The organism is Halomonas cibimaris (genome assembly GCF_039537045.1).
GTDB lineage: Bacteria > Pseudomonadota > Gammaproteobacteria > Pseudomonadales > Halomonadaceae > Vreelandella > Vreelandella cibimaris.
Genome location: NZ_BAAAZT010000071.1, coordinates 1 through 51,530, shown reverse-complemented (window position 1 = coordinate 51,530; position 51,530 = coordinate 1). Strand labels below are relative to the sequence as shown.

Below are 51,530 nucleotides of genomic sequence, written 5' to 3'. Positions count from 1 at the left end.
GGTTACCGGAACGAGGCCAACTTCATCGCGATGATCTACCTGATCGGCAGCCCGGTGGGCCGCCTGCTGGATCAGGCCAAATCCACATGAAACGACGAAGAACCGAAAAATCCGGTACGGGCTGGCCGATGTCGACGCTCATGCAAAACTCCTTGAATGCGGGATGGCAATCAACGTTATCACGCCGATTACACGCAAGTGGCCGGCGCGTGTCAAAAAAGCGTGTTTCCGCTCGGTGCCTGCTCAAGTCGCAGCGCTTTGCGCTGTACAGGCTTTCACCGCCTGAGTACCATTTACCGTGGAGCCGCCGCGCGTGGCACTCCGCCGCCGGCGTGGCTTTTTGAATTCCATGCGCGCGCCCCGTATTCGGCGGCGCGTCCCCCCTTTTGCGTGAGGTACAAGCGGATGATCACAGGCAGCATTGTCGCTCTGGCGACGCCGATGAAGGTCAATGGCGACATCGACTGGGAGGCGCTGCGCCGCCTGGTGAACTTCCATCTGGAAAACGGCACCGACGCCATTGTTGCGGCAGGCACCACCGGCGAGCCGACGACCATGTCGTTTGCCGAGCATTTCGACGTGATTCGCACCGTGGTGGAGCAGGTCAACGGGCGTATTCCGGTGATTGCCGGCACCGGCGCCAACGCCACTTCCGAGGCCGTGGAGCTTGCCCGCTACGCCAGCGAAGTCGGCGCCGATTACTGCCTTTCGGTATGCCCGTACTACAACAAGCCGACCCAGGAAGGGCTTTATCAGCATTTCAAGGCGGTCGCCGAGGGCAGCAACCTGCCGGTTATTTTGTATAACGTCCCCGGGCGCACCTGTTCGGATCTTTACAACGAGACGGTGATGCGTCTGGCCGAGGTGGACAATATCATCGGGCTGAAAGACGCCACCGGTAACCTGGAGCGCGCTGAAGACCTGATCGCGCGGCTGAAAGGCAGCGGTTTTATGCTCTACTCCGGCGATGACGGCACGGCCTGCGATTTCATGCTGATGGGCGGTCACGGCGATATTTCAGTGACGGCCAACGTCGCACCGCGCGCCATGCATGAGCTGTGCACCGCAGCGGTGGCCGGCGATGCCGACGCCGCGCACGCAATCAACACCCGGCTGATGCCGCTGCACACCAACCTGGGCATCGAAGCCAACCCGATTCCGGTCAAGTGGGCGCTTAACCGTATGGGCTACGCCGACGCCGGGGTGCGCCTGCCGCTGACGTGGCTTTCGGAGAAATATCACGCCACCATCAGCGAGGCGCTGCAGCTGGCCGGCGTGATCGACGACTGATGCCGCGGCAGACGCAACCTGCACGACCCTGGCACCACCGGCGCGGTGTACTGGAAACGCCCCGCGCCGGTAGCGCCTGGTCCCACGGAATTCGCTTAACGCATAAGGTGGCTGGATGAACGCTGCGCTCAAATGGATACCGCTGGCTCTGGCAGGCGCAGTCGCGCTTGCCGGCTGCGCTCGGGAAGGTTTTTACGATGACCGCAACCTCGACTACGTCGACTCGGCGCCGACGCCACCGCTGACGCTGCCCGATACCCGAGATGCAAGCCGCGTACAGCCGGCGCTGCCCATGCCGCCCGGAGACGGCTCGGCGTCGGCGCGCCCGGATACGCCGGTAGAAGCCCGCGCGCCGCGCCCGCTGACCGCCGCCCGGGGCATGGAGGAAGGGTATGTAACGTCCCGCCGCGTCAACGATAGGCGCTGGCTGGTGGTGGCGGATGATCCGGCCGGGGTCTGGCCTCGGCTTGAGCGCTTTGCGCGCACGCGGGCCGGCGGCATTGAGCGCAGCGTGCCCTCGCGCGGGGTGCTGCAAACCGGCCAGGGAACGCTGCGACTGGATAACGCCGTGCGCCCCGGCGCCAGCGAAGTGCACTGCGAACGCGCCGGCCAGTCGCAGGGGGACTGCCTTGAGCGCCTTGAGCGTTATCTGCGCCGCCGCGGCGGCGGCGAGGATACGCTTTCTTCACTCAACGCCCGCCGGGTTGAAGAGCAGCTTGCCGTACAGCTGGTGCGCACAGGCGACGAGGTGAGCGTGCGCATGCCGTACTCTGCGGATCGCGCCTGGGCCGAAATCGCCTACTATCTGGCGCTGGACTTCAACAAGCCCGGCGAGCGCGAGCTTTTGGCCAGCGATCCCGAGCGCCACGCGTTTACCGTGCGCTATTTGACGCTGGATCACCGTCGCCAAGGGGTGCTGGCCCAGCTGAACCCCTTCGCCGATGACGACCCCCGGCGGGTGCGTCTGGTGCTGGAAACCCAGGGCGACAAAAGCCGGCTGCGCGCCCGCAGTGTCGGCCAGCAAGCGCTCAGCGTTGACGCCCGGCGCGAGCTGCTGGAGCGCGTGTCCGGCTATCTACGTTAAGTTAAGATGCCATCATTTGACCGCGTCGAGCTGCTGTGTCGACGCAAGAGGACGTACCATGGAAAAGCGCCAGGAACTCTACGCCGGCAAGGCCAAGTCTGTTTACACCACCGACGCTGCTGACCGGCTGGTGCTCGAATTTCGCGATGACACCAGCGCCTTTGACGGCAAGCGCAAGCAAGCCCTTGAGCGCAAGGGCATGGTCAACAACGTGTTCAACGCGTTTATCATGGAGCGCCTGGAAGACGCGGGGATTCCTACCCACTTCGACAAGCGCCTGTCCGCGACCGAAAGCCTGGTCAAGAAAATGGACATGATTCCGGTGGAGTGCGTGGTGCGCAACGTGGCGGCCGGCGGGCTGGTCAAGCGCCTGGGCGTTGAAGAGGGCACGGCCCTGAACCCGCCCACCTTCGAGCTGTTCCTCAAAGACGACGAGCGCGGCGACCCCATGATCAACGAGTCGCTGGCCGAGACGTTTGGCTGGGCGACGCCTGAGCAGCTCACGCGCATGAAAGCGCTGACGTTCAAGGTCAACCACGTGCTCAAGCAGCTGTTTGCCGAGGGGCATCTTTTGCTGGTGGACTACAAGCTGGAGTTTGGCATCCACGAAGGCCAGGTCATTCTCGGCGACGAGTTTTCCCCGGACGGCTGCCGGCTGTGGGATGCCGATACCCGAGAAAAACTGGACAAGGATCGTTTTCGCCAGGGGCTTGGCGGGGTGATCGAGGCCTACGAAGAAGTCGGCCGGCGCATCGGTATCACGTTTCCCGAGGCCTGACGCCAGGGGAGCCCGGTAACGTTTCAATGGCCGCTATTCTATGGCTACTACCGCCAAGGTAGTGGCCATTTTTGTGTCTGTGAGAACGCCTGTATGAGCGTCAGCGCCGGGGTCGGGCGCAAGCGCCTGAAACTTCACGTCCACGTCGCGCAGGCGCACGCCGTAAACTCGCTCGGGCTGGGCCTGGCCGTGGCGGTAGGCCGGCCGCGGATCCTGGCGCAGCACCTGTGTGATCAGCGCTTCAAGGGAAGCGCCGTCGGCGCGCCGCTCAATAGCGGCGCAGGCGGCGGGATAGAACACCACTTCGACCGCCGGCGGCGGTGCCGGGGCAAAGCCGGCCCGGGCCTCGGGGCGGGCTTCAAGCCAGGGGATATACGGCTTGATGTCCACCACCGGCGTGCCGTCGACCAGGTCACAGCCGCCGAGCACCAGCTGCACGCCGCCCTCCGCTTCCACCCGCTCAAGCTCGACCAGCGACAGCCCCAGCCGGTTGGGGCGGTTGGGGCTGCGGCTGGCAAATACGCCGACCTTGCGATTGCCGCCCAGGCGCGGCGGGCGTACCAGCGGGGCGAAACGCGCGCTGCCCGGCGCCTGGTGGAACACAAACGTCAGCCACAGATGGCTAAAGGCATCCAGGCCGCGTACCGCCAGCGGATCGTTGAACGGTGCCGCCAGCGTAAGCGTCGTTTTTGCCGCCGGCGCCAGGCCCGGCTGGCGGGGCACGCCGAACTTGTCCGGGTAGTCGCTGGCGACCCAGCCGATCGGGCGCAGCGGCCAGCCATCAGGCGCGGAAAGCAAAGGGGAGCAGGGGTCGTGCATGCGTCGCTGCCTCGCGGCGGGCGGGCGTTGCCCGGCCGGCCAAAAAGGAAGAAAAGGTGAAGGCGGGCCCAGTATAAGGTACGTTGGTGGATCGTTGGTAAAAGAGAGGCATGTCGTATGGCGAGGTTTTGTGCGGACAACGGCCAGACCGGCACGGCCGCGGGCGGCAGCGCAATGCCGCGCATGATCTACCGCGAGGCGCTGGCGCGCGATGCGGCCGACCAGGCCGAAGTGTTTTATCACGCCGTTATGCAGGGTGCTGCGGGCCATTACTCGCTGACCCAGCGTCGCGCCTGGGCCGGCGTGCTGCCGCGCAAGGCCAGCGCCTGGGCGGCCCGGCATTCGCTTTACACAACGCTGGTGGCGGTGTGTGACGGGCGCTGCGTGGGCTTTGTCGAGCTGGATACGGCAAGTGCCAGAATCGAAACGCTGTACGTTTGGCCGTCCCTTGGCGGGCGCGGTATCGGCACGACGCTTTTGATCCACGCCGAGCGCCTGCTGGTCGAGCAGGGCCGCGATGTCGTTGAGATCGAAGCCAGCCTGACGCTGGTTGAGCGCCTGGAGCGCCGAGGCTGGGAAAACCTCGGCGAGCAGCGGGTTGAACGCGGCGGAGAAAAGCTCAAGCGTTACCGGTTGCGCAAGCGCCTGCGTGCCGTGGAAACCTGACCCGGCACGCGGGGCGATCAGGCCGCGTTTTGCTCCACCAGGCGCATGGATAGATCAACGGCCTTGATGTCTTTGGTCAGCGCGCCGCTGGAAATGCAGTCGATGCCGGTATCGGCAATGGCGCTGAGCGTGGCGTCGTCGACGTTGCCTGATGCTTCAAGTACGGCGCGGCCCGCGGTGCGGGCGACGGCCTCGCGCAAATCCGTCAGCGAAAAATTGTCCAGCATGATGGTATCCGCGCCGGCGGCCAGCGCCTGGTCCAGCTCGTCGAGGGTTTCTACTTCTACCTCCACGTCCAGCTCGCCTGACAGCTTGCGCGCCTGCTCCACCGCCGCCTTGATCCCGCCGCAGGCGGCAATGTGATTTTCCTTGATCAAAAACGCGTCCCACAGGCCGATGCGGTGGTTATGGCCGCCGCCGCAGGTCACCGCGTACTTCTGCGCCAGGCGCAGGTTGGGCAGCGTCTTGCGCGTATCCAGCAGGCGCACGCCGGTGCCGTCGAGCATATCAACGTAGTGCCTTGTGGCCGTGGCCGTGGCCGACAGCGTCTGCAGCACGTTGAGCGCGGCGCGCTCGCCGGTGAGCAGGCTGCGCGCCGGGCCTTCCAGAGTCAGAAAGCACTGGCCGGCAGCGAGACGATCGCCGTCGGCCGCCTGCCAGCTGAGCGATACGCGGCTGTCCAGCCGGCGGTATATTTCGTCGACCCAGGCCACGCCGCACAGCACGCAGTCTTCCCGGGTGATCACCCGGGCGCTTGCCCACTGCGATTCGGGAATCAAATCGGCGGTGATATCGCCCGGGCCGAGGTCTTCGGCCAGCAGATGAGCGGCGCTTGAGCGTATCTCTTCAGCAAGAGCGGTGTAGTAATGCATGATGGCTGGCCTTCCCAAACGGTACTAAAGCGATTGGATAAACCGCCATTATAGGCCACTGTGGCCGCAGGAAAACAAGCATGATACCCCTTCAACATCGGGCGAAAAGCCCGTGCCATCCGCCATAAGGAGGCCGTGTGAGCCAGACACATCACGCCGCGGGCCGGTGGCCGTCGGCCCGCTGGGTGGCGTCGCCCAACGCCGATGCGCGCCCTGCCGATGAAGTTTCGCTGATCGTGCTGCATGCCATCAGCCTGCCGCCGGGGAAGTTCGGCGGTGACGCCATCGAAGCGCTGTTTACCAACCGGCTGGACGCGGATGCCCACCCGTTTTTTGCGCACATTGCTGACCTGCGCGTTTCGGCACACTTTTTAATTCGTCGGGACGGCGCCTGCGTGCAGTTTGTCGAACCCGAGCGCCGGGCCTGGCACGCCGGGCGTTCCTGCTGGCGCGATCCGCAAAGCGGCACGCTGCGCCGGGCGCTCAACGACTTTGCCGTGGGTATTGAGCTGGAAGGCGACGACGACACGCCTTTTCGCCGCGCCCAGTACGCCCGGCTTGCCGAGCTGATTGGCTGGCTGCGCGTGCGCTATCGCTCGCTCAGCGCGGGGCGAATGACCGGCCATGCCCATGTAGCGCCGCTACGCAAGACCGACCCCGGCCCGGCGTTCGACTGGGCATACCTTGACCGAGCGCTGGTGAAAAACGGCCTGGCGGGTCTGTAAAACAAGTAGTTTAACTACGCATCGGTTGATTTATAACGCCGAGCGCTGTGCGCTGAAAGGGCTGACTGCCGCCGCAAAGGACGGGCAGAAACCGAAGATTTTATGGTGAGAAGAATTGGCAAAGCAGCGGCTTTACGGTATCGTTTTTCCCAGAAAATACGTTCTTTTCCTATCTTTGTGTAGATTTACTACATTTTGCCGAACGCCATCTATTGAATGTAGAATGGTTTTCCATTTTGCGCTGGCAAGGCGCGCCGGCGAACGCAGGCCTGTGGTGGCATAACGACTACCGCGGCCACCCGGGCCCCCGGTTTGCGGGGCCACCGTCATTTATCGTCATTCGGAGACCTGTATGAGTCTGGAGACACGAGAAGATCTTGACCCGGTCGAATCCACAGAGTGGCTGGAAGCTCTGGAATCGGTGCTGGATCGTGAAGGCGAGGGGCGTGCCCGCTACCTGCTGACCCGCCTGGCCGATCGCATGCGCCAGGATTCCGGCGTGGCGCCGTTTTCGGTGACAACCCCGCATCGCAACACCATTCCGCCGCATCGCGAAGCGCGCATGCCGGGCGATCTGGACATGGAGCGTCGGATTCGCTCGCTGATCCGCTGGAACATGGCGGCCATGGTCACCCGGGCCAACAACCGGAATCCGGGGATCGGCGGCCACCTGGCGAGCTTTATGTCGGCGGCCACGCTCTACGACGTGGGCTTTGGCCATTTCTTCCGCGCCCCCCACGGCGATCACCCCGGCGACCTGGTGTATATCCAGGGCCACAGCTCGCCGGGCATCTACGCGCGCTCTTTTCTGGAAGGCCGCTTGAACGAAGCGCAGATGGATCGCTTCCGCGAAGAGGTGGACGGGGACGGCCTGTCGTCCTACCCGCACCCCTGGCTGATGCCGGACTACTGGCAGCTGCCCACGGTGTCCATGGGGCTCGGTCCGATCATGTCCATCTACCAGGCGCGCTTTATCAAGTACCTGCACAATCGTGACCTGCAGGACATGAAGGATCGCCAGGTCTGGGCGTTTCTCGGCGACGGCGAGTGCGACGAGCCGGAAACTCTCGGCGCTATCCACCTTGCCAGCCGCGAGAAGCTCGACAACCTCAACTTCGTGATCAACTGCAACCTGCAGCGCCTGGACGGCCCGGTGCGCGGCAACCAGAGCATCGTCACCGAGCTTGAGGGCATGTTCCGCGGTGCCGGCTGGAACGTCATCAAAGTGATCTGGGGCCGCAAGTGGGATCACCTGTTTGAGAAAGACAAAAGCGGCATGCTGCAAAAGCTGATGGACGAAACCGTCGACGGCGAGTACCAGAACTGCAAGTCCAAGGGCGGCGCCTACACCCGCGAGCACTTTTTCGGCAAGTATCCGGAAACCGCCGAGCTTGTCGCGGACATGACCGATGAGGAAGTCGGCCAGCTCGACCGCGGCGGCCACGATCCGGTCAAGGTGTACTCGGCCTACTACGAAGCGTTCCACAACGCCAACGAGCGCCCCACGGTGATTCTTGCGCATACCGTCAAGGGCTACGGGCTGACCGCCGAAGGCGGTGAGGCCGACAACGAAGCGCACCAGATCAAGTCGATCGACGACATCGACGTCATGAAAAAGGTTCGCGACCGTTTCGAGATTCCGCTGACCGATGAGCAGCTGGAAAAGGAAATGCCGTACTACCGGCCGGACGAGGACGCGCCGGAAGTCAAGTACATGAAGCTGCAGCGCGAGCGTCTGGGCGGCCACCTGCCGACGCGTCATGCAGACTTCGAGGCCATTGACATCCCCGGCCTGGACGACAAGATCTTTGCCTCGCAGCTGGCAGGCTCCAAGGGCCGCGAGTTTTCCAGCACCATGGCGTTTGTGCGCATCCTGAACGGTTTGATCAAAAACAAGCAGTTCGGCAAGCGCGTGGTGCCCATCGTGCCCGATGAGTCGCGCACCTTCGGCATGGAAGGCATGTTCCGCCAGTTCGGCATCTACGCCGCCGAAGGCCAGAAGTACGAGCCCATGGACAAGGGCCAGCTGATGTACTATCGCGAGTCCCAGTCCGGCCAGGTGCTGCAGGAAGGCATCACCGAGGCAGGGGCCATGTCCTCGTGGATTGCCGCGGCCACGTCCTACAGCAACAACGGCCTGCCGATGCTGCCGTTTTACATCTATTATTCGATGTTCGGCTTTCAGCGCATCGGGGATCTGGCCTGGGCGGCCGGCGACATGCAGGCCCGGGGCTTTATGGTCGGCGGCACCGCCGGGCGCACCACGCTCAACGGTGAAGGCCTGCAGCACCAGGACGGCCACAGCCTGATTCAGGCATCGACCATCCCCAACTGCCGCAGCTATGATCCGACCTATGCCCACGAAGTCGCGGTCATCGTCCAAAACGGCCTCAAGCGCATGTACCAGGACAAGGAAAACGTCTTCTACTACATGACGGTGATGAACGAAAACTACGAGCACCCGGCGCTTGACGAGGTGCCCGCCGACGACATCATCAAGGGCATGTACCTGCTGGGCCATACCCAGGGCAAGAAGGGCAAGGGCCACGTTCAGCTGCTGGGTTCGGGCACCATTCTGCGCGAAGTCGAAGCGGCGGCCGAGCTGCTTGCTGAAGACTGGGGCGTGGGCAGCAACACCTGGAGCGCGACCAGCTTCAACGAGCTGCGCCGCGAGGCGCTGGAAGTCGATCGCCAGGCGTTTCTCAAGCCCGATCAGGAGCCGGCCAAGCCGCACGTTACCGCGTGTTTGGAAGGCCGTCAGGGCCCGGCGATTGCCGCTACCGACTACATGAAGCTCTACGCCGATCAGGTGCGCGCCTGGGTGCCCATGGACTATCATGTCCTCGGCACCGACGGCTACGGCCGCTCCGATTCCCGCGAGAAGCTGCGCCACTTTTTCGAAGTGGACCGCTACTTTGTCACCGTAACGGCGCTGAAAGCGCTGGCCGACCGCGGCGACATCGAGCGCAAGGTCGTGGGCGAGGCGCTGAAAAAGTACGGCATCGATGCCAGCAAGCCCAACCCGCTGACCAGCTGATCCGCTGCCCGGCGGGGCACCCCCCGCCGGCTCGACCCGATTTGGAAGGAGCGCGACCTTGAGTAGCGAAAACATCAAAGTGCCCGACATCGGCGGCGACGATGTCGAAATCATCGAGATTGCGGTGTCGGAAGGCGACGTCATCGAAGCGGAAGACGCGCTGATCACCCTGGAGTCCGACAAGGCCAGCATGGACGTACCCTCGCCGAAAGCCGGCAAGGTGCTCAAAGTGCTGGTGAAAGAGGGCGACACCGTCTCTGAAGGCGACGACATCGTCGAGCTGGAAGTTGAAGGCGGCGAAGACGCCGGCGACGACCAGGCCGAACAAGCGCCGGCGAAGAAAGAAGCGTCGGCGCAAAAAGAAGCGCCGAAGCAGGAAGACGCGCCGAAAGAAGACGCGGCACCGACGAAAAAGGCGGCCGGCGGCAAGCAAACCGTCGACGTGACAGTGCCGGACATCGGCGACAGCGCGGAAATCATCGAAATCGCCGTAAGCGTTGGCGACGAGATCGATGCCGAAGACGCGCTGATTACGCTGGAATCCGACAAGGCCTCCATGGACGTGCCCAGCCCGCATACCGGCAAGCTGGTTGAGCTTTCCGTAAAGGTGGGTGACAGCGTCTCCGAAGGCGACGTGATCGGCCAGATGGAAGTCGAAGGCGAAGGCGGCGACGCGGCCGAAGACGCTTCTCAGGACACGTCTGCCGACGACAGCGCCTCGGCGGCCAGCCAGAGCGAGCCGGAAGCGGCCGACGAAGACGAGGATGACGGCGATGACGGCGAGCCTGCGCGTCAGGAAATCCGCGTGCCGGACATCGGCGACAGCGCGGAAATCATCGAAATCGCCGTAAGCGCTGGCGATGACATCGAAGAAGAAGACGCGCTGATTACGCTGGAATCCGACAAGGCCTCCATGGACGTGCCCAGCCCCTACAAGGGCAAGCTGGTGGAAGTCTCCGTGAAGGTCGGCGACAGCGTGTCCGAAGGCGACGTGATCGGCATCGTCGAAGTCGCCGGCGCGAAGAAAAAGCCTGCGCCGAAAAAGCAGACCGAGCAGAAGCAGTCCGAGCAGAAAAGCGCGCCGGAAAAACAGGCCGCGCAGAAGCCCGCGTCCGGCGCCGACAAGCCGGCCGCCGCGCCCAGTGCTGCGCCGGCCAAAGACGGCAAGCGCGTACACGCCGGCCCCGCCGTGCGCATGCTCGCCCGGGAATTCGGCGTGGATCTGGCCCAGGTGCCGCCCACCGGCCCGAAAGACCGCGTGCTCAAGGAAGACGTGCAAGCGTTCGTCAAAAAGGCGCTGTCCGGCCAGGCGCCGGCCACCGCCGGCGAGCAGGCCCCGGCCGCCGGAGGCAGCGGCATTCCGCCGATCCCGGACCAGGACTTCAGCCAGTTCGGCGAAGTGGAAGAAAAGCCCATGGGCCGGCTGATGAAAATGGGCGCAACCAACCTGCACCGCAGCTGGGTGAACCTGCCCCACGTGACGCAGTTTGACGAGGCCGATATCACCGAGCTGGAAGCCTTCCGCAAGTCGATGAAGGCCGAGGCCGAAGCCCAGGGCGCGAAGCTCACGCCGCTGCCCTTTCTGGTCAAGGCGTGCGCCTTTGCGCTCAAGCAGTTCCCGCAGTTCAACGTCAGCCTCAAAAGCGACGGCGAAACCGTGGTGTGGAAAAAGTACGTTCATATCGGCATCGCCGTGGACACGCCGGACGGCTTGATGGTGCCGGTACTGCGCGACGCCGACCAGAAATCGCTTTTGGAAATCGCCCGGGAAATGGCTGAGCTGGGCAAAAAAGCCCAGAGCAAAAAGCTCAAGCGCGAGGACATGTCCGGCGGCTGCTTTACCATCTCAAGCTTGGGCTCGATTGGCGGTACGGCGTTTACCCCCATCGTCAACGCCCCGGAAGTCGCCATTCTCGGCGTTTCCAAAGCGCAGACCAAGCCGGTGTGGGACGGCGCCGAGTTCCAGCCGCGCCTGATGATGCCGCTGTCGCTGTCCTATGATCACCGTGCGGTCAACGGGGCGGACGCGGCGCGCTTTACGGTGTTTTTGTCCACCGTGCTGACCGACATCCGTCGCCTGCTGCTGTAAGCCATGCCGGCGACGGGGACGCAAACGGCGCCTGCGGGCGCCGTTTTTATGTGGTCATCGGCAAAGTGCTGCCCTGTCGCGGCGCTACGCCCAATGGACCGTTGTGCCATCACGGCGCCGCCGTTATTGTCGGTGTCCAGCTTTTTTACGACGACCTTTTTTGCTCATTCAAGGAACAACGACGATGCGATTGATTCTTCTAGGCGCACCCGGCGCAGGTAAAGGCACCCAGGCGCAGTTTATCTGCGAGCGCTACAACATCCCTCAGATTTCTACCGGCGATATGCTGCGTACCGCGATCAAGGAAGAAAGCGAGCTGGGGCTCAAGGTCAAAGACATCATGAACAGCGGCGGGCTGGTGTCCGACGACATCATCATTGATCTGGTCAAGGAGCGCATCAGCCAGCCGGACTGCGAAAACGGCTTTCTCTTCGACGGGTTTCCGCGGACGATTCCGCAGGCTGACGCCATGAAGGAAGCCAACGTAAAAATCGACCACGTGTTGGAAATCGCCGTGGCGGACGAGGAAATCGTCAACCGCCTGGCCGGCCGCCGGGTGCATCCGGCCTCCGGGCGCACCTATCACATCGAGCACAATCCGCCCCAGGAGCCGGGCCGTGACGATGTGACCGGCGAAACCCTGATTCAGCGCGAAGACGATCAGGAGTCGACCGTGCGTAACCGCCTGGCGGTCTATCACGACCAGACCGCGCCGCTGGTGGCGTACTACCGCCAATGGGCCAAAGAGGACCCGGAAGCCGCGCCGGAGTATCACCGCGTGGAAGGCGTTGGCAGCGTTGAGGAAATTACCCGCCAGGTGACCCGCGCACTGGACCAGCAGACGGCATAATGGCACGTTATCTGCTGGCTCTGGACGCTTCGTCAAGCGCGTGTTCGGCGGCGCTTTGGCAGCAAAGCAGCGAAGGCGAAAGCTGTCTGGCGCGCTTTGCTCTGACGCCTCGGGCGCATACCCGGCGGCTTTTACCCATGGCGGACGAAGTGCTGGCCCAGGCCGGCATTGCGCCGAACGCGCTTGACGCGGTGGCCTTCGGCCGCGGGCCCGGCTCGTTTACCGGGCTGCGCATTGCCGCCGGCACCGCCCAGGGGCTGGCGTTTGGCCTCGACTGCCCGCTGATTGGGGTGTCTACGCTGGAAGCGCTAGCCCTTCAGGCGCATCGCCGCTTTGGTGCGCAGCACATCGCCACGCTGATCGATGCGCGCATGCACGAGGTCTACGCGGGATTTTGGCGCTGCGTAGACGGCCGCGTTGAGGCCCTGAGCGAAGAAGCGGTGCTGGCCCCCGAGCGCCTGGCCCTGCCCGATGCGGCCGGCGAGCGCTTTGCCGCCGTGGGCTCTGCCATGGCGCTGGCGGATGAGTTTTCTGCTGCGTTCAATGCGCGCCTTGCGCCGCTGGATACCGCACTGGATGACGGCCCGCTGGAGCCGCGCGCCGAAGAAATGGCCTGGCTTGCCGCCCGGGATTTCGACGCCGGCCGAGGCCAGCCTGCGCACCTGGCCCAGCCGGTGTATTTGCGCAATGAGGTGGCGTGGAAAAAGTCGGCGGCGCAGCGCCTGCCATGACGGCCGCCGGACTCGCGCTTGAGCGCCGCGCCCAAGGGTTGGTGCTTGTCGGCGATGAAGCGCGCGACGGTAAGCCGCTGTATGTGGACTTCGTTGGCGGCAAGGCTGGCCATCGGCGCCGTTTCGGCGGCGGGCGCGGCCAGCTGATTGCCAAGGCCTGCGGACTGGCCAAGGGCGTGACGCCAAGCGTAGTGGACGCCACCGCAGGACTGGGCCGCGATGCTTTTGTGCTGGCAAGTCTGGGCGCGCCGGTGCTGCTGATTGAACGTGTGCCGGCGATTGTTGCGCTGCTGGCCGACGGCCTTGAGCGCGCCGCCGGCGATGCCGACACCGCCGAGATTGCCGCGCGCATGCAGCTGGCGCCGGGCGATGCCGCCGCCGAGCTGAGCGCGCTGGTGGCCGCTGCCGGCTTTGCCCCTGAAGTTGTGCACCTGGACCCGATGTTTCCCCACCGCGAGAAGTCTGCGCTGGTGAAAAAGGAGATGCGCCTTTTTCGCCGGCTGGCCGGCGACGACGCCGACGCCCCGCGGCTGCTTGAAGCCGCACTGGATGTAGCCACCCACCGGGTGGTGGTCAAGCGCCCGCGTAAGGCGCCGGCTGTCGAAGGCCCCAGGGTCGCGCATACCCTTGAGGGCAAGACCAGCCGCTATGACATCTATGTGCACCGCTCGCTGCGCCCGGGGCGCTAGCCCAATACAGCCGCTGTGGCAGAGCGGGGATTGTGGGGGGCGGTCTTGATGCATCGGGCGGCTAGCGGCGGGGCTTGGCTTTTTTGTTCGCCTTGGCCTGCTTGGGCCGCGGTTTGGGCTTGCCGCCGGATGCCTCCGAGGGCACGCGATAGTGCAGGTATACGTCCAGCACCAGCTCGGGCAGCTGGGCGGTCAGCGCTTCCAGACGCCGGGCGTCGCCGGCCAGCTCGGCGATATCCGGCTCATCGTCGAACAGGCCCGAAAGCAGCATAAACGGCAGCAGCAGGGCAGCGGCGGCTTCGTCGTCGTCGGCAAACCAGGCACTTTCATCAAGGAAGACGCCTTCCATAAAGCCCGCACACCAGTCGCCAACGGGCGTTTCTTCCGGGGGCAGCCCGTCAAGCACCAGCTCGAACGGCAGCTCGGGAAGCCTGCCCTGTTCCAGCAGCGCCATGGCGTTATCGCGCAGCGCGGCCAGCAGGCCGGTTATGTCGTCACGCTCCGTTTGGTCGGCGTAGGCTGGCTCACCTTGAAACAGCTCGGCCTGCCACTGTTCGTCGGGCACATGGCAGGGAGCCACGGCGAGCGCCACCATAAAGCCGTGGGTTGAAATCAGATCCAGCGCGTCCTCGTCTACCCGGTCGGAATCCAGAAATTCATCCAGCCGTTCAAGGGCTTCATCGTTTACTAGCGGCTCGGGGACGGCAGCGGCGTTATCGGAATCAGACATGGAAAGCCTCGTGGAATGGCGTAAAACGATCACTATCAGGCCGGCCAGTTTAGCACCAAATGCGCCGCGGCCTCTGTGCCGCCGGGTGAATGACGCGCTGGCGGAGCGAATTCGGCGGCGGGCGTTACCGCTTTCGGTGATGCAGTAACACGCGGGTTTTTTGCCCCGGCCTGCATCCGAGATTGACGCATAAGGTACTGTTATTAAAATAATAATTTTAATACCAATGTCTAAGAGGAAGGGAGCGCTACCGAGGTTTATGCTAGGGGGAAACACAACAACCAAGCATTGCCGTTAAACGCCGCCGCCGTCGTTGATGACACGGCCGCAGCCGCGGCTACGACGCCGCAGGCGAACGTTTACAAGGCAATGTGTTTTCACGGAGAGGCCACCATGAGCGAACAACCACAAGTCCATCCGGTGCGCGATGAATTCGCCGCCAACGCCTGGGCCGACAAAGCGCAGTACGAGGCCATGTATCAGCGCTCCATTGAAGACCCCCAAGCCTTTTGGGCTGAGCAGGCCGAACGCCTGGAATGGATCAAGACGCCGACCCGGATCAAAAACACGTCGTTTGACCGCGACAACGTGGATATTCGCTGGTTTGAAGACGGCGAGCTTAACGTAGCCGCCAACTGTCTGGACCGGCACCTGGCCCATCGCGGCGGCGAAACCGCCATCATCTGGGAAGGCGACGATCCGGCGGATTCGCGCCATATTACCTACGCCGAGCTTTACGAACGCACCAATCAGGTCGCCAACGCGCTCAAGGAAATGGGCGTGGGCAAGGGCGATACCGTAACGCTTTACATGCCGATGGTGCCCGAGGCCGCAATGGCGATGCTGGCCTGCGCGCGTATCGGCGCGGTGCACTCGGTTATCTTCGGCGGTTTCTCGCCGGATGCCATTGCTCAGCGGGTGGTCGGCGCGCAGTCACGCGTTATCATCACCGCTGATGAGTCCGTGCGCGGCGGCAAACACGTGCCGCTCAAGGACAACGTCGACGCCGCGCTGACCCGCGACGGCACCGACGTCTGCGAACACGTCATGGTGGTCAAGCGTACCGGCGGCGATATCGACTGGCACGATCATCGCGATACCTGGTTCCACACCATGGTCGACAAGCAGGCGCTGGAATGCCCGGCTGAGACCATGAACGCCGAAGATCCGCTGTTCATCTTGTATACCTCCGGCTCTACCGGCGCTCCCAAGGGGCTTAAGCACACTACCGGCGGCTACCTGACCTACGCGTCGATGACTCATCAGTACGTCTTCGACTATAAGCCGGGTGAGGTGTTCTGGTGCACCGCCGATGTGGGCTGGATCACCGGGCACAGCTATATCGTCTACGGGCCGTTGGCCAACGGCGGCACTACGCTGATGTTTGAGGGCGTGCCGACCTATCCGTCCCACGGGCGCATAGGCGAAATCGTCGACAAGCACCAGGTTAATATTCTCTACACGGCCCCTACCGCCATTCGTGCGCTGATGGCCCACGGCGACGAGACCATGCACTCCAGCCATCGCGACAGCCTGCGTCTTCTGGGTACGGTGGGCGAGCCGATCAACCCCGAGGCCTGGGAATGGTTCTATCGGGTGGTGGGAAAAGAGCGCTGCCCGATTGTGGATACCTGGTGGCAAACCGAAAACGGCGGGATCATGATTGCGCCGCTGCCCGGGGCCATAGATCTCAAGCCCGGTTCGGCAACCAAGCCGTTTTTCGGCGTGCGGCCTGCGGTAATGGACAGCGACGGCAACGTGCTGGAAGGCCAGGCCGAGGGCAATCTGGTGATTCTGGATTCCTGGCCGGGCCAGGCACGCTCCATCTGGGGCGACCACGAGCGCTTCGTCAACACGTATTTCTCGACCTACGACGGCGTGTATTTTACCGGCGACGGCTGCCGCCGCGACACCGACGGCGACTACTGGATTACCGGCCGGGTAGACGACGTGCTCAACGTGTCCGGCCACCGCATGGGCACCGCCGAAATCGAATCGGCGCTGGTTGCCCACGACGCCGTTGCCGAAGCCGCCGTGGTGGGCTATCCCCACGACATCAAGGGCCAGGGCATCTACATCTACGTGACCCTGACCGACGATTACGAAGCCTCCGACGAGCTCAAAAAAGAGCTGATCCAGCAGGTGCGCAAGGATATCGGTCCGATCGCCTCGCCGGATGTGATTCAGTGGGCGCCGTCGCTGCCCAAGACCCGCTCGGGCAAGATCATGCGGCGCATTCTGCGCAAGATCGCTGCCAACGAATGCGACGGCCTGGGCGATATCAGTACGCTGGCCGATCCCAGCGTTGTCGACGAGCTGATCGAGCATCGCGCCAACCGCTAAGCGGCTGCCATTTTTGCCCATCCTGACCCGTGCCGGCCTCGTGCCGGCACTGCTGCGTAAGGGCGCCTGCGACGATGCCGTCGCACCGCTAAAAAATGCGCCGGGCGGGCCTGGTATCCTTGGGCAGAATAAAGCCCTTGGGGTACCATCGGGCGAGTGCCGCGCCGTTTGCGGCGCGACACTCACCGCAGGCGCGCCGCGTTGCGACGGCAGGCACCTGGCGGCCGCTCAAGGACCCGGAGGAAACCCCATGGCTATTGCCCATAAGTTCATCGTTGCCGATGACCACCCGCTGTTTCGTGCAGCGTTGACCCAAGCGCTGCGCCAGCTAACGCCCCAGGCAGAAATCGTCGAAGCCGATACCATGGAAGCCACCACGGAGGCCGTTAATCGGCATCCGGATGCCGACCTGGTACTGCTGGATCTGCACATGCCCGGCGCCAACGGCTTTTCCGGGCTGATTCAGCTGCGCGGGCAAATGCCCGATATTCCGGTGGCCGTCATCTCCGGCAGCGATGAACCCTACGTGGTGCGCCGAGCGCTGGACTACGGCGCGTCGGGCTTTATTCCCAAGTCGTCCTCCTTGGCGCTGATTGCCGAGGCGGTAAGCGAGGTGCTTGACGGGGAGGTCTGGCTGCCCGAGGCGCTTTCCGGCGTGCTGGATGACGCCAACGAAGAAGAAGCACGCTTCGCCGAGGCCATTGCATCGCTGACGCCCCAGCAGTTTCGCGTGCTCAATATGCTCACCGAGGGCCTGTTGAACAAGCAAATTGCCTATGAGCTCAACGTGTCCGAGGCCACCATCAAGGCCCACGTCACCGCTATTTTACGCAAGCTCGGCGTGCACTCGCGCACCCAGGCGGTCATTGCCGCCCAGAAACTTGAGGTAGATCCGCCCCGGGTTGAATCTTAAGGCCCGCAGCTAGTCGTTTGGCTGTGCGCCACGGCTGGCCTGCAGCGTGCGGGTCAGCAGCGCACGCAGCGCCGCCGGGCGTACCGGCTTTTGCAGCAGATGATAGCCGGCACGGCGCACCTCATCGGCGACGCTTTCGGTGCGGTCTGCGGTGATGACAATGCTGGGCACCTCGCCGTGCTGGCGCTCGGCCAGCGCGTCCAGCGCCATCAGCCCTGTGACTTCGTTGTCCAAATGATAGTCGGCGAGTATCGCATCCGGATCGCCTTCCATATTGCGCAGAATCGATTTGGCGCCGCCGATGCTGGTGGCGGTGAATACTTCGCAGCCCCAGCCGCCGAGCATGGCGGCCATGCCTTCTAAAATCAGCGATTCGTTGTCGATGCACACAATGCGTGTGCCGGCCAGCTTGTTGCCGGCGCGGCGGCGGGGTTCGGACGTTGGGTTCTCCACCTGCCGGGCAGCCACGACCGGCACGCTGACGCTGAACACGGTGCCCGCGCCGACCCGAGAGCGCACGGTGATAGGATGATCCAGCACCCGGCTCATGCGCTCGGCGATGGACAGGCCAAGCCCCAGACCCTTCTCGCTTTCACGGTGGCGTGAGGCCTGATCCAGGCGGCGGAATTCTTGAAAGATTTCTGCCTGTTTGGCCTCGGCAATGCCCGGGCCGGTGTCCCAGACCTCAATGCGCAGCCGCTGCCCCGCGCGTCGGCAGCCCAGCAGTACGCGCCCCTCCCGGGTATAGCGCAAAGCGTTGGAAAGAAAGTTCTGCACAATGCGGCGCAGCATCTGGGCGTCGGAATCTACCCACTGGCGAGTGGAAACGACGGTCAGGTCTAATCCGCGCTCGGCGGCCATTACCTCGAACTCGGCGCGCAGCGGGCGGAAAATATCGGCCAGAGCAAAATGGCTGCGCCGAGCGGTCAGAGCGCCGGCATCGAGCTTGGAAATATCCAGCAGCGTGCCCAAAAGCTCCTCGGCGGCCTGCAGCGAGTTGTCGATATGACCGATGGTGTGCCGGTCGTTTTGCGCTTCGCTGCTCTGTGCCAGCGCCGAGGTGAACAGCCGCGCGGCGTTGAGCGGCTGGAGCAGGTCGTGGCTGGCCGCGGCGAGAAAGCGGGTCTTGGAGGCGTTGGCATCCTCGGCCAGCTGCTTGGCACGAAAAAGCTCTTGGGTGCGCTCGTCCACCCGCTCTTCCAGGGTTTCGTTGGTTTCCTGGAGGGCGAGCTCGGCCTGGCGGCGTTCGGTAATATCCTGGTAGAGCGCGAAAAAGCCAAGAATAGCGCCGCTGTCATCGAAGTGCGGCGTGTAGGTCACCAGCATGTAGTGGCGCTCGCCGCCGATGGGCATGGCCAGTTCAAAGCTGACCCGTTCGCCGGCAAGCGTTTGGCGGATCCAATCGGCGCGTTCGCGGGCTTTGTCAGCGGGCATGACATCGGCAAAGCGCCGGCCGATCACGGCGTGGCGATCCACGCCAAAGGCCTGCTCGTAGGCGCGGTTGGTAAACAGGTAGCGGCAGTCCTTGTCAAAATAGGCGATCAGCGCCGGCACGTTGTCGGTGTAGATGCGGATGTTGTTTTCCGAACGAATCAGCGCCTCTTCGGTGCGCTTTTGCCGTGTAATATCCTGGTAGGTATAGACAAAGCCGCCGCCGGGCATGGGGTTGCCCTGCACTTCCAGCACGCTGCCGTCCTGGCGGTAGCGCACGTAGCGGTGGGGCTGGCCTTCGCGAATATTGTCGAGCAAAAGCTCTACGTGCTCTTCCGGGTCGCCCGGGCCGTACTCACCGCTGTGGGCGTTATAGCGAAAGATGCGGTCGATGGGCGCGCCCACCCGGATCAGATGATCGGGAAAGTGAAACAGCTCCAGGTAGCGCCGGTTCCAGACCACCAGCCGCATGTGCTGATCGACCACGCTGATGCCCTGGCGGACGTTTTCGATGGTGGCCTGAAGCAGCGCGCGATTGAACTCAAGTACCTGGGAGGCCTCATCGACAATGGAGATCACATCGGAAATGCCGATGCCGCGGCCCTGCAGCGCCGAGTTGACCACGATACGTGCCGAAGAGGCGCCCAGCACCGATGCCAGAAAGCGCTCGGTAAACTGAATGACGTCAATGGATGCCCGGGCGTCGTCGGCAAGGTCGGTGCCGCCGCGCCGGGCGAAGTCGCCAAAGGCGCGTGCTACCTGATCGGCGCCGAGAAAGCGTTCGCACAGCGCTTTTAGGTCCCCCACCGTGGTTGCCCCCAGCCAGGGGCGATTGATCGAGGTCTGGCGGGTTTCTACGCTGTCAACAAACAGCGAGGCCTGGATGCGCTCGACGACCCGCTGAGCGCTCAGCTGGGAGATAAAGATATAGCAGAAAAGGTTGAGCCCCAGCGAGAGCATGACGCCGTGGGTAAAAGGATCGCCCAGCGGCAGGCCAAACAGCGCGGTAGGCGAGAGCCAGCCGATGCCCAGCGGCCCGGCGGTTATCCAGCCGCCGGGCAGCACGCCGGCATTCACAAGCGCAGGCCCCAGCAGGCTATAGGCCCAGACGGCAAAGCCCACGCTTAGCCCGGTGCTAACGCCCAGCCAGTTGCCGCGCTTCCAGTAAAGCCCGCCGATCAAGGCCGGGGCAAACTGGGCGACGGCGGCGAACGAGAGCATGCCAATGGAGGAAAGCGAGGTAAATTCGGCCAGCAGACGGTAGAAGCCGTAGGCCATGACCAGTACGGCCACGATGGTAAAGCGCCTGACGCGCAGCACCAGCCGGCCATAGTCGCGTGCCTGGGTATCAAACCAGCGCAGGCGAAAAAGCGCGGGAATGACGATTTCGTTGGACACCATGATCGATACCGCCACGGTGGCGACCAGCACCATGCTGGTGGAGGCGGAAAAGCCGCCGATGAAGGTAAGCAGCACCAGCCAGTCGTGGTCGGACGCCATGGACAGCGCCAGCACATAGGTGTCGGGCTGGATGTCGGTGCCGCCAAACAGCCACAGCCCGGCCCCGGCCAGCGGTAAAACAAAAAACGCGACCGCCGCCAGGTACAGCGGAAACAGCCAGCGCGCTCTGCGGGCATCGTCGGTATGGGTGTTTTCCACCACGGCCACATGAAACTGGCGCGGCAGGCAAAAAATCGCCAGCATGGCCAGCAGCGTCTGGGCCCAGAAGCCGTGGGCGAAATCCTGTTCGGCCAGCTGACGCTCAAGGCCGAGCTGGCCGTCGGCGTAGTGCACCAGCTCGCCGAGCCCGTTGAACATCCCCCAGGTGACCACCGCGCCGAGAATCACAAACGCGGCCAGCTTGACCAGTGATTCGAACGCTACGGCGTGAATCAGCCCTTCGTGGTGCTCGGTGGCATCGGTATGACGCGTGCCGAAAAGAATGGCAAACAGCGCCATCACCGCGGCAATGTAAAAAGCAGCGTCGCCAAAAAGCGGTGCACGGGTGGCGCTGGCGCTGTCGGTCAGAATGCTGAACGACGAGGCTACGGCTTTAAGCTGCAGGGCGAGGTAGGGCAGCGTGCCGATGAGCGCGACCAGGCTTGCAAACACCGCAAGCGACTGGGTCTTGCCATAGCGTGAGGCAATGAAGTCGGCAATGGAGGTGATGTTTTGGTGCTTGGCGACGCGAATCATTTTCGCCAGCACCGGCCAGAACAGCAGAAAGGTAAGCACCGGGCCGACAAAAATACTGGCAAACGACCAGCCGGAAGTAGCGGCCTGGCCTACCGCTCCGTAAAACGTCCAGGAGGTGCAATAAATCGCCAGCGCCAAGCTGTAGATCAGCGGGCGGCGCCGGCTGGCGCCGTGGGTGCGCGCCCGGCGGTCGCCGTACCAGGCAATACCGAACAGCACCGCGATGTATAAAAGCGATACCGCAATGAGTAGCCCTGCGTAAAACATCGAACGCTCCCGCCGTGGCGTACGGCGGCCGGACCGCCGGTAGGAAAACGCCCATTCTAGGTGAAATGGCCGTGTGCGTCAGGCCAGAGGCCGCTGTCAGACCTCCCGGGGCGGCCGGCAGACAGTGATGTATAGCGGGGCGTTGTCGCGCAGGGTGCGCATGGCGTCGACCACGGGCTTGCCGGTGGCGTCATCCAGCGGCACCAGCTCGCGGGAATCGCAGTTGAGCAGATAGGGCCTCGGCGTTACCACATCAGGGTAGTGGCGCTTGAAGTGGTAGATAATCAGCTCGGTTACTGAGGTCTCATCTCGCATTTCGGAGGTGAGGCTATCGCGATCGACCACGCTGAAGGCGTTGACCATGGGATAAACAAACGTCCAGGGGCGCCAAACGGCGCTGCCGCGCTCGGTGGAAATGACCACCGCACTGTCCGGCAGCTGGTCTTTTTTGTTGTCAAACCACTGGTATTCGGCGCTGACCTGGTAGCCCAGAATCCCCAGCCCGGCGCAGGCCGGTACCAGCCACTTGGGCAGTCGTTTACCGCTGAGTTGACGCAGGAAAAGGCCGATACCCGCAGCGGCAAGGCCAGAGAAAACGGCGGCGATCAAATGCCAGATCATGGACATATCCTTGTAAGAGCGCGTAGTTACGCGACAAGCGTAGTGCGGTGACCGAAAGGGTATACAAACGCAGACGCGGTGAAAACACAAAGCGCACGGAAAGAAGGCGGGCTTCCGTATGGAAGCCCGCCCGGTTAGTGCTGATCCGTATCAGTGTGGTGCCCTCATGGGTCAGTGCTGGCTCAGATGGGGTGCGTTACCGGCCCCTTTGGGGTAGCGCACGCTTTCCACCAGCAGCTGGATTTCCTTGGGCGGTGCCGCCGTAACGCTGGAAACGGCGAAGGCGACGGCGAAGTTCATGATCGCCCCCAGCGCCCCGAAGGACTGCGGGGAAATACCCATCACCCAGTTTTCCGGCGTGTTGGCCAGCATGTTGGTTTCCGGGATAAAGAACCAGCCCAGGTAGGTGAAGATATACAAAAGCGTGGTCAAAAGCCCGGTGAGCATACCGGCGACGGCGCCGCGGTTGTTGATGCGCTTGGAGAAGATGCCCATCATCAGCACCGGGAACAGCGATGCACCGGCGATACCGAAGGCCAGTGCCACGGTCTGCGCGGCAAACCCGGGCGGATTGAGCCCCAGGTAGGTGGCGAGCAAAATCGCCCCGCCCATGGAAATTCGCGCGGCGAGCATTTCGCCTTTTTCGGTGATGTTGGGGTTGATGGTGTTTTTGATCAGGTCATGGCTTACCGCCGAGGAAATGGCCAGCAGCAGGCCAGCCGCGGTGGAAAGGGCCGCGGCGACCCCGCCGGCGGCAATCAGGCCGATCACCCAGGGCGGCAGGTTGGCGATTTCCGGGTTGGCCAGTACCAGGATGTCGTTGTTGACCGAAAGCTCATTGCCTTCCCAGCCCCGCGCCTGGGCGGTATCGGCAAAGGCTTCGCTTTTGTCGTTGTACATCTGGATACGGTCGTCGCCGTTTTTATCCTCGAACTGGATCAGGCCGGTGTCTTCCCAGGAGCGAATCCAGCCGGGGCGATCTTCGTAGAGAATGGGGTTTTGTGCGGCCGTGTCGTAGTCTTCGGTCTGCTGGGCCATGTCAGGATAGACCGTGGTGACCAGGTTAAGCCGGGCCATGGAGCCAACGGCCGGCGCGGTGACGTACAAAAGCGCGATAAACACCAGCGCCCAGCCGGCTGACCAGCGCGCATCCGCCACCTTGGGCACGGTGAAAAAGCGGATGATGACGTGGGGCAGCCCGGCGGTACCTACCATCAGCGACAGCGTAAACAGCACCATGTTGAGCTTGTTGTCCACATCAGCGGTGTAGGCGTTAAAGCCAAGCGCGGTGACCACTTCGTCGAGCTTGTCGAGCAGCGGCATGCCGGATTCAGCGTGGGTGCTGAACATGCCAAACATCGGAATCGGATTGCCGGTCAGGTGCATGGCAATGAACACCGCCGGGATGGTGTAGGCGATGATCAGCACCACGTACTGGGCGACCTGGGTGTAGGTAATGCCCTTCATCCCGCCGAATACGGCGTAAAGAAAGACAATCAGCGCCGCAATCCAGATGCCGGCGGTGTTGGAGACTTCCAGAAAGCGCGAAAAGGCCACGCCTGCCCCGGTCATCTGGCCGATAACGTAGGTGGTCGAGGCGATGATCAAACAGACCACGGCGATCAGGCGCGCGGTGTCGCTGTAGAAACGGTCGCCGATAAAGGCCGGCACGGTAAACTTGCCGAACTTGCGCAGGTAGGGGGCCAGCAGCATCGCCAGCAGCACGTAGCCGCCGGTCCAGCCCATGAGATAGGTGGAGTTGGCATAGCCGCCCGCGGCCAAAAGGCCGGCCATGGAAATGAACGACGCCGCCGACATCCAGTCGGCCGCTGTGGCCATGCCGTTGGTGATGGGGTGAACGCCGCCGCCGGCAACGTAGAAATCCTTGGTGGAGCCGGCACGCGCCCAGATGGCGATACCAATGTACAGCGCAAAGGATGCGCCTACAAAGAGAATGTTGATGATGAACTGATCCATGCTGGCTTACTCCCCGAGGCTGTATTTCGCGTCAAGCCGATTCATCTTCCAGGCATAGAAGAAGGTCAGCGCAATAAACGTCAGAATGGAGCCCTGCTGGGCAAACCAGAAGCCCAGATCGGTCCCGCCGACAGGGATACCCGCTAACAGCGGGCGCAGCAGGATGGCACAGCCGTAGGACACAAAGGCCCAAACGACCAGGCAGCCTAGAATGGTACGCACGTTAGCTCGCCAATAGGCGGTAGCGTTGGTGGTGTCATCTGTCATGGCGTGGTTCTCCGCTTGTGATTGTTAGGTTGGAGCAAGCCGGCGCCGTCCGACAGCAGCGGATAGTACCGGTACGCCGTCCCAGCGCGACGTGTTTTTATAGTGGGCAAAAAACGCCGGAAAGAAATCCAGACTTTGGTCTTGACACCAAGGTATCAGCTTCCCGGCCGGGGCATGGCCCTGCCCGGGCGCGCCCGCTGAAACGGCATGTGACGATGGTATAGGTGCCGAAGGGGGGTATAGCGTCAATACTGATGCCATCTGCTTTTTTGCCGTCGAGGGCGCCATGGTCGATGCCGATCTGTCTCAGCCACCTTTTTCCCTGCTTGACGCGGCAGGGCGTGAGCATGCCCGGCGAGGAATGGAGCTTGCCTGTTTCAATCGCGGCGAGGTAATGCTGGATACCGGCCAGGCCGGCGAATACTTGTACCTGGTGCATCGCGGAGAGGTCGCCGAGGTGGACCCAACGCTGCCGGACGGCGCCGCGCGTATCGGTCTTTATACCGCCGGTGATGTGTTTGGCGCCATCAGCATGATCAACGGCCAGAGCCGCTATCGCTTCATCGCCGAGCAGGAATGCCTGTGCTATCGCATCCCTCGGGTGCTGTTTCAGCAGCTGTGCCGGGCCTGCCCGGAGTTTGACGCCTACTTTCGTCAGTCGCTGGCGCGCAAGGCTCAGCGGCTGATGGAAAAGCGTGCCCAGGGCGGGGTAACCATGGCCGGGTTCATGCTGGCAAAGGCGAGCGACTGCATGCGTACGCCCCGGCGGATACGTGCCGATAGCGATATTGCCGCTGCGGTCACACAGCTTAACCGCCACCACGCCGACAGCCTGCTGGTGGAGGGCGACAGCGGCCTGGGCATGCTGACCAAGACCGACCTGCTCAACGCCATGGTGGTGGAAGAGGCCTCACGGCAAAGCGCGGTAGGCGGGCTGGCGCGCTATTCGCTGGTCACGGTCGCGCCGGGGCAGTATCTGTTCGAGGCGCTGGTGCTGATGACGCGCCATCGGATCGACCGGGTAGTGGTGCTGGACGGACAGACGCCGGTGGGCGTGGTCGAGCTGGCCGACGTGCTGAGCTATTTTTCCAGCCGCAGCTACGTGGTGAGCCTGCAGGTAGAGCAGGCCGCCGACTTGCCGGCGCTGGCCGCCGCCAGCCGGCGCACCCCGGAGCTGGTCAGCGCGCTGATGGCGCAAGGCGTCAAGCTGCGCTTTGCCATGGAGCTGCTTGCCGCACTCAACGGCCGTATCATCCACAAGGCCTGGACCTTCTGCGTCGAAGAGGCTTACCGCAGCGCCAGCTGTTTGGTGGTGATGGGCAGCGAAGGACGCGGCGAGCAGATTCTCAAGACCGACCAGGACAACGGCCTGATTCTGGAAGACGATCTCGACTGGCCCGCTGTCGGCACCACCACAGAGCGCTTCAGCGAGGCGCTGGCCGCGCTTGGCTATCCGCCCTGCCCGGGCAACATTATGGTGTCCAACCCCGAATGGCGGGGCAGCGTCAGCCAGTGGCAGGCGCGCATTGCCCGCTGGGCCGCCGACCGCGACGGCGACAGCCTGATGAAGCTGGCGATTATGCTCGACGCTCACGCCGTGGCCGGCAATCCGGCACTGCTGGCGCGCGTGCGCGAGACGCTGTTTGAGCACTGCGCCGAAGACGAGCTGCTGCTGTCCTACTTTGCCCGGGCGGCGCTGCGCTTTTCGACGCCGCTAACCCTGTTCGGCTCGTTGAAAAAGCCCCAGCACGGCATTGATATCAAAAAAGGCGGTATTTTCCCCATTGTTCACGGCGTGCGCACCATGGCGCTGGAACGGCGCATTGCCGCCACATCGACGTTTGCCCGGCTGGACGCGCTGGTGGCGGATGGCCGGCTGAAACGCGGTTTTGCCGACGACGTGGGCGAGGCGCTGTCGCTGTTCAGCGAGCTCAGGCTCAAAGGTCAGCTGGAGGCCGATGAAGCAAGCGGGCAGCGCGATCGGGTGGTCGTCCAGGCGCTGTCGTCGCTGGAGCGCGACCTGCTGCGTGAAGCCATGCATATCGTCAAGGACCTCAAGCAGCGGCTGTCGCACCGCTATCATCTGGAGTATTCCTGAACACGGCGCTATTGGTGGGACAATGCCCGCTGTTGTTACACTAGCGGGGCTATCATGGCGGCAGCGGCGGTGTCGTTGCCGCGCTTTTCCTTTCCCATTAATCGCACAGACTTCCTATGCCGCATTCCGACCCCGTGCAACGCTACGAACCCGTCGCGCCGCCGACGCCCGATGCCCCGTCCGCCGATGACGTGGAGCGCAAACGCCAGTTCAACAAGCTGCAAAAGCGTCTGCGCCGCCAGACCGGCCATGCGATTATCGACTATCGCATGATCGAGGAGGGCGACAAGATCATGGTGTGCCTGTCCGGCGGCAAGGACAGCTACACCATGCTCGACATGCTGCGCAGCCTGCAGCGCAGCGCGCCGGTGCGCTTCTCGCTGGTGGCGGTCAACCTTGACCAGAAGCAGCCCGGCTTCCCCGAGCACGTACTGCCTGACTACCTGGACGGGCTGGGCGTGGACTATCATATTCTTGAGCGCGATACCTATTCGGTGGTCAAGGAAAAAACGCCGGAAGGCAAGACCACCTGCGCGCTGTGCTCGCGGCTGCGCCGGGGCTCGCTGTACGGCTTTGCCGAGGAAATCGGCGCCACCAAGATTGCGCTTGGCCACCACCGTGAAGATATTCTGGAGACGCTGTTTCTCAACATGTTTTTCGGCGGCAGCCTGAAAGCCATGCCGCCCAAGCTGCTTTCGGACGACGCCAAAAATATCGTCATTCGGCCGCTGGCCTACTGCAAGGAAGCCGATATCGCCGAGTATTCCCGGCAGATGGCATACCCGATTATTCCCTGCAACCTGTGCGGCTCCCAGCCCAACATGCAGCGCCAGAACGTCAAGGCGATGCTTGACGAGTGGGACAAACACTACCCCGGCCGGCTGGAAAGCATGTTCAAGGCGGTGACCAACGTAGCGCCTTCCCAGCTTGCCGACCGCAAGCTGTTTGACTTTGCGCATCTGGAAGCCGAGCAGGAAGACGCGCTCGCCGGGCGCATCCAGGCGCTCAACGTGGGATAGAGCGCATCGCTAAGCGGCGTGTCGGGGGTAGCCATTTTTCGCGGATTAAAGTCCGCTCCCACAAAACCCGCGCCCTATTGTTTGAGAGCGGCCGGGCCGAGCTAAAACGCGCCGGCTTTTCGGGTAGCGGTGTGGGAGCGCAATTTATTGCGCGAATGCGGTCGGGGCTATCTCACGAAGACGCCGCTTCCTGGGCTTCTTCCTCGGCCAGGGCAAGAAGGCGTGGCATCCCCAGAATATTGACCTCGCGGCCGGAGACGGCCACCAGCTTCTGCGTTTGAAAGCGGCTTAAAATGCGGCTAACCGTTTCCACCGCCAGCCCTAGGTAGTTGCCGATGTCCGCCCGGGACATGGACAGCCGGAAACTGTAGGGCGAGTAGCCCCGGCGGCGAAAGCGATCGGAGAGGGTGACCAGAAAGCTGGCCATGCGCTGATCGGCGGTCTTGCGTGACAGCAGGCGCATCATGCGGCGGTCATCGCGCAGCTCCTTGCTCATGCTGCGATACAGCTGCACGCGCAGCTCCGGCAGCTGTTCGGAGAGCAAATCCAGGCGGTCGAAGGGAATCTCGCAGACGGTGGTGGTTTCCAGCGCGATGGCGCTGCCCGGGTAGCGCTCTTCATCGATGCCGTCGAGCCCTACAAGTTCGCTGGGCAGGTAGAAGTTGGTGAGCTGGTCATTGCCGCCGCCTTCGATGGCAATCTGCTTGAGACTGCCCGAACGAACGGCAAAAACGCTGGTAAAGATGTCGCCCTGACGAAACAGCGGTTCGCCTTTCTTGAGCGGGGCGCGACGCCGGATAATGGCATCGAACTGATCCATATGCTCCAGCTCAAGGGCAAGCGGCAGGCATAGCGAACTCAGGCTGCAGGTCTGGCAGCGAGTTTCGTGCAGCATGGGGCGCCGACGGCTGAGTTGTTCCGGCATGGAATCCTCCGTGAAGTAGGTCACGGGGGTATTATGGGAGCAAGCGCAGGGGGGCCACAAGTCGCCGGCGGCGCTTTGCCGCTAACGATGCGCGTCGAAGGCCCGAGCCAGCCGATGAAGCACGAGCCGTCCGTTGGGCGTAGCGCTGAGTATGTTGCCCTGGCGTTCGATGAGCCCGTCGCGCTGCGCTTCGCTCAGCCGGGCAAGGGCCCCGGCAAAATAGCGCGGCGCGTCGATCGCGAAATCCCGGCCCAGGGCTGTCAGGTCCAGCCGGGCATCGCACATTAGCCGTTCAATGGCGGCGTGGTGTAGCCGGTCGTCGCGGTCCAGATGGAAACCGCTCACCGTGGCGAGCCGGCCGGTGTCAAGGGCGCTGGCGTAATCGCCGAGCCGAGCGGGGTTTTGCGCGTAGGTGTGGCCGATGCGCGACGTGGCTGATATACCAAGGCCCAGCAGATCGCAATGCCCGTGCGTGGTGTAGCCTTGCCGGTTGCGCCCCAGCGTCTGCTGTTGGGCCGCTACGGCCAGGCGGTCGTCCGGCCGGGCGAAGTGATCCATGCCGATGTGCACATAGCCTGCCTGGACAAGCCGCTCAATGGCGATCTGCAGCATGGCCAGGCGGTCTGCGGAGGAGGGCAGCGCGGCGTTATGAATGCGCGGCTGGCGCGGGCCGCGCCGGGGATGATAGGCGTAGTCCTGCAGGGAGATACGCGCCGGGTTCAGGGCGATGATCTCGGTCAGGGTCTCAGCGAAGCTGTGCCGTGTCTGGGAAGGCAGGCCATAGCTGATAGCCAGGTTCAGCGAGCGAAATCCCAGCCGATGGGCTTCTTCCATCAGGGTTTCGGTCATAACGCGCGGCTGATGGCGGCGAATGGCCTGCTGCACGTCGGGATTGAAATCCAGCACCTCAAGGCTTAGCCGATTAAACCCCAGCACTTGCAAGTGGCGCAGGGTAAAAACGTCGGCCTCTCGCGGGTCGATTTCGATGGCGTAGTCGCGTTCCGGCGACGACGACAGCCCGAAACGGGCATCAAGCCGGTCGAGCAGATCGCTCATCTGGGCAAGGGTCAGAAAGGTCGGCGTACCCCCGCCCCAGTACAGCTGTTCCACCGGGCGTGCGCTGTCCAGGTGCCGTGAGGTGAGCACCATTTCGCGGTCCAGCCGAGACAGGTAGGGCTCGGCCCGGGAGGTATCGCGGGTGATAATGCGCGGGCAGGTGCAGTAGCCGCAGCTTTGGCGGCAAAAAGGCACGTGCACATACACAGACAGCCCGCGGCCGCTGGCGTTGCTGTGCTCCAGCGCCCGGCACAGGTCGTCACCGCTGAACGTAGCGTCAAACGCCTCGGGGTTGGGATAGACGTGATAGTGCGACCCGCCGGCGGCATAATGGCGGTGTAGGGCGTCCTGGCGGGCAGCAGTCAGCGCTGCAATATCGACAGACGAAGGGGCAGCGCTGGCCATGGCAGACAACTCCGGTGGGAAAGAACGCGACGGTGATAGCGTTATCCTAGCCGTGGCCGGTGATGAAGGAGTTGAGCTATATCAATTAAGCGCCGTTCATTGCGGACATGCCGGCCATGCGATAAAGCGACCATAGCTGCCACAGGGCAAAGCCGATGATGCTAAGCGCGGCGACGGTGCGGGTGGCCGGATGGCGAATCAGCGCGCTGAGCTGGCGTGCGGCAAGGCCTGTGGCCAGCAGAGCGGGCAGGGTGCCAAGGCCGAAAGCGCCCATTAGCAGCGCCCCGCGCCCCGGTTCGGCAATCGCCAAGCTCCAGGCCAGCATGGAATACACCAGCCCGCAGGGTAGCCAGCCCCATACCGCGCCCAGAGCGAACGCCTGGGGTACTTTGACGACCGGCATCAGCCGCCGGCCGAGCGGTTCGATGTGGCGCCAGAATCGTCGGCCCACGGCCTCGACTTTCAAAAGGCCTTTCCACCAGTCGGCGATATAAAGCGCCATTAAAATCAGCATCACAGCGGCGAACGCTTGCAGTATCACGCGGGTGGCCGGGGCAAGCGAGAACACCGTGCCCAGGCTGGCGACCAGTGCACCGGCAATCATATAGCTGCAGATGCGTCCGAGGTTGTAGCTCAAAAGCAGCCCGGACAGCCTGGCCGGGTGGCGCATGCTGGGCGGAACGGCAAAGGTCAGCGCGCTCATGATGCCGCCGCACATGCCGATGCAGTGGGCACCGCCCATCAGCCCAAAAACGAAGGCCGCCAGCAGCGGCGGCAGCTCAAGTCCGGCGGGGTTCATGGTGTTTTGTCCTCTTTTGCCTGCCGGCGCCGCTCGCGTGCGGCCTCGGCGTTGTGCCGGCGGCGTTCGCGCTCGTCCGGTGTCAGGTCGTTTTCATCCTCGTCAAAGAGAATGCGATACGCCGGGCCTTCCAGGTCATCGAACTGGTTGTTCTTCACTGCCCAGAAAAACGCCCAGACGGCGATGCTCAAAAACAGCAGCGATATGGGAATCAGCAAATACAGAATTTTCATGCGGCCACCGGAGACGGAGAAGAGACAGAAGGCGCCGGGCGAGTTTGCCAGCGCGTCAGGCGCAAAGCATTGCCCACCACCACCAGCGAGCTTGCCGACATGCCGATGGCGGCAAGCCAGGGCGGCACTACGCCAACGGCGGCAAGCGGCAGTGCAGCGGCGTTGTAGCATACCGACCACACCATGTTCTGGCGCATGATACGCCGCGTGGCACGGGCTATTTCAACCGCCTCGGCAATGCGCAAAAGCCTGGGGCTTAACAGCACGGCATCGGCCCGGGTACGGGCAAGGTCGGTGGCGCCGTTCATGGCAATGGCGACGTCGGCGCCGGCAAGCACCGGCACATCGTTGATGCCGTCGCCGATCATCGCCACGCTTTCTCCCTCTGCTTGCAGCGTCTGAAGGCGCGCAAGTTTGTTTTCCGGGCTTTGGCCGGCGTGCCATGTGGCGATGCCCAGCGCCGCGGCGAGTTCGCTTACCGCCGCGGCGGTGTCGCCGGAAAGCAGCTCAACCTCAAGCCCGTGGGCTTTCAGCGCGGCCACGGTGTCGGCGGCGTCTTCCCGCACCGCGTCGTGTAGCCGAAACCAGGCCCGGGGTGCGGCGTTTTCAGTGAGCAGCAGCCACTGGCCGTCGTCGGGGGCGGCCGGGCGTGCGTGGTTGGGGCTGGCCGGGTCGTGACAGGCAAAGGCCGGCTTGCCCAGCCGCCAGCGCCGGCCGTCAATGCGACCTTCGAGCCCCTGGCTGGTGGTGCTGTGGATATCAACGGCGCTAAGCGTGGCATCGCGGAAGGGCGCAAACGCCCGGGCAATGGGATGCTCCGAGCGGGCTTCCAGCGCGGCCGCCAGCGCCCGGGCGCGCTCAGCGGTGAGGTCGTCGGTAAGCGGGCGAGTGTCTACCAGCTGCATTTCGCCCCGGGTGAGCGTGCCGGTCTTGTCGAAAATGACCCGGTGCGCGGCGGAGAGGGTTTCCAGGGCATCGGCCCGGGTGACCAGCACGCCGCGCCGGCGCAGCTGGCCATGCCCGGCGGTGAGCGCGGTGGGCGTGGCCAACGCCAGCGCGCAGGGGCAGGTGACCACCAGCACCGAGAGCATCACCCAGAGCATGCGCGACGGGTCGATAAACCACCAGACTACCGCCACAGCAGCGGCCACCATCAGCAGGCGCAGAACGAACACGTGGGCCATGCGCGCCGCCATCTGCGCAAGCCGGGGGCGGCTGGCAAAGGCGCGATCGGTCAGGTCGAGTATCCCCGCTACCCGAGCATTGGCGCCGGCCCGGGTAACGCGTATCACCAGCGGATTTTCCATGTTCTGGCTGCCGCCCACCACACGTTGCCCCACGCAGCGGGTGACCGGCAGGTATTCGCCGGTAAGCATGGATTCGTCCAGGCTTGACTCGCCCTGTTCGATCACGCCGTCAGCGGGAACATCGTGGCCGGGTTTGATCAGCACGCGGTCGCCCTCGGCAAGACGGTTGGCGGGCACAATGCGCTCGCTGTCGTCGTCTTCCAGGCGCGTGGCGGAGGTGGGCAGCACGCCGCTCAGGGCGTTACCGCTTTGGCCGTTGCGCCGCCGTGCCCGGGTCTCGATGTAGCGGCTGAAGAGCAGAAAGAAGGTAAACATCGCAACGGAGTCAAAGTATACCTCGCCGTCGCCGGTGATAACGGCCCAGGCGCTGGCAAGGTAGGCGCAGCCGATGGCAATGGACACCGGCACATCCATGCCCAGCGCGCGGGTTTTCACGTCGCGCCAGGCGTTTTGGAAAAACGGCTGGGCGGAGAACAGCACCACAGGCGTGGCCAGGGCAAAGGACAGCCAGTGGAACAGCGCGTAGAAGTCGGCCGACATGCCGTCGCGGCCGGCGAAATAGATGGGGATGGAAAACATCATCACCTGCATCATGCCCACGGCGGCGACGATCAGCCGGCGAACGGTCATGCGCTCTTCGCGCTGAAGGCGTTTTTGCGCCTGATCCGGCTCGTAGGGCTGGGCGACGTAGCCGATGGCGGCCATTTCCGCGAGCAGCCGGGAGAGCTTGATGCGCGCCGGGTCCCAGGCAATGCGCAGGCGGTGGTGGGTAAGATTGACCGCGCTTGAGGTAACGCCGGAAAGCGCGTTGAGCCGATGTTCAATCAGCCAGGCGCAGGCCGCGCAGGTAATGCCTTCCACGGCCAGGGTGGCGTGGACGCGGCCGTCGTCTTCGGCATGAACGAAACTTGCCTGCAGCTCGGGGTCGTCGAATACCGCCCAGGTATCGGCGCGGGCGGTTGTCTGCTCGTCGGGGCGCTCGGGCAGTTCGGTGCGAAAACGGTAGTAGCTTTCCAGCCCGCCTTCCACAATCGCATGGGCCACGGCCTCGCAGCCCGGGCAGCACAGCGGGTGCTTCTCGCCGTCGAGCTCGATGTGCCACGGTGCCCTGTCCGGCACCGGGCTGCCACAGTGATAGCAGTCAGCGGATGCGGCCATTAGCTCTCCGCGGGGCTTTCGGCTTTTTTCGTGCGACCGCCGGGATGCAGCCTGATGCGCTTTTCCGTGGGCAGGCGGGCTTCACCGATCAGCCGCCACTCGGGGTCGTCGGCCACAGGCTGCAGCTGCAGGTACCAGCGGTACTGCAGGTTATCCGGGCCCTGGGCGAGATAGCGGCCTTCGCGCACGTGTTCCAGCACGAAGGTTTGGTCGTGATCGCTTTCCGTTGGGAAAATAAGCTTCAGCTCAAGCTCGTCAGGCCGGCGCGCGCCTTCCAGATCGAGCACGATATCGCGGGTTAGCGGATCGATACGCAGATCGCCGGCAAGGCGCAGCTCGCGGGCACGGTTTTGCTTGGCCAGCACCATGTTGATGGCTTTACCGTGCTTGTAGTAGTCGTCTTCGATGACGCCATCGTAGTATTTGATCGAAAAGATCGCATACGTGGTGCCAAACGCCACCGACGACAGCAGGATGCTGATCAAAAACCACGGCCAGAACTGCTTGTACCAGGGCTCGTAAAGCGTTGAATGCTCGGTATCCGATGCGGGGTCGCGGGCCATCGTGACTACCTCAGGTTGCCGATGAAGCGCGTGTCGCGCTCAAGTTGAATGCTGCCGTCGCTTTCGGCTTCGAGCGTAAGGGTGATGGCATGGCTGGGTTTTTCAATCACCTCGGGGTCGGCCTTGATGGTGACCACGGCCTGGCGCGATTCGCCTGCCGGTACCGCAATGCGCTGGCGGTCGAGCGACAGTCCGGGCAGCCCGGAGACGCTCAGGCGATAGGTATGATCGATGCCGCCCAGGTTGCGTACGGTCAGGCTGTAGACGTTGCTGATCTGGCCGTCGTTTGTCATCTGATAGAGCTGGGTGCGATCACGCTCGGCGTCGAAGTCCAGCGGCGTGCGATCGCCTACCGCCCAGACAAAAGCACCGATCATCACGGCGAGGGCGATGAAATAGCCGATCAGCCTGGGCCGCAGGATGTGCGTTTTCTTGCCTTCCAGCGAGTTTTCCGTGGTGTAGCGAATCAGCCCGCGAGGGTAGCCCATTTTGTCCATGACGCTATCGCAGGCGTCAATGCAGGCGGCACAGGTAATGCATTCATATTGCAGCCCGTTGCGGATATCGATGCCTGTGGGGCACACCTGCACGCACAGATCGCAGTCAATGCAGTCGCCGTAGCCGGCTTCTTTTACCTGTTCGTGAGACAGGCTTTTCTTGCGCTTGCCGCGCGGCTCGCCTCGTGCAGCATCGTAGGACACAATCAGCGTATCGCGGTCAAACATGACGCTCTGGAAGCGGGCGTAGGGGCACATGTAGATGCACACCTGTTCACGCAGCCAGCCGGCGTTAAGGTAGGTAAATACCAGAAAAAAGCCCACCCAGAAGTACGACCAGCCGTTGGCGCTGAGCGTTGCCAGATCGGGAGCGAGCTGGCGAATGGGGGTGAAATAGCCCACAAACGTCAGCCCGGTCGCCAGCGATACCAAAAGCCAGGCGGCGTGCTTGGCAGCCTTGCGTTTGAGCTTGTCGGCATTCATCGACTGTTTGTCGAGCTTCATGCGACGATTGCGCTGCCCTTCAGTGCGATGCTCGATCCAGATGAAAAGAAACGTCCACACGCTTTGCGGGCAGGTGTAGCCGCACCAGACGCGGCCGGCGAACACGGTGATGAAAAACAATCCGAACGCGCAGATGATTAAAAGCCACGAGAGCAAAGCGAATTCCTGCGGGTAGAACGTCGCGGCGAAGATATGGAATTCGCGGTCAGGCAGATCAAACCAGACCGCCGGACGGCCGCCGATGTTGATCCACGGCAGCACAAAAAACGTAAGCATCAAAGCCCAGTTGGCGCTGCGCCTGACCTTTTGAAACAGTCCTTTGATTTCGCGCACGTAAATGTGGCGGCGTCTGGCGTACATCTCTTGGGTGGCGGGCCGTTCGGCAGGCGTGTGATGTCCTACCGGATCCGGTGTGACGTCTTGGCTAGGAATCTTGTCCATGGCGGTATCGCAGCTCAGAAAGGCAGAAAACAAGAGGGAGTAACAGCTTGCCACAGCAGGCTATCATTTACGCTAGTGTACTGGATTATGCATGGAAAAAGGGTGCGGCCCCCGGCCGCACCCTTTTTTCGCTTCCCTTGCTTGCCGGGGCAGCGGTGATCAGTCGTCGTAGCGCAGACTGTACACGTAGGCCGCCACCAGGTGCACCTTGTCCTCGCCGATGTAGGCTGCCTGAGCCGGCATGTGACCGTTACGGCCGTTACGCAGCGTCTGGCGAATGGAGTCGGCAATCGGCTGGCCGGGCTGCTGGTACAGCCAGGTATTGTCGGTCAGGTTGGGCGCACCCAGTGCGGTGTTGCCGGTGCCGTCGGGCCCGTGACAGGCTGCACAGACCGACATGAAGGTGCTTTGACCTTTTTCGGCACGGGCGCTGTCATGGTCTTCGCCGGACAGCGAAAGCACGAACTGGGTCAGATTTTCGATGTTTTCCTCACCCAGCTGCTGCCAGGACGGCATCAGGCCGTTACGTCCGTTATTGAGCGTCATGACGATGTTTTCCGGCTTGCCGCCGTACAGCCAGTCGTCGTCGGTCAGGTTGGGAAAGCCGTAGCCGCCCTTGGCGTTGGAGCCGTGGCAAACGGCACAGTTGTTGAGAAAGATGCGCTCGGCAACCTGCATGGCCTCCTGGTCTTTTGCCAGTTCCGGAATGGGCACCTGCTGATACTGCTCAAAGATCGGCGCGAAACGCTCTTCGGCCTGTGCGACTTCCTGCTCCCACTGGCTTTCCTGAGACCAGCCGAGCAGCCCGGCAAAGTTGCCAAGCCCCGGATACAGCACCAGATAGCCCAGTGAAAAGATGACGGTGCCAACGAACAGCTGAAACCACCACTTGGGCAGCGCGTTGTCGTACTCCTCGATACCGTCCGCGGCGTGGCCGGTGGTTTCCACGTTGCCATCAGCGTCGGGCGTTTTGTCGGTGCGGCGATTGGCAAACAAAAGCCAGGCGCTGAGCCCGATGGTGCCCAGCGAAATGATAATGATCCAGGCACTCCAGAAGCCGGAGAGGGAGTCACCCCATAGATAGCTCATGTATTTTTGTCTCCCTTGTCTTGGCGGGACTGTGCGGCGTCTTCTGACGCGGCAGGCTTGTCGCGGGCGGGTGGCTCGTCATCGTCGTCGGCGAAGGGCAGGTTGGCCGCTTCGTCGAAGTCCGGCTTGCGGCGTTTGGAGTAGGCCCAGCCGATAATACCTACGAAAGCAATGAGCAGGACTAGCGTGACGACGCCTTGAAAATCTCCCGAATCCATAACTTATCGAGTACCTTTCAGCACGGTGCCCAGCTGCTGGAGGTAGGCAATCAGCGCGGTGATTTCCTGGGTGCCCTCCACTTCAGCCGTGGCGTTTGCAATCTGCTCGTCAGTATACGGAACACCCAGCGTTTTCAGCGTGCGCATCTTGGCGGAGATGTCCTCGCCGTCCAGGGTGTTTTCGAAAAGCCAGGGGTAAGCCGGCATGATGGACTCCGGCACCACATCGCGCGGGTTGTACAGGTGGGCGCGGTGCCAGTCGTCGCTGTAGCGACCGCCGACGCGAGCCAGATCCGGGCCGGTTCGCTTGGAGCCCCACAGGAAGTTGTATTCGTAGACCTGCTCGCCGGCGACGCTGTAGTGGCCGTAGCGCTCGGTTTCGGCGCGGAACGGGCGAATCATCTGCGAGTGACAGCCCACACAGCCTTCACGGCGGTAGATGTCGCGGCCTTCCAGCTCCAGCGCGGAGAGGGGCTCAAGCCCCTCGACCGGCTCGTTGACCTGCTTTTGGAAAAAAAGCGGTACCACCTCGGCCAGGCCGCCGAAACTGATCACAACCAGGATCAATACGGCAAGCAGGCCTACGTTTTTTTCAACAATCTCGTGTTTCATCGGTCTTCACTTTCCCGGTTAGGCGGCTTGCGGTGCCGGCTGCTCGCTGACAGATTCGCGGCGCTTGACCGTCATGTAGACGTTGTAGGCCATGATCAGCATGCCGGTGACCCAGAACAGGCCGCCGATAAGGCGGACGAAGTAGCCCGGTGCGCTGGCTTCAACGGCTTCGACAAAGGTGTACATCAGCGTGCCGTCAGGATTGATCGCGCGCCACATCAGGCCCTGCATGATGCCGTTGACCCACATGGAGGCGATGTACAGCACGGTGCCGATGGTGGCCAGCCAGAAGTGCACGGCGATCAGGTTGATGGAGTGCATCTCAACGCGGCCGAACAGGCGCGGAATCAGGTGATACATCGAACCGATGGTGATCATGGCCACCCAGCCAAGCGCCCCGGCGTGTACGTGCCCGATGGTCCAGTCGGTGTAGTGCGACAGCGCGTTGACCGTCTTCACTGCCATCATCGGCCCTTCGAAAGTCGACATGCCATAAAACGACAGGGCTACCACCAGAAAGCGCAGAACCGGATCGGTGCGCAGCTTATGCCAGGCTCCGGAGAGCGTCATCATGCCGTTGATCATGCCGCCCCAGGACGGTGCGAGCAGAATGATCGACAGCACCATGCCAAGCGACTGCGTCCAGTTGGGCAGTGCTGTGTAGTGCAGGTGGTGCGGGCCGGCCCACATATACACCATGATCAGCGCCCAGAAGTGGACGATGGACAGGCGATAGGAATAGACCGGGCGCTCGGCCTGCTTGGGCACGAAGTAGTACATCATGCCGAGAAAGCCGGCGGTCAAAAAGAAGCCCACGGCGTTATGCCCGTACCACCATTGCACCATGGCATCAACGGCCCCGGCGTAGATGGAGGTAGAATACATCGGCGTGACCGGCAGCGCGGCGTTGTTGACGATATGCAGCACGGCGATGGTCAGAATGAACGCGGCATAAAACCAGTTCGCCACGTAAATATGCGAGGTCGTCCGCCGCTTGATGGTCATCAAAAAGACCGCAGCGTAGGAAATCCACACCACGGCGATCAGGATGTTGATCGGCCATTCGAGCTCGGCGTACTCCTTGGTAGTGGTATAGCCCATCGGCAGAGAGACAATGGCGGCGACGATTACCGCCTGCCAGCCCCAGAACGTAAAGGCGGCGAGCTTGTCGGAGAAAAGCCGCGCCTGACAGGTACGCTGAACGACATAGTAGGACGTGCCGATAAGCGCCGAGCCGCCAAAGGCGAAGATAACGGCGTTGGTGTGCAGCGGACGCAGGCGCCCGAAGCTTGTCCAGGGCAGGCCGAGGTTGAGTTGCGGCCAGACCAGCTGGGAGGCAATGATGACGCCAAGCGTCATGCCGATAATGCCCCACACAACGGTCATGATCGCGAACTGCCGAACTACCTTGTAATTGTAGGTCGGATGTTCCAGTGCTGTGTTCATTTTATGTTCCCATCGAACGCGGTTAGGGGGTACCTCGTACAGAGTATACTTTGTACGAGTGCGGCCACCCGCTTGATGATGCAGGTCAATATTCACGGTGGATTCTAGCGCAGCCTGCGCGGAAGCTGAACCTGACGAACGTATGCAAGGACTATATTGATGAACGACGCTACGTTGCGCCGTGCACCAGCAGCGCCGGTGAAAGTCGCTGAAAATCGGCTTGCAGATGCGCTGCAGCAGTGCGGTGATACGGATTTTTTAGTGGCAAATCACGGCTTTTTGCGTGCCTGCGGCAGGCCGCGTGGCGGTCGCTTACTGTTTGCTCACGGTGCAGGGGCCGGCACCGGCTCGCCCTTTATGCGTCAGTTTGTCGCAGCGCTGGCAGAGCATGACATACAGGTGCTGACCTTTGAGTTTGCCTACATGCAGCGCATCAGCGAAACCGGCAGGCGCCGCCCGCCGCCTCCGGCAGCCACCCTGGTTGCTGCGTTTGCTCGCTGGTATGAACTTATCGTATCCCAGGTGAAAGGGCCAGTCTGGCTGGGCGGCAAGTCCATGGGCGGTCGTATAGCCAGCCTGTTAGCCGCTCAGCGTGCGGTTGACGGTCTGGTTATCGCCGGCTATCCGTTTCATCCGCCGCGTAGCCCGGAAAAACAGCGTCTGGCGCATTGGCCCAGCGTGGATTGCCCGGCGCTGATACTGCAGGGAGAACGCGACCCCTTCGGCACCTATGCAGAAGTCATGACGTATTCCCTGCCGGCCAATGTGACGCTTAAATGGCTTCGCCAGGCCGATCACGACTTCGTGCCGCGCCAGGTAACAGGGCTGAGCCAGCAGAATTTGATTGACGAAGCAGCAAGATGTGCGGCATGCTTCGTCCGCGCTGAGGGCAGAGCCCGGTAAATGACAGCACGCGCTGCGCAGTTTTTCGAACCGATCGGCCCGGCAAAATGGGACCATCGTCGAAAAACGTCAAAGCGGCCGATAAGTGTTGACACGCAGCCGATACTCTGTAGAATGCAGCGCCACGTGATCGACGGGTGGTTAGCTCAGTTGGTAGAGCACCAGCCTTACAAGCTGGGGGTCACTGGTTCGAACCCAGTACCACCCACCACTCAAACGGCAAACGTTTGAATGATACGACACGCTGCAGCGGGGCATGCCCTGCTGTATAGAAAAGAAAAACACTGCAGTGTTTGTGTGGACCGGTAGTTCAGTTGGTTAGAATGCCGGCCTGTCACGCCGGAGGTCGCGAGTTCGAGTCTCGTCCGGTCCGCCACGCAGCAGACGTTTTGCCTTTTCATTCCGTACCCGAGTGGACCGGTAGTTCAGTTGGTTAGAATGCCGGCCTGTCACGCCGGAGGTCGCGAGTTCGAGTCTCGTCCGGTCCGCCACGGTAAGGAAACATACCTGTTAAACGTGGGTGGTTAGCTCAGTTGGTAGAGCACCAGCCTTACAAGCTGGGGGTCACTGGTTCGAACCCAGTACCACCCACCACGTTCAAGTTTGAAGTTTTATCGCACGTCTTCCCGTTCGCCTGTTGTAAACAGCGAGAGAGGCAAGCGCACAGCGTATACGCTTCAAACCGCTTATTAGCGGACCGGTAGTTCAGTTGGTTAGAATGCCGGCCTGTCACGCCGGAGGTCGCGAGTTCGAGTCTCGTCCGGTCCGCCATAAGCGCTTCCCCGCAGTTTCTCAGCAATGCTTCTTCGCAAGCGTTTTTATAGATCGCGATCTGGCTGACTTCTTGCCGGCCACCATCATCTTTCGTATCGCTTTGACAGCCAGTGCCGGTGCGCCGGAAATAGGCGTTGTCGCCTGTCGCCTGTCGCCTGTCGCCTGTGCCAACCGCTGTGTTCGGCAAGCGGCCCTGCGCCGATGTTTTTTCGACCCCGGAACAATGTCCGAGGTCTTTTATCCAGCCGGCTACAGGATCGAGGCGTCTTTTATGCCTGAGCATCCAGGGCGTGCACGCCTGCCTTGGCGATTACAACGTCCTGATCGGGCTTGACGCCGGAGACGCCCACTGCGCCTACTACGTGGTCGTTTACGATAATCGGAACGCCGCCGGATAGCAGCCCCTGGAGCGGGGCGCTGACAAAGGCCGTTCGCCCTTTGTTGATCATGTCTTCAAACACCTCGGTTTCCTTGCGGCCGACGGCGGCGTTGCGCGCTTTATGCGTGGCCGTATCGGCAGTGAAAGGGGCTGCGCCGTCAAGCCGGCGAAGTGCCAGCAGATGGCCGCCGTCATCGGTAACGGCCACGGTGATGTTCCAGCCTTGCCGGTCAGCTTCCTGCTGAGCGGCGTCCAGAACACGTGTAACGTCTGCCTGGGTTAGAATGGCTTTGGTTTGCATGATGAAGTCCTTGTATGGCGGGTGTGTGTTTATGGATGCGGTGTAAAAGTACGCAGGCGAGGGCACCGCACGGGGAACTGCCGACGCAAAAGCGTGTTGGCAACATGGCAAGGCTGCACGGAATGTGCAGCCTTGCAGTCGATGATAGACCGCTTCTTATACCAAGGTGTCGTCGACCACTTCAATCCAGTGGCGCACAGGGGTGCGACCGGCACCGGCCAGGTGAGTTTGGCAGCCGATATTGGCGGTCACGACGACGTCGGGATGGCCGGCCTCCAGCGCGTCCAGCTTGTTATCGCGCAGCTGGGTGGCAAGTTCAGGCTGGGTGATGGAGTAGGTGCCGGCTGAGCCGCAGCACAGATGGCCGTTTTGCACTGGAGTAAGCGCGAATCCCAGCTTTTGTAAAACGTCTTCCACCGCGCCGCCAAGCTGCTGGGCATGCTGAAGAGTGCAAGGGCACTGAAAGGCCAGGCGCTGGTCCGAGCGAACATCCAGCTTGTCAAGCGGCGCCTTACGCAGCACTTCCACGATATCCCGGGCCATGCTGCTGATGGTTTTTGCCCGGGTAGCGTAATCCGGGTCATCCTTGAGCATTTCGCCGTATTCCTTGACGAAGGCGCCGCATCCGCTGGCAGTTTGCACAATGGCTTCTGCGCCTTGCTCCACGTAGGGCCACCAGGCATCGATATTGGCGCGCATGCGCTCCCGGGCTTGCTCCTGAGCGCTGAGGTGAAAGTCGATGGCGCCGCAGCAGCCTGCTTCTGCTACCGGCGTCACGCTAATGCCCAGCCGGTCAAGCACTCTTGCCGTGGCGGCGTTTGTGTTGGGAGAGAGACCGGGCTGCACGCAGCCTTCCAGCAGCAGTACGCGCCGCGCGTGCCGATCCTCTGCCGGCCGTGAGCCGGCGTCCACGGGTGCCGCCGGCATTTTGTTGCGCAGCTTGCCGGGGACCAGCGGTGTAAATGTCTGCCCAAGGCGCAGCAGCGCTTTGAATCGGGCCGGGTTGACCAGCATCTTGCGCAGGCCGTAATCGCTTAGGCGCTTGCTTACCGAACGCGGGGCGCGGCGTTGAACTTCGGCGCGGCCAATGTTGAGCAGCTTGCCGTACTCCACGCCGGACGGGCACGTTGTCTCGCAGTTAAGACAGGTGAGGCAGCGGTCAAGGTGCGTCTGCGCCTTTTCGGCTGCTTGCGTGTCGTCATCGGCGCTTTCCAGCAGCTCTTTCATCAGATAGATACGCCCACGGGGCCCGTCGCGTTCGTCGCCAAGCAGCAAATACGTGGGGCAGGTGGCATTGCAAAACCCGCAGTGCACGCAGGCGCGCAGCACTTCATCGGCTTGTTGAATGTGGGGTTTCTGGCGATCGGCGTCGCTAAAGTGCGTTTGCATCGCGGCACTCCGGATTAAAAGGCGGCATAAAGACGACCAGGGTTGAAAATGCCTCGAGCATCCAGCTGTTCTTTCAGCCGGCGGTGGTATTTTTCCACTACCGGATTCAAGGGAGTAAAAGGCTCCTGAGCGCCCCCTGCGGCGGCGGGCGTATAGCAGGTGGCGTGGCCGCCGGCGGCCTGGCAGGCACGTCGCAGGGTGTCGCCGTCAAGCGTTGTTTTGATGAATCGCTGACAGCCGGCCCAGTCATAGAGTATCGAGTCCTGCGTGTCGCCAAGCGTCAACGGCGGCGTGTTGGGCGGAAGCGAAAGCCGCCACAGCGCCTGGCCGGAAGAGCATTGGAAGAAAGGATGGCGCAGGTCGCGTAGCGCTTCCCAGAAGCCGGCCTCCAGCGGCTCGCCGCCAAGTTCTTGACGGGTGGCCTCCACAGAGCTGTGCCCGCCTTCCAGGCGCAGGTACAGCGCGCCGTCGTGCCAGACTGCCGCAGTAATGGGCAGCGGTCGGCGCCCCAGCTCAGCCAGGCGCGCCAGTGCTTCATCGAGCGTTAGCGCCACGCGCAGGCTTGCGCGTGCCGGAGGCTGCGGCAGCACTTTAAGCGATATATCGGCAATAACGCCAAGGGTGCCCTGGGCACCGGTCATCAGCCGCGACATGTCGTAGCCGGCGACGTTTTTCATTACCTCACCGCCAAAACGCAGCAGCTCGCCGTGCTGGGTGATGACGCGCGTGCCCAGAACAAAGTCGCGTGTGGCGCCGGCCCAGGGGCGACGCGGTCCGGACATGCCGGTCGCTACGGCGCCACCGAGCGTGCTTTGCGGGCTGAAGCGCGGCGGCTCAAAGCCGAGCATCTGGCCGCTGTCATCAAGTACGGCTTCAAGCTCATCGAGCGGTGTGCCGGCACGTGCGGTGACGATCAATTCGACCGGATCGTAGTGCACGATGCCGCGATGCTCGGCAACGTGTAGCGGTGCGGCCTCTACCGGGCGGCCGTAAAAAGCACGGGTATCGCCGCCGACGATACGCAAGGGGGCTTGCTGCTGGTAGGCCTGTTTGACCTGCTCGCACAGCTGCGAGGCGATGTCGTGGTCGGGCGGTTGAATCTGGCTTTCTGTCATTGTCGGTCCTGCAGCGGTCAGAAGCGGGGAATGTCCGGATGGGCAAGCTCGTTGTTGTGGACGTGCATGGCGCCAAACTCGGCGCACCGGGCAAGCGTGGGAATATTCTTGCCCGGATTGAGCAGTCCCTGGGGATCAAAGGCCGCCTTGACGGCGTGAAACAGCGTAATTTCATCGCCGCCGAACTGGCTGCACATCTGGTTGATCTTTTCACGCCCAACGCCGTGTTCGCCGGTAATGGAACCGCCGGCGGCCACGCAGCGCTCAAGAATCTTGCCGCCGACTTCTTCGGCCAGCGCCAGCTCGCCTTCGCGGTTGGCATCAAACAGGATCAGAGGGTGCATATTGCCGTCACCGGCATGAAACACGTTGGCGATACGCAAACCGCTTTCCCGGGAGAGCGCTGCGATGTCGTTGAGCACTGCGGGCAGCTCGCGGCGGGGGATGGTGCCGTCCATGCAGTAATAGTCCGGCGAAAGCCGGCCCACGGCGGGAAAGGCGTTTTTACGTCCGGACCAGAAAACGGCGCGTTCGGCATCGTCGCGGGCCTGGCGAATATCCGTGGCGCCGGCTTTTTCCAGCACGTTGCGTACGGTATCGCAGTCGTCATCCACGTCGGCCTGCACGCCATCCAGCTCGCACAGCAAAATCGCTTCGGCATCCAGCGGGTAGCCGGCCTGAACGAAGTCCTCGGCGGCCTGGATGGCAAGCTTGTCCATCATTTCAAGCCCGCCGGGGATGATGCCGGCGGCGATGATGTTGCCAACGGCCTGGCCGGCTTTTTCAACGTCGTCAAAGCTTGCCATCAGCACTTTAGCCACTTCCGGCTTGGGCAAGAGCTTAACGGTGATTTCGGTGATCACGCCGAGCATGCCTTCCGAGCCGTTGAGCAGTGCGAGCAGATCAAAGCCCGGCGCGTCCAGCGCCTCCGCGCCCAGCGTCATGGGTTCGCCTTCAACGGTCAGGATATCGACGCGCATGACGTTGTTGACCGTCAGGCCATACTTCAAGCAGTGCACCCCGCCGGCGTTTTCAGCGACGTTACCGCCGATGGAGCAGGCAATCTGGGAGGACGGGTCCGGGGCGTAATAAAGCCCGTACGGTGCCGCCGCCTCGGAAATGGCCAGGTTGCGCACCCCCGGCTGCAGCCGGGCCGTACGCGCGTCGGGGTCAATGCTGAGGATATGCTGAAAGCGCGACATCACCAGCAGGATACCCCGCTCAAGGGGGAGCGCGCCGCCGGAAAGCCCGGTGCCGGCACCGCGCGTGACCACCGGTACGCCAAGGGCGTGGCAGCGTTTGAGCAGGGCCTGCACCTCATCCAGCGTTGCGGGCATTGCCACCAGCATGGGGGTTACCCGATAGGCTGCCAGGCCGTCGCACTCGAACGGCCGCAGGTCTTCTTCGCGGTGCAGCAGCGTAAGCGTGGGGATGTGCTGCTGCAGATCGCCTAGCACATCGGCTTTGGCAAACGTTGCCAGCGGCCCGTCGATGGCCTCGTCGTACAGAATACTCATGGCGCCTCCTGCCAATAAGCGATGGACCTAGCCGGCCAAAACCGTGCTGAGCGGATCGGCCAGACCCAGAAGATAAAGTCCTGCCATACCCAGTATGCCGGCGGCGATAATGTAGTAAAGCGTGGGCAGCAGGGTTTTGCGGATCGTTGTGCCTTCGCGGCCTAAAAGGCCTACGGTGGCGGATGCCGCGACGACGTTGTGGATGGCAATCATGTTGCCTGCCGCCGCACCAACGGCCTGCAGCGCCACCATGAATGCGGTGGAGACACCCAGCTGGCTTGCCACGTTGAACTGGAAGTCGGAAAGCATCAGGTTGGATACGGTGTTGGAGCCGGCAATAAAGGCGCCCAGCGCACCGACGGCAGGGGCAAAGAACGGGTAAACGTCGCCTACGCTTGCTGCCACGAACTGGGCCATGGCAACCGGCATGGAAACCAGATCAGCGCCGTTGACGCCGGAGTTGATCAAAATACGCACCATGGGGATGGTAAAGATCAGCACAAAGCCGGCGCCCAGAATGGTGCGCGATGAATCGCTGAACGCAGCGGTAAGCTCTTTGAGTTTCATGCGATGCAGCAGTGCTGTGACCAGCACCACCAACAGCAGAATGCCGCCGGGCAGGTACAGCGGCTGAATGCTGCCGCCAATGCCTTCGCCGAGAATGTCACTCCAGCCCAGGGCAAACTCTGTCAGCGCGTTTTTCAGCGGCGCAATAGTGCGTGATGCGACCAGAAAAACGGCCAGCAGTACGTAGGGCACCCAGCCCATCCAGGTGGAAATCGGAGCTTTGCCGGCGATGTCGTCCATCTTGAGCTCCAGCTTGCCAATCCAGTTGTCGGGCCAGCTCTCGGATGGCGGGAAATCCCAGGTGTCCCGGGGCAGCAAAAAGCCGCGCCGCGCCGCGGGAACCACAATGGCCAGGCCAACCATGGCGCCGATCATCGAGGGGAACTCAGGCCCCAGCACTACCCCGGCAATCATGTAGGGCACCACGAAGGCTGCGCCGGCAAAAAGAGCGAAAGGCGTAATCGAAAGCCCTTCTTTCCAGGAGCGGTTGGCGCCGAAAAAGCGCACCATGATGATCACCATGATCAGCGGCATCAGGATACCGACGATGCCGTGGATGATGGCGACTTCGCTGCTGATCAGGCGAAAGTACTCCATCCAGGTGGCATCTCCGGCCTGAAGCTGCTGGGTAATGCCCTCGCGGTCCAGGCCGCCCGTCACGCCCACTACGATAGGCGTGCCCACGGCCCCGAAGGAGACCGGCGTGGACTGAATCATCATGCCGACCACAACGGCGGCAAGCGCGGGAAAGCCCAGCGCAACCAGCAGCGGTGCTGCAACGGCGGCCGGTGTACCAAAGCCGGAAGCGCCTTCGATAAAGCAGCCAAACAGCCAGGCCACGATAATGGCTTGCACGCGCCGGTCAGGGCTGATGCCTGAAAACCCTTTACGAATAGCGGTAATGCCGCCGGAATGCTTGAGCGTATTCAGCAGCAAGATGGCGCCAAAAATAATCCACAGAATGGAAATCGTCAGTATCAGCCCTTGCAGCGTTGAGGCGGCAATGCGGCTTAGCGTCATGTCCCATGCTCTAGCCACCCGATCAGAGCGGTCACCACAAATACGATGGGCATGGCGACTTTGGCCGCCAGGCGAAAACCGATCAGCAGTGTACCGGCGAGCACCAGGGGCACAAATGCAAGAAGTGCAAGCGTGGTGTCAGTCATGTCAGGAAGGTCCCGTTATATTGATTTTATTCTGCTATGGGGGCAGATGTCGGTCTTTTTTCGTATCCATGAAGGTAAGAGAAAGAGGCGAAGAGTGGCAAGCGTTTCATCGCCGGTTAGACCAAGGGATATAGCGCAAGGCCGGGAAAAGACTTGCTTGAACGGACACTTCGGGTTGATTTTAAAGAGGTTTCATTGACCGCTGAGATACCTGAAGCCGCGAGCCGTTAGACCATTGGATGCTTGGCCATGCGGCGGCAGGGGATGAATCTAGCCGGTTGGGCGGCCTGAAGGCATCGCTCAAGCGGTGGGACGATTTCGATAAAATCGGCTTGCGCTTTCTGCCGGCAGCAGCAGAGAGCGTAGACTGGCGAAAAACGATGCTGAAAGCGCTATTAATACCGAGGCCGAAGGGGCTTTTTTGATGATTATTTCTTCTTCCCATGACTACCGCACAGCGGCCAAGCGCCGTTTGCCACCCTTTCTTTTTCACTACCTTGACGGCGGCGCTTACTCGGAACATACGCTTCGGCGCAACGTGGAAGACATTGCCGATGTGGCCCTGCGCCAGAGAGTGCTCAACGATATGTCCCAGCTCAGCCTGGAGACGCCGCTCTTTGACGAGACGCTCTCAATGCCGGTTGCGCTGTCCCCGGTCGGACTGGCCGGCATGTACGCTCGGCGAGGTGAAGTGCAGGCCGCCCGCGCGGCCGCAAGGAAGGGCGTTCCTTTCACACTCTCCACCGTATCCGTTTGTCCGATTGAAGAAGTGGCCCCGGCGATTGATCGACCCATGTGGTTTCAGCTGTATGTGCTCAAGGATCGCGGCTTTATGCGTAATGCGCTTGAGCGGGCCAAAGCGGCCGGGGTGACAACGCTGGTGTTTACGGTGGATATGCCGGTACCGGGGGCCCGCTATCGCGATGCCCACTCGGGGATGAGCGGCCCGAATGCGGCGGCGCGGCGAATGCTTCAGGCCATGGCGCACCCTGGCTGGGCCTGGGACGTGGGGATTAAGGGAAAGCCGCATGATCTGGGCAACATATCGGCCTATCGCGGCCACCCGACAGGGCTTGAGGATTACATTGGCTGGCTGGGGAAAAACTTTGATCCGTCGATTTGCTGGAAAGACCTTGAGTGGATTCGCGAGTTCTGGGACGGCCCGATGGTGATCAAGGGCATTCTCGACCCTGCCGATGCCCGAGATGCCGTCGCCTTCGGCGCGGACGGCATTGTGGTTTCCAACCATGGCGGGCGCCAGCTCGACGGCACGCCTTCCACCGCGCGCGCTCTGCCGGCAATTGCCGAGGCGGTGCAGGGGGAAATTAAAGTGATTGCCGACTCCGGCGTGCGTTCAGGCCTTGACGTGGTGCGTATGCTTGCGCTCGGCGCCGACTGCGTCATGCTGGGGCGCTCTTATATCTATGCGCTTGCGTCCGGCGGTGAGGCCGGCGTATACAATCTGCTCGACCTCATCGAAAAGGAGATGCGGGTCGCCATGGTGCTGACGGGGGCAAGCTCGGTCAGCCAGATTGATACGGATCTGCTGGTCGGCGCCTCTACGCTGGGTTGATAAGCAAGGCGGCGACCGGCATATCGCCGCCGAAGACCATGGCGCTGGCAGCAGATGCCATCTTCTGGCGTGCGGCCGCTCGGCCGCGCGCTCCACGTCCTACCTGAAAGCGAGTGTGTTATGTCCCAACGTGACTATCCGCGTGACCTGATCGGCTACGGCAACAATCCGCCCCAGGCCAACTGGCCGGGCAACGCCAAGATTGCCGTGCAGTTTGTGCTCAACTACGAAGAGGGCGCGGAAAACAGCGTGCTCCACGGCGATGAAGGCTCCGAGCAGTTTCTCTCCGAAATGATCGGCGCGCCGTCGTTTCCCGATCGCCACCTGAGCATGGAGTCCATCTACGAATACGGTTCGCGCGCAGGCGTTTGGCGCATTCTCAACGAGTTCAAGAAGCGCGACCTGCCGCTGACCGTATTCGGCGTGGCCATGGCGCTGGAGCGCCACCCCGAAGTGGCCCGGGCGTTCAAGGATCTGGGCCACGAGGTGGCATGCCACGGCTATCGCTGGATTCATTACCAGCAAGTGCCGGAAAGCGTCGAGCGCGAGCACATGAAAAAAGCCATGGAAATCTTCCAGCGGCTTTACGGCGAGAAGCCCGAGGGGTGGTATACCGGCCGCGATAGCCCCAACACGCGCCGCCTTGTGCTGGATGAGGGCAGCTTTTTGTACGACAGCGACTACTACGGCGATGACCTGCCGTTCTGGACGCGCAAGGCCGACAGCCAGGGCCGGGAGCACGATCATCTGATTGTGCCCTACACGCTTGACACCAACGACATGCGCTTTGCCTCCCCCGGCGGCTTCAACACCGCAGAGCATTTCTTTACCTACCTGCGCGATGCGTTTGACGTTCTCTACGCCGAAGGCGAACACGCGCCGAAAATGCTCTCGGTGGGCATGCACTGCCGGATGCTGGGTCGCCCCGGGCGTTTCCGCGCGCTGCAGCGCTTTTTGGACTACATCGAGTCCCACGACCGGGTCTGGGTCGCACGCCGCGTGGATATCGCGCGCCACTGGGCCAGAGAGCACCCCGCTCCCGGGCGCTGATCGCCGCCACAACCGTTAATCAGGAGCCGACATGAGCCATACCTATTACGCCCCCCGCGGCGGCCATCCCCCGCAGTCACAGATGACGGCTGACCGCGCCGTCTTCAAACAAGCCTACGCGCTGATTCCCAAGGGCGTGATGCAGGACATCGTCACCAGCCACCTGCCGTTCTGGAGCGACACGCGTCTGTGGGTGTTGGCGCGCCCGCTGAGCGGCTTCGCCGAGACGTTTTCCCAGTACATCATGGAAGTTCAGCCCGGCGGCGGCAGTGACAAACCCGAGCCCGAGCCCAACGCCGAAGGGGTTTTGTTCGTGGTGGAAGGCGAAATGACGCTGACCCTGCAAGGCGAGAAGCACACCATGACGCCGGGCGGCTATGCCTTCATTCCGCCGGGGAGTGACTGGCAGCTGCGCAACGAAGCCGACGCGCCGGTACGCTTCCACTGGATTCGCAAGGCCTACGAATTCGTCGACGGTATCGACGTGCCGGAAGCGTTTGTGACCAACGAAAACGACATCCAGCCGACGGCCATGCCGGACACCGACGGCCGCTGGGCCACCACGCGCTTCGTCGACCCGACCGATATTCGTCACGACATGCACGTCACCATTGTGACGTTCCAACCGGGCGGGGTGATTCCGTTCGACGAAACCCACATCATGGAGCACGGCCTGTACGTGCTGGAAGGCAAGGCGCTTTATCATCTCAACCAGGACTGGGTGGAAGTGGAAGCCGGTGATTTCATGTGGCTGCGCGCCTTCTGCCCCCAGGCCTGCTACGCCGGCGGCTCCGGGCCGTTTCGCTACCTGCTGTACAAAGACGTCAACCGCCACCCCAAGCTCAAGATCAATGCCCTGTAAGGCGCAACGACAAGGAGAGACCATGCTGGAACTTGTTGCACAGCCGCTGACGGCCGAAGCCTTTGCGCCGTTCGGTGACGTGATCGACACCCGCACCTCGAACTCGTTTGCCATCAACGCAGGGCTGACCCAGCGCCACCACGATCTGGCGAAGGTCGAGACGCTGGGCGACAACGCCCACCCGCTGATCAGCATCTTCGTCAGCCAGCCGATCACCACGCCGCTGGAGCTTACGTTCCTCGAGCGCCACCCCCAGGGCAGCCAGGCGTTCATGCCGCTGCACGAAGAGCGCTTTATCGTGGTGGTCGCTCCGGCCGGCGAGACCGTTGATCCGGCCGAGGTGCGCGCGTTCGTCACCGACGGCCGTCAGGGCGTGAACTACCGCGCCGGCGTCTGGCACGCGATTCAATCCGTGCTGGAGCGTGAGGGCGAATTTCTGGTGGTAGACCGTGGCGGCGACGGCAACAACTGCGATGAGTATCCGTTGGATCTGCGCATTACGCACAAAGACGACGGAAAACCCCGGGAGAAACAGCCATGACGCTCACCCGCCGGCGCTTGCTGGGCGCCTCGCTTGCGCTGCCCGCCGCCTTTTTTCTGCCGTCTTCTTGGCTGCGGGCCGAAACGCCGGCAGTAACGGATCGCCATACGGCGGTGATTCATACGAAAAACGGACCGCAGCGGCTGGAAGTTGAGATCGCGGACACGCCGGCTCGACGCGAGCGGGGGCTGATGGGCCGCCGGCAGCTTGGCGAGGGGCACGGCATGCTGTTTGTGTACGGGCAAACTCAGCCGGGGAGCAGCGGCTTTTGGATGTATCGCACTTTGATTGCGCTGGATATTGCCTTTATCGACGGCGACGGGCGCATTGTCAGCCTGCAGACCATGCCGCCCTGTGCCTCGGCGAATGCGCCACAGTGTCCGGTGTATGCGCCGGGCGCGCCGTATCAGGCAGCGCTTGAGGTGAACGCCGGCTATTTTGCTCGCCACGGTATGACAATAGGCGACTGCGTTTCGGCAGCGGCGCTTTCCGGGCAGTGCCGGGCGGGATAAGCTCGGCGCTGGCCGCGCATTGCTACAGCACTTGTAACTATTTAGCTCATGCCGCCTGATCCAGCTCGTCCTCTCGCATGAAGGCAGGCACCTCACCGGCAAACAGTTGCTCCAGCGCCGTGTGCGCCGCCAGGCC

General features: G+C 62.6%; 42 protein-coding genes, 5 tRNA genes and 1 pseudogene. 25 read left to right on the top strand and 23 right to left on the bottom strand.

What is annotated here, in order from left to right:
• The first annotated feature begins 405 nt into the window (after positions 1-405).
• From dapA to purC, 3 genes are all read left to right on the top strand, one after another.
• Positions 406-1,290 (top strand): 4-hydroxy-tetrahydrodipicolinate synthase, encoded by an 885-nt coding sequence (gene dapA / locus ABD654_RS08355; protein ID WP_344704161.1) that lies wholly within the window; start codon positions 406-408, stop codon positions 1,288-1,290.
• Positions 1,291-1,405: 115 nt separating this feature from the next.
• Complete coding sequence (locus tag ABD654_RS08350) at positions 1,406-2,374, top strand: lipoprotein, NlpB (RefSeq protein WP_344704159.1); 969 nt, start codon at positions 1,406-1,408, stop codon at positions 2,372-2,374.
• A 58-nt stretch (positions 2,375-2,432) separates the two neighbouring features.
• The gene (gene purC / locus ABD654_RS08345) at positions 2,433-3,152 is read left to right on the top strand and encodes a phosphoribosylaminoimidazolesuccinocarboxamide synthase (protein WP_344704157.1); all 720 of its coding nucleotides are present in this window, start codon (positions 2,433-2,435) and stop codon (positions 3,150-3,152) included.
• A 33-nt stretch (positions 3,153-3,185) separates the two neighbouring features.
• Here the strand turns inward: purC and tsaA are convergent, their stop codons facing one another.
• Positions 3,186-3,971, bottom strand: coding sequence for a tRNA (N6-threonylcarbamoyladenosine(37)-N6)-methyltransferase TrmO (tsaA, locus tag ABD654_RS08340; RefSeq protein ID WP_344704155.1), 786 nt, complete (start codon positions 3,969-3,971; stop codon positions 3,186-3,188).
• A 174-nt stretch (positions 3,972-4,145) separates the two neighbouring features.
• On the opposite strand from tsaA, the gene ABD654_RS08335 reads away from it, so the two are divergent.
• Positions 4,146-4,637 (top strand): GNAT family N-acetyltransferase, encoded by a 492-nt coding sequence (locus ABD654_RS08335; RefSeq protein ID WP_344704167.1) that lies wholly within the window; start codon positions 4,146-4,148, stop codon positions 4,635-4,637.
• Between the two features lie 17 nt (positions 4,638-4,654).
• Here ABD654_RS08335 and nadC read toward each other — a convergent pair whose 3' ends face one another.
• Entirely contained in the window at positions 4,655-5,509 is an 855-nt protein-coding gene (nadC, locus tag ABD654_RS08330; RefSeq protein ID WP_344704153.1) for a carboxylating nicotinate-nucleotide diphosphorylase, read from the bottom strand.
• A gap of 137 nt (positions 5,510-5,646) precedes the next feature.
• Here nadC and ampD point away from each other — a divergent pair, with 137 nt between their 5' ends.
• The 6 genes from ampD (at position 5,647) to ABD654_RS08300 (ending at position 13,630) form a co-directional block, all read left to right on the top strand.
• Positions 5,647-6,234 carry a 1,6-anhydro-N-acetylmuramyl-L-alanine amidase AmpD gene (gene ampD / locus ABD654_RS08325; RefSeq protein WP_344704151.1) on the top strand — a complete coding sequence of 196 codons (588 nt, stop codon included), beginning with the start codon at positions 5,647-5,649 and terminating at the stop codon, positions 6,232-6,234.
• Positions 6,235-6,586: 352 nt separating this feature from the next.
• The gene (gene aceE / locus ABD654_RS08320; protein ID WP_344704149.1) at positions 6,587-9,271 is read left to right on the top strand and encodes a pyruvate dehydrogenase (acetyl-transferring), homodimeric type; all 2,685 of its coding nucleotides are present in this window, start codon (positions 6,587-6,589) and stop codon (positions 9,269-9,271) included.
• A 58-nt stretch (positions 9,272-9,329) separates the two neighbouring features.
• Positions 9,330-11,360, top strand: coding sequence for a pyruvate dehydrogenase complex dihydrolipoyllysine-residue acetyltransferase (aceF, locus tag ABD654_RS08315; protein ID WP_344704147.1), 2,031 nt, complete (start codon positions 9,330-9,332; stop codon positions 11,358-11,360).
• 184 nt (positions 11,361-11,544) lie between these two features.
• Positions 11,545-12,210 (top strand): adenylate kinase, encoded by a 666-nt coding sequence (gene adk / locus ABD654_RS08310; protein ID WP_344704145.1) that lies wholly within the window; start codon positions 11,545-11,547, stop codon positions 12,208-12,210.
• Entirely contained in the window at positions 12,210-12,941 is a 732-nt protein-coding gene (gene tsaB, locus ABD654_RS08305) for a tRNA (adenosine(37)-N6)-threonylcarbamoyltransferase complex dimerization subunit type 1 TsaB (RefSeq protein WP_344704143.1), read from the top strand. Before adk ends, tsaB begins: the two co-directional genes overlap by 1 nt.
• The gene (locus ABD654_RS08300; protein WP_344704165.1) at positions 12,938-13,630 is read left to right on the top strand and encodes a class I SAM-dependent methyltransferase; all 693 of its coding nucleotides are present in this window, start codon (positions 12,938-12,940) and stop codon (positions 13,628-13,630) included. The genes tsaB and ABD654_RS08300 overlap by 4 nt, the downstream gene beginning before the upstream one ends.
• A 61-nt stretch (positions 13,631-13,691) precedes the next feature.
• Here ABD654_RS08300 and ABD654_RS08295 read toward each other — a convergent pair whose 3' ends face one another.
• Positions 13,692-14,360: a YecA/YgfB family protein gene (locus ABD654_RS08295; RefSeq protein WP_344704141.1), complete on the bottom strand. Its 669-nt coding sequence runs from the start codon at positions 14,358-14,360 to the stop codon at positions 13,692-13,694.
• A gap of 393 nt (positions 14,361-14,753) precedes the next feature.
• Here ABD654_RS08295 and acs point away from each other — a divergent pair, with 393 nt between their 5' ends.
• A complete protein-coding gene (gene acs / locus ABD654_RS08290) occupies positions 14,754-16,703 on the top strand; it encodes an acetate--CoA ligase (RefSeq protein ID WP_344704139.1) in 1,950 nt (649 codons plus the stop codon).
• A 250-nt stretch (positions 16,704-16,953) separates the two neighbouring features.
• Complete coding sequence (locus ABD654_RS08285) at positions 16,954-17,616, top strand: LuxR C-terminal-related transcriptional regulator (RefSeq protein ID WP_344704137.1); 663 nt, start codon at positions 16,954-16,956, stop codon at positions 17,614-17,616.
• A gap of 9 nt (positions 17,617-17,625) precedes the next feature.
• Here ABD654_RS08285 and ABD654_RS08280 read toward each other — a convergent pair whose 3' ends face one another.
• From ABD654_RS08280 to ABD654_RS08265, 4 genes are all read right to left on the bottom strand, one after another.
• Positions 17,626-21,510 carry a PAS domain-containing hybrid sensor histidine kinase/response regulator gene (locus ABD654_RS08280; protein WP_344704135.1) on the bottom strand — a complete coding sequence of 1,295 codons (3,885 nt, stop codon included), beginning with the start codon at positions 21,508-21,510 and terminating at the stop codon, positions 17,626-17,628.
• Between the two features lie 96 nt (positions 21,511-21,606).
• Complete coding sequence (locus ABD654_RS08275) at positions 21,607-22,131, bottom strand: hypothetical protein (RefSeq protein WP_344704133.1); 525 nt, start codon at positions 22,129-22,131, stop codon at positions 21,607-21,609.
• Positions 22,132-22,302: 171 nt separating this feature from the next.
• Positions 22,303-24,108: a sodium:solute symporter family protein gene (locus tag ABD654_RS08270; protein ID WP_344704131.1), complete on the bottom strand. Its 1,806-nt coding sequence runs from the start codon at positions 24,106-24,108 to the stop codon at positions 22,303-22,305.
• Positions 24,109-24,114: 6 nt separating this feature from the next.
• Positions 24,115-24,375, bottom strand: a complete 261-nt coding sequence (locus ABD654_RS08265; protein ID WP_344704129.1) for a DUF4212 domain-containing protein — start codon at positions 24,373-24,375, stop codon at positions 24,115-24,117.
• A 286-nt stretch (positions 24,376-24,661) separates the two neighbouring features.
• On the opposite strand from ABD654_RS08265, the gene ABD654_RS08260 reads away from it, so the two are divergent.
• Entirely contained in the window at positions 24,662-26,473 is a 1,812-nt protein-coding gene (locus ABD654_RS08260; protein ID WP_344704127.1) for a DUF294 nucleotidyltransferase-like domain-containing protein, read from the top strand.
• Between the two features lie 116 nt (positions 26,474-26,589).
• Entirely contained in the window at positions 26,590-27,492 is a 903-nt protein-coding gene (ttcA, locus tag ABD654_RS08255) for a tRNA 2-thiocytidine(32) synthetase TtcA (RefSeq protein ID WP_344704125.1), read from the top strand.
• A 172-nt stretch (positions 27,493-27,664) separates the two neighbouring features.
• On the opposite strand, the gene fnr is transcribed toward ttcA, so the two are convergent.
• The 11 genes from fnr to ccoN all read right to left on the bottom strand — a co-directional run bounded on the left by fnr (position 27,665) and on the right by ccoN (position 38,745).
• A complete protein-coding gene (fnr, locus tag ABD654_RS08250) occupies positions 27,665-28,417 on the bottom strand; it encodes a fumarate/nitrate reduction transcriptional regulator Fnr (RefSeq protein WP_344704123.1) in 753 nt (250 codons plus the stop codon).
• Positions 28,418-28,498: 81 nt separating this feature from the next.
• Positions 28,499-29,878: an oxygen-independent coproporphyrinogen III oxidase gene (hemN, locus tag ABD654_RS08245; protein ID WP_344704121.1), complete on the bottom strand. Its 1,380-nt coding sequence runs from the start codon at positions 29,876-29,878 to the stop codon at positions 28,499-28,501.
• Positions 29,879-29,963: 85 nt separating this feature from the next.
• Positions 29,964-30,677 carry a sulfite exporter TauE/SafE family protein gene (locus ABD654_RS08240; protein WP_344704119.1) on the bottom strand — a complete coding sequence of 238 codons (714 nt, stop codon included), beginning with the start codon at positions 30,675-30,677 and terminating at the stop codon, positions 29,964-29,966.
• Positions 30,674-30,910: a cbb3-type cytochrome oxidase assembly protein CcoS gene (gene ccoS / locus ABD654_RS08235; protein ID WP_344704117.1), complete on the bottom strand. Its 237-nt coding sequence runs from the start codon at positions 30,908-30,910 to the stop codon at positions 30,674-30,676. The genes ABD654_RS08240 and ccoS overlap by 4 nt, the downstream gene beginning before the upstream one ends.
• On the bottom strand, positions 30,907-33,375 hold the full coding sequence (locus tag ABD654_RS08230) for a heavy metal translocating P-type ATPase (RefSeq protein WP_344704115.1): 2,469 nt from the start codon (positions 33,373-33,375) through the stop codon (positions 30,907-30,909). Before ABD654_RS08230 ends, ccoS begins: the two co-directional genes overlap by 4 nt.
• A complete protein-coding gene (locus ABD654_RS08225; RefSeq protein ID WP_344704113.1) occupies positions 33,375-33,938 on the bottom strand; it encodes a FixH family protein in 564 nt (187 codons plus the stop codon). Before ABD654_RS08225 ends, ABD654_RS08230 begins: the two co-directional genes overlap by 1 nt.
• Positions 33,939-33,943: 5 nt before the next feature.
• A complete protein-coding gene (gene ccoG / locus ABD654_RS08220) occupies positions 33,944-35,380 on the bottom strand; it encodes a cytochrome c oxidase accessory protein CcoG (RefSeq protein ID WP_344704111.1) in 1,437 nt (478 codons plus the stop codon).
• A 159-nt stretch (positions 35,381-35,539) separates the two neighbouring features.
• Complete coding sequence (gene ccoP, locus ABD654_RS08215; protein WP_344704109.1) at positions 35,540-36,469, bottom strand: cytochrome-c oxidase, cbb3-type subunit III; 930 nt, start codon at positions 36,467-36,469, stop codon at positions 35,540-35,542.
• On the bottom strand, positions 36,466-36,687 hold the full coding sequence (locus ABD654_RS08210) for a cbb3-type cytochrome oxidase subunit 3 (protein ID WP_344704107.1): 222 nt from the start codon (positions 36,685-36,687) through the stop codon (positions 36,466-36,468). The genes ccoP and ABD654_RS08210 overlap by 4 nt, the downstream gene beginning before the upstream one ends.
• A 3-nt stretch (positions 36,688-36,690) precedes the next feature.
• On the bottom strand, positions 36,691-37,299 hold the full coding sequence (gene ccoO, locus ABD654_RS08205; protein WP_344704105.1) for a cytochrome-c oxidase, cbb3-type subunit II: 609 nt from the start codon (positions 37,297-37,299) through the stop codon (positions 36,691-36,693).
• A gap of 18 nt (positions 37,300-37,317) precedes the next feature.
• Positions 37,318-38,745, bottom strand: coding sequence for a cytochrome-c oxidase, cbb3-type subunit I (gene ccoN / locus ABD654_RS08200; RefSeq protein ID WP_344704103.1), 1,428 nt, complete (start codon positions 38,743-38,745; stop codon positions 37,318-37,320).
• A gap of 198 nt (positions 38,746-38,943) precedes the next feature.
• On the opposite strand from ccoN, the gene ABD654_RS08195 reads away from it, so the two are divergent.
• The 6 genes from ABD654_RS08195 to ABD654_RS08170 all read left to right on the top strand — a co-directional run bounded on the left by ABD654_RS08195 (position 38,944) and on the right by ABD654_RS08170 (position 40,419).
• Positions 38,944-39,648: an alpha/beta fold hydrolase gene (locus ABD654_RS08195; RefSeq protein ID WP_425552746.1), complete on the top strand. Its 705-nt coding sequence runs from the start codon at positions 38,944-38,946 to the stop codon at positions 39,646-39,648.
• 135 nt (positions 39,649-39,783) lie between these two features.
• Positions 39,784-39,859: transfer RNA gene (locus tag ABD654_RS08190), tRNA-Val, on the top strand.
• An 88-nt stretch (positions 39,860-39,947) separates the two neighbouring features.
• Positions 39,948-40,024: transfer RNA gene (locus ABD654_RS08185), tRNA-Asp, on the top strand.
• A 38-nt stretch (positions 40,025-40,062) separates the two neighbouring features.
• A tRNA-Asp gene (locus ABD654_RS08180) sits at positions 40,063-40,139 on the top strand.
• Positions 40,140-40,166: 27 nt separating this feature from the next.
• Positions 40,167-40,242: transfer RNA gene (locus tag ABD654_RS08175), tRNA-Val, on the top strand.
• 100 nt (positions 40,243-40,342) lie between these two features.
• Positions 40,343-40,419, top strand: a tRNA-Asp gene (locus ABD654_RS08170).
• 272 nt (positions 40,420-40,691) lie between these two features.
• Here the strand turns inward: ABD654_RS08170 and ABD654_RS08165 are convergent.
• The 5 genes and pseudogenes from ABD654_RS08165 to ABD654_RS08145 all read right to left on the bottom strand — a co-directional run bounded on the left by ABD654_RS08165 (position 40,692) and on the right by ABD654_RS08145 (position 46,856).
• On the bottom strand, positions 40,692-41,102 hold the full coding sequence (locus ABD654_RS08165; RefSeq protein WP_344704101.1) for a heme-binding protein: 411 nt from the start codon (positions 41,100-41,102) through the stop codon (positions 40,692-40,694).
• 156 nt (positions 41,103-41,258) lie between these two features.
• The gene (glcF, locus tag ABD654_RS08160) at positions 41,259-42,491 is read right to left on the bottom strand and encodes a glycolate oxidase subunit GlcF (RefSeq protein WP_344704099.1); all 1,233 of its coding nucleotides are present in this window, start codon (positions 42,489-42,491) and stop codon (positions 41,259-41,261) included.
• Positions 42,492-42,505: 14 nt separating this feature from the next.
• Entirely contained in the window at positions 42,506-43,606 is a 1,101-nt protein-coding gene (gene glcE, locus ABD654_RS08155; protein WP_344704097.1) for a glycolate oxidase subunit GlcE, read from the bottom strand.
• A gap of 17 nt (positions 43,607-43,623) precedes the next feature.
• Positions 43,624-45,123, bottom strand: a complete 1,500-nt coding sequence (gene glcD / locus ABD654_RS08150) for a glycolate oxidase subunit GlcD (RefSeq protein WP_344704095.1) — start codon at positions 45,121-45,123, stop codon at positions 43,624-43,626.
• Positions 45,124-45,150: 27 nt separating this feature from the next.
• Positions 45,151-46,856, bottom strand: a pseudogene (locus tag ABD654_RS08145) (L-lactate permease).
• Between the two features lie 424 nt (positions 46,857-47,280).
• Between ABD654_RS08145 and lldD the strand changes: the two are divergent.
• From lldD to ABD654_RS08120, 5 genes are all read left to right on the top strand, one after another.
• Positions 47,281-48,429 (top strand): FMN-dependent L-lactate dehydrogenase LldD, encoded by a 1,149-nt coding sequence (gene lldD, locus ABD654_RS08140; RefSeq protein WP_344704093.1) that lies wholly within the window; start codon positions 47,281-47,283, stop codon positions 48,427-48,429.
• Positions 48,430-48,549: 120 nt separating this feature from the next.
• On the top strand, positions 48,550-49,479 hold the full coding sequence (gene puuE, locus ABD654_RS08135; protein WP_344704091.1) for an allantoinase PuuE: 930 nt from the start codon (positions 48,550-48,552) through the stop codon (positions 49,477-49,479).
• Between the two features lie 31 nt (positions 49,480-49,510).
• Positions 49,511-50,341 (top strand): bifunctional allantoicase/(S)-ureidoglycine aminohydrolase, encoded by an 831-nt coding sequence (locus tag ABD654_RS08130; RefSeq protein WP_344704089.1) that lies wholly within the window; start codon positions 49,511-49,513, stop codon positions 50,339-50,341.
• Between the two features lie 22 nt (positions 50,342-50,363).
• Positions 50,364-50,882, top strand: coding sequence for an ureidoglycolate lyase (locus tag ABD654_RS08125; RefSeq protein WP_344704087.1), 519 nt, complete (start codon positions 50,364-50,366; stop codon positions 50,880-50,882).
• Complete coding sequence (locus ABD654_RS08120; RefSeq protein ID WP_344704085.1) at positions 50,879-51,394, top strand: DUF192 domain-containing protein; 516 nt, start codon at positions 50,879-50,881, stop codon at positions 51,392-51,394. Before ABD654_RS08125 ends, ABD654_RS08120 begins: the two co-directional genes overlap by 4 nt.
• Positions 51,395-51,530 lie beyond the last annotated feature (136 nt).

What these genes read in the sequence shown, in the direction of transcription:
- dapA (WP_344704161.1), top strand. Translation starts at nt 406, where the DNA reads ATGATCACAGGCAGCATTGTCGCTCTGGCGACGCCGATGAAGGTCAAT.
- ABD654_RS08350 (WP_344704159.1), top strand. Translation starts at nt 1,406, where the DNA reads ATGAACGCTGCGCTCAAATGGATACCGCTGGCTCTGGCAGGCGCAGTC.
- purC (WP_344704157.1), top strand. Translation starts at nt 2,433, where the DNA reads ATGGAAAAGCGCCAGGAACTCTACGCCGGCAAGGCCAAGTCTGTTTAC.
- tsaA (WP_344704155.1), bottom strand. Translation starts at nt 3,971, where the DNA reads ATGCACGACCCCTGCTCCCCTTTGCTTTCCGCGCCTGATGGCTGGCCG.
- ABD654_RS08335 (WP_344704167.1), top strand. Translation starts at nt 4,146, where the DNA reads ATGCCGCGCATGATCTACCGCGAGGCGCTGGCGCGCGATGCGGCCGAC.
- nadC (WP_344704153.1), bottom strand. Translation starts at nt 5,509, where the DNA reads ATGCATTACTACACCGCTCTTGCTGAAGAGATACGCTCAAGCGCCGCT.
- aceE (WP_344704149.1), top strand. Translation starts at nt 6,587, where the DNA reads ATGAGTCTGGAGACACGAGAAGATCTTGACCCGGTCGAATCCACAGAG.
- adk (WP_344704145.1), top strand. Translation starts at nt 11,545, where the DNA reads ATGCGATTGATTCTTCTAGGCGCACCCGGCGCAGGTAAAGGCACCCAG.
- tsaB (WP_344704143.1), top strand. Translation starts at nt 12,210, where the DNA reads ATGGCACGTTATCTGCTGGCTCTGGACGCTTCGTCAAGCGCGTGTTCG.
- ABD654_RS08300 (WP_344704165.1), top strand. Translation starts at nt 12,938, where the DNA reads ATGACGGCCGCCGGACTCGCGCTTGAGCGCCGCGCCCAAGGGTTGGTG.
- ABD654_RS08295 (WP_344704141.1), bottom strand. Translation starts at nt 14,360, where the DNA reads ATGTCTGATTCCGATAACGCCGCTGCCGTCCCCGAGCCGCTAGTAAAC.
- acs (WP_344704139.1), top strand. Translation starts at nt 14,754, where the DNA reads ATGAGCGAACAACCACAAGTCCATCCGGTGCGCGATGAATTCGCCGCC.
- ABD654_RS08285 (WP_344704137.1), top strand. Translation starts at nt 16,954, where the DNA reads ATGGCTATTGCCCATAAGTTCATCGTTGCCGATGACCACCCGCTGTTT.
- ABD654_RS08280 (WP_344704135.1), bottom strand. Translation starts at nt 21,510, where the DNA reads ATGTTTTACGCAGGGCTACTCATTGCGGTATCGCTTTTATACATCGCG.
- ABD654_RS08275 (WP_344704133.1), bottom strand. Translation starts at nt 22,131, where the DNA reads ATGATCTGGCATTTGATCGCCGCCGTTTTCTCTGGCCTTGCCGCTGCG.
- ABD654_RS08270 (WP_344704131.1), bottom strand. Translation starts at nt 24,108, where the DNA reads ATGGATCAGTTCATCATCAACATTCTCTTTGTAGGCGCATCCTTTGCG.
- ABD654_RS08265 (WP_344704129.1), bottom strand. Translation starts at nt 24,375, where the DNA reads ATGACAGATGACACCACCAACGCTACCGCCTATTGGCGAGCTAACGTG.
- ABD654_RS08260 (WP_344704127.1), top strand. Translation starts at nt 24,662, where the DNA reads ATGGTCGATGCCGATCTGTCTCAGCCACCTTTTTCCCTGCTTGACGCG.
- ttcA (WP_344704125.1), top strand. Translation starts at nt 26,590, where the DNA reads ATGCCGCATTCCGACCCCGTGCAACGCTACGAACCCGTCGCGCCGCCG.
- fnr (WP_344704123.1), bottom strand. Translation starts at nt 28,417, where the DNA reads ATGCCGGAACAACTCAGCCGTCGGCGCCCCATGCTGCACGAAACTCGC.
- hemN (WP_344704121.1), bottom strand. Translation starts at nt 29,878, where the DNA reads ATGGCCAGCGCTGCCCCTTCGTCTGTCGATATTGCAGCGCTGACTGCT.
- ABD654_RS08240 (WP_344704119.1), bottom strand. Translation starts at nt 30,677, where the DNA reads ATGAACCCCGCCGGACTTGAGCTGCCGCCGCTGCTGGCGGCCTTCGTT.
- ccoS (WP_344704117.1), bottom strand. Translation starts at nt 30,910, where the DNA reads ATGAAAATTCTGTATTTGCTGATTCCCATATCGCTGCTGTTTTTGAGC.
- ABD654_RS08230 (WP_344704115.1), bottom strand. Translation starts at nt 33,375, where the DNA reads ATGGCCGCATCCGCTGACTGCTATCACTGTGGCAGCCCGGTGCCGGAC.
- ABD654_RS08225 (WP_344704113.1), bottom strand. Translation starts at nt 33,938, where the DNA reads ATGGCCCGCGACCCCGCATCGGATACCGAGCATTCAACGCTTTACGAG.
- ccoG (WP_344704111.1), bottom strand. Translation starts at nt 35,380, where the DNA reads ATGGACAAGATTCCTAGCCAAGACGTCACACCGGATCCGGTAGGACAT.
- ccoP (WP_344704109.1), bottom strand. Translation starts at nt 36,469, where the DNA reads ATGAGCTATCTATGGGGTGACTCCCTCTCCGGCTTCTGGAGTGCCTGG.
- ABD654_RS08210 (WP_344704107.1), bottom strand. Translation starts at nt 36,687, where the DNA reads ATGGATTCGGGAGATTTTCAAGGCGTCGTCACGCTAGTCCTGCTCATT.
- ccoO (WP_344704105.1), bottom strand. Translation starts at nt 37,299, where the DNA reads ATGAAACACGAGATTGTTGAAAAAAACGTAGGCCTGCTTGCCGTATTG.
- ccoN (WP_344704103.1), bottom strand. Translation starts at nt 38,745, where the DNA reads ATGAACACAGCACTGGAACATCCGACCTACAATTACAAGGTAGTTCGG.
- ABD654_RS08165 (WP_344704101.1), bottom strand. Translation starts at nt 41,102, where the DNA reads ATGCAAACCAAAGCCATTCTAACCCAGGCAGACGTTACACGTGTTCTG.
- glcF (WP_344704099.1), bottom strand. Translation starts at nt 42,491, where the DNA reads ATGCAAACGCACTTTAGCGACGCCGATCGCCAGAAACCCCACATTCAA.
- glcE (WP_344704097.1), bottom strand. Translation starts at nt 43,606, where the DNA reads ATGACAGAAAGCCAGATTCAACCGCCCGACCACGACATCGCCTCGCAG.
- glcD (WP_344704095.1), bottom strand. Translation starts at nt 45,123, where the DNA reads ATGAGTATTCTGTACGACGAGGCCATCGACGGGCCGCTGGCAACGTTT.
- lldD (WP_344704093.1), top strand. Translation starts at nt 47,281, where the DNA reads ATGATTATTTCTTCTTCCCATGACTACCGCACAGCGGCCAAGCGCCGT.
- puuE (WP_344704091.1), top strand. Translation starts at nt 48,550, where the DNA reads ATGTCCCAACGTGACTATCCGCGTGACCTGATCGGCTACGGCAACAAT.
- ABD654_RS08130 (WP_344704089.1), top strand. Translation starts at nt 49,511, where the DNA reads ATGAGCCATACCTATTACGCCCCCCGCGGCGGCCATCCCCCGCAGTCA.
- ABD654_RS08125 (WP_344704087.1), top strand. Translation starts at nt 50,364, where the DNA reads ATGCTGGAACTTGTTGCACAGCCGCTGACGGCCGAAGCCTTTGCGCCG.
- ABD654_RS08120 (WP_344704085.1), top strand. Translation starts at nt 50,879, where the DNA reads ATGACGCTCACCCGCCGGCGCTTGCTGGGCGCCTCGCTTGCGCTGCCC.